Source organism: Aurantivibrio plasticivorans, from assembly GCF_055392955.1.
This window is the reverse complement of sequence record NZ_AP036020.1, coordinates 4,200,035-4,257,705: the sequence shown is the minus strand read 5'-3', so window position 1 is coordinate 4,257,705 and position 57,671 is coordinate 4,200,035. Positions and strand designations below refer to the sequence as shown.

52 protein-coding genes (1 of these 52 cut by a window edge) are annotated in these 57,671 nt (G+C 48.6%); 20 read left to right on the top strand and 32 right to left on the bottom strand.

From position 1 onward, the window contains the following. Positions 1 to 61: 61 nt before the first annotated feature. The 14 genes from ACZ5NB_RS19170 to hisC all read right to left on the bottom strand — a co-directional run bounded on the left by ACZ5NB_RS19170 (position 62) and on the right by hisC (position 19,097). Complete coding sequence (locus ACZ5NB_RS19170; RefSeq protein ID WP_464107728.1) at positions 62 to 3,190, bottom strand: AAA family ATPase; 3,129 nt, start codon at positions 3,188 to 3,190, stop codon at positions 62 to 64. Between the two features lie 245 nt (positions 3,191 to 3,435). Further along, on the bottom strand, positions 3,436 to 4,806 hold the full coding sequence (locus ACZ5NB_RS19165) for a hypothetical protein (protein WP_464107727.1): 1,371 nt from the start codon (positions 4,804 to 4,806) through the stop codon (positions 3,436 to 3,438). 522 nt (positions 4,807 to 5,328) lie between these two features. Then, positions 5,329 to 6,102, bottom strand: a complete 774-nt coding sequence (locus tag ACZ5NB_RS19160; protein WP_464107726.1) for an anti-sigma factor — start codon at positions 6,100 to 6,102, stop codon at positions 5,329 to 5,331. Beyond that, complete coding sequence (locus tag ACZ5NB_RS19155) at positions 6,095 to 6,709, bottom strand: RNA polymerase sigma factor (protein WP_464107725.1); 615 nt, start codon at positions 6,707 to 6,709, stop codon at positions 6,095 to 6,097. Before ACZ5NB_RS19155 ends, ACZ5NB_RS19160 begins: the two co-directional genes overlap by 8 nt. A gap of 141 nt (positions 6,710 to 6,850) precedes the next feature. Beyond that, on the bottom strand, positions 6,851 to 9,271 hold the full coding sequence (locus tag ACZ5NB_RS19150) for a hypothetical protein (RefSeq protein ID WP_464107724.1): 2,421 nt from the start codon (positions 9,269 to 9,271) through the stop codon (positions 6,851 to 6,853). Between the two features lie 458 nt (positions 9,272 to 9,729). Beyond that, positions 9,730 to 12,156, bottom strand: a complete 2,427-nt coding sequence (locus ACZ5NB_RS19145) for a hypothetical protein (RefSeq protein WP_464107723.1) — start codon at positions 12,154 to 12,156, stop codon at positions 9,730 to 9,732. Between the two features lie 626 nt (positions 12,157 to 12,782). Continuing rightward, positions 12,783 to 13,094 carry a hypothetical protein gene (locus tag ACZ5NB_RS19140; RefSeq protein WP_460234353.1) on the bottom strand — a complete coding sequence of 104 codons (312 nt, stop codon included), beginning with the start codon at positions 13,092 to 13,094 and terminating at the stop codon, positions 12,783 to 12,785. 180 nt (positions 13,095 to 13,274) lie between these two features. Continuing rightward, positions 13,275 to 13,904 (bottom strand): hypothetical protein, encoded by a 630-nt coding sequence (locus ACZ5NB_RS19135; protein ID WP_460234352.1) that lies wholly within the window; start codon positions 13,902 to 13,904, stop codon positions 13,275 to 13,277. A 99-nt stretch (positions 13,905 to 14,003) separates the two neighbouring features. Next, positions 14,004 to 14,378: a hypothetical protein gene (locus ACZ5NB_RS19130; protein WP_460234351.1), complete on the bottom strand. Its 375-nt coding sequence runs from the start codon at positions 14,376 to 14,378 to the stop codon at positions 14,004 to 14,006. 547 nt (positions 14,379 to 14,925) lie between these two features. Further along, the gene (locus ACZ5NB_RS19125; RefSeq protein WP_460234350.1) at positions 14,926 to 15,360 is read right to left on the bottom strand and encodes a PaaI family thioesterase; all 435 of its coding nucleotides are present in this window, start codon (positions 15,358 to 15,360) and stop codon (positions 14,926 to 14,928) included. A gap of 21 nt (positions 15,361 to 15,381) precedes the next feature. Continuing rightward, positions 15,382 to 15,810, bottom strand: coding sequence for a PaaI family thioesterase (locus tag ACZ5NB_RS19120; protein ID WP_460234348.1), 429 nt, complete (start codon positions 15,808 to 15,810; stop codon positions 15,382 to 15,384). Between the two features lie 28 nt (positions 15,811 to 15,838). After that, complete coding sequence (locus tag ACZ5NB_RS19115) at positions 15,839 to 16,399, bottom strand: NnrU family protein (protein ID WP_460234347.1); 561 nt, start codon at positions 16,397 to 16,399, stop codon at positions 15,839 to 15,841. Positions 16,400 to 16,616: 217 nt separating this feature from the next. Continuing rightward, positions 16,617 to 17,804, bottom strand: coding sequence for an acyl-CoA dehydrogenase (locus ACZ5NB_RS19110; RefSeq protein ID WP_460234346.1), 1,188 nt, complete (start codon positions 17,802 to 17,804; stop codon positions 16,617 to 16,619). 231 nt (positions 17,805 to 18,035) lie between these two features. Then, complete coding sequence (gene hisC / locus ACZ5NB_RS19105; RefSeq protein WP_464107722.1) at positions 18,036 to 19,097, bottom strand: histidinol-phosphate transaminase; 1,062 nt, start codon at positions 19,095 to 19,097, stop codon at positions 18,036 to 18,038. A 176-nt stretch (positions 19,098 to 19,273) separates the two neighbouring features. Between hisC and ACZ5NB_RS19100 the strand changes: the two genes are divergently transcribed. The 4 genes from ACZ5NB_RS19100 to ACZ5NB_RS19085 all read left to right on the top strand — a co-directional run bounded on the left by ACZ5NB_RS19100 (position 19,274) and on the right by ACZ5NB_RS19085 (position 24,366). After that, a complete protein-coding gene (locus ACZ5NB_RS19100) occupies positions 19,274 to 19,813 on the top strand; it encodes a GNAT family N-acetyltransferase (protein WP_460237883.1) in 540 nt (179 codons plus the stop codon). Between the two features lie 328 nt (positions 19,814 to 20,141). Beyond that, on the top strand, positions 20,142 to 23,081 hold the full coding sequence (locus ACZ5NB_RS19095) for a hybrid sensor histidine kinase/response regulator (RefSeq protein WP_464107721.1): 2,940 nt from the start codon (positions 20,142 to 20,144) through the stop codon (positions 23,079 to 23,081). 69 nt (positions 23,082 to 23,150) lie between these two features. Continuing rightward, positions 23,151 to 23,618 carry a DUF805 domain-containing protein gene (locus ACZ5NB_RS19090; RefSeq protein WP_460234342.1) on the top strand — a complete coding sequence of 156 codons (468 nt, stop codon included), beginning with the start codon at positions 23,151 to 23,153 and terminating at the stop codon, positions 23,616 to 23,618. Between the two features lie 127 nt (positions 23,619 to 23,745). Next, the gene (locus ACZ5NB_RS19085; protein ID WP_460234341.1) at positions 23,746 to 24,366 is read left to right on the top strand and encodes a YrbL family protein; all 621 of its coding nucleotides are present in this window, start codon (positions 23,746 to 23,748) and stop codon (positions 24,364 to 24,366) included. Here ACZ5NB_RS19085 and ACZ5NB_RS19080 read toward each other — a convergent pair. The 3 genes from ACZ5NB_RS19080 to ACZ5NB_RS19070 form a co-directional block, all read right to left on the bottom strand. Continuing rightward, complete coding sequence (locus ACZ5NB_RS19080) at positions 24,363 to 25,757, bottom strand: aminoacyl-tRNA deacylase and HDOD domain-containing protein (protein WP_460234340.1); 1,395 nt, start codon at positions 25,755 to 25,757, stop codon at positions 24,363 to 24,365. The two genes, ACZ5NB_RS19085 and ACZ5NB_RS19080, sit on opposite strands and share 4 nt — an antisense overlap. Before the next feature lie 197 nt (positions 25,758 to 25,954). After that, positions 25,955 to 28,045, bottom strand: coding sequence for an ATP-dependent DNA helicase RecG (recG, locus tag ACZ5NB_RS19075; protein ID WP_460234338.1), 2,091 nt, complete (start codon positions 28,043 to 28,045; stop codon positions 25,955 to 25,957). Positions 28,046 to 28,094: 49 nt separating this feature from the next. Further along, on the bottom strand, positions 28,095 to 29,033 hold the full coding sequence (locus ACZ5NB_RS19070; RefSeq protein WP_460234337.1) for a hydrogen peroxide-inducible genes activator: 939 nt from the start codon (positions 29,031 to 29,033) through the stop codon (positions 28,095 to 28,097). Positions 29,034 to 29,086: 53 nt separating this feature from the next. On the opposite strand from ACZ5NB_RS19070, the gene ACZ5NB_RS19065 reads away from it, so the two are divergent. Then, positions 29,087 to 29,956: an NAD-dependent epimerase/dehydratase family protein gene (locus ACZ5NB_RS19065; protein WP_460234336.1), complete on the top strand. Its 870-nt coding sequence runs from the start codon at positions 29,087 to 29,089 to the stop codon at positions 29,954 to 29,956. Here ACZ5NB_RS19065 and ACZ5NB_RS19060 read toward each other — a convergent pair. The 5 genes from ACZ5NB_RS19060 to ACZ5NB_RS19040 all read right to left on the bottom strand — a co-directional run bounded on the left by ACZ5NB_RS19060 (position 29,953) and on the right by ACZ5NB_RS19040 (position 34,509). After that, a complete protein-coding gene (locus ACZ5NB_RS19060; protein ID WP_460234335.1) occupies positions 29,953 to 30,336 on the bottom strand; it encodes a RidA family protein in 384 nt (127 codons plus the stop codon). The genes ACZ5NB_RS19065 and ACZ5NB_RS19060 overlap by 4 nt on opposite strands. Before the next feature lie 30 nt (positions 30,337 to 30,366). Beyond that, the gene (spoT, locus tag ACZ5NB_RS19055) at positions 30,367 to 32,484 is read right to left on the bottom strand and encodes a bifunctional GTP diphosphokinase/guanosine-3',5'-bis pyrophosphate 3'-pyrophosphohydrolase (protein ID WP_460234334.1); all 2,118 of its coding nucleotides are present in this window, start codon (positions 32,482 to 32,484) and stop codon (positions 30,367 to 30,369) included. Positions 32,485 to 32,515: 31 nt separating this feature from the next. Continuing rightward, positions 32,516 to 32,767 carry a DNA-directed RNA polymerase subunit omega gene (gene rpoZ, locus ACZ5NB_RS19050; RefSeq protein ID WP_460234333.1) on the bottom strand — a complete coding sequence of 84 codons (252 nt, stop codon included), beginning with the start codon at positions 32,765 to 32,767 and terminating at the stop codon, positions 32,516 to 32,518. A 230-nt stretch (positions 32,768 to 32,997) separates the two neighbouring features. After that, entirely contained in the window at positions 32,998 to 33,618 is a 621-nt protein-coding gene (gmk, locus tag ACZ5NB_RS19045; RefSeq protein WP_460234332.1) for a guanylate kinase, read from the bottom strand. Between the two features lie 39 nt (positions 33,619 to 33,657). Continuing rightward, positions 33,658 to 34,509, bottom strand: a complete 852-nt coding sequence (locus ACZ5NB_RS19040) for a YicC/YloC family endoribonuclease (RefSeq protein WP_460234330.1) — start codon at positions 34,507 to 34,509, stop codon at positions 33,658 to 33,660. Between the two features lie 230 nt (positions 34,510 to 34,739). Between ACZ5NB_RS19040 and rph the strand changes: the two genes are divergently transcribed. Next, a complete protein-coding gene (rph, locus tag ACZ5NB_RS19035; RefSeq protein WP_460234329.1) occupies positions 34,740 to 35,462 on the top strand; it encodes a ribonuclease PH in 723 nt (240 codons plus the stop codon). A gap of 27 nt (positions 35,463 to 35,489) precedes the next feature. Here the strand turns inward: rph and ACZ5NB_RS19030 are convergent, their stop codons facing one another. Beyond that, on the bottom strand, positions 35,490 to 36,272 hold the full coding sequence (locus ACZ5NB_RS19030) for an exodeoxyribonuclease III (protein WP_460234328.1): 783 nt from the start codon (positions 36,270 to 36,272) through the stop codon (positions 35,490 to 35,492). A gap of 152 nt (positions 36,273 to 36,424) precedes the next feature. On the opposite strand from ACZ5NB_RS19030, the gene pyrE reads away from it, so the two are divergent. After that, positions 36,425 to 37,066, top strand: coding sequence for an orotate phosphoribosyltransferase (pyrE, locus tag ACZ5NB_RS19025; RefSeq protein ID WP_460234327.1), 642 nt, complete (start codon positions 36,425 to 36,427; stop codon positions 37,064 to 37,066). A 31-nt stretch (positions 37,067 to 37,097) separates the two neighbouring features. Further along, positions 37,098 to 37,781 carry a hypothetical protein gene (locus ACZ5NB_RS19020; RefSeq protein WP_464107720.1) on the top strand — a complete coding sequence of 228 codons (684 nt, stop codon included), beginning with the start codon at positions 37,098 to 37,100 and terminating at the stop codon, positions 37,779 to 37,781. Between the two features lie 96 nt (positions 37,782 to 37,877). On the opposite strand, the gene slmA is transcribed toward ACZ5NB_RS19020, so the two are convergent. The 4 genes from slmA to coaBC all read right to left on the bottom strand — a co-directional run bounded on the left by slmA (position 37,878) and on the right by coaBC (position 43,304). Next, positions 37,878 to 38,489 carry a nucleoid occlusion factor SlmA gene (gene slmA, locus ACZ5NB_RS19015; RefSeq protein ID WP_464107719.1) on the bottom strand — a complete coding sequence of 204 codons (612 nt, stop codon included), beginning with the start codon at positions 38,487 to 38,489 and terminating at the stop codon, positions 37,878 to 37,880. Between the two features lie 126 nt (positions 38,490 to 38,615). Next, positions 38,616 to 39,518, bottom strand: a complete 903-nt coding sequence (gene argB / locus ACZ5NB_RS19010; protein WP_460234324.1) for an acetylglutamate kinase — start codon at positions 39,516 to 39,518, stop codon at positions 38,616 to 38,618. 28 nt (positions 39,519 to 39,546) lie between these two features. Continuing rightward, entirely contained in the window at positions 39,547 to 42,048 is a 2,502-nt protein-coding gene (locus ACZ5NB_RS19005; RefSeq protein WP_460234323.1) for a phosphomannomutase/phosphoglucomutase, read from the bottom strand. 62 nt (positions 42,049 to 42,110) lie between these two features. Continuing rightward, positions 42,111 to 43,304, bottom strand: coding sequence for a bifunctional phosphopantothenoylcysteine decarboxylase/phosphopantothenate--cysteine ligase CoaBC (gene coaBC, locus ACZ5NB_RS19000; RefSeq protein WP_460234322.1), 1,194 nt, complete (start codon positions 43,302 to 43,304; stop codon positions 42,111 to 42,113). Between the two features lie 238 nt (positions 43,305 to 43,542). Here coaBC and radC point away from each other — a divergent pair, with 238 nt between their 5' ends. The 3 genes from radC to rpmG all read left to right on the top strand — a co-directional run bounded on the left by radC (position 43,543) and on the right by rpmG (position 44,906). Continuing rightward, on the top strand, positions 43,543 to 44,220 hold the full coding sequence (radC, locus tag ACZ5NB_RS18995; RefSeq protein ID WP_460234321.1) for a RadC family protein: 678 nt from the start codon (positions 43,543 to 43,545) through the stop codon (positions 44,218 to 44,220). A 236-nt stretch (positions 44,221 to 44,456) separates the two neighbouring features. Continuing rightward, on the top strand, positions 44,457 to 44,693 hold the full coding sequence (gene rpmB / locus ACZ5NB_RS18990; protein ID WP_460234320.1) for a 50S ribosomal protein L28: 237 nt from the start codon (positions 44,457 to 44,459) through the stop codon (positions 44,691 to 44,693). A gap of 57 nt (positions 44,694 to 44,750) precedes the next feature. Then, positions 44,751 to 44,906, top strand: coding sequence for a 50S ribosomal protein L33 (gene rpmG / locus ACZ5NB_RS18985; RefSeq protein WP_460234319.1), 156 nt, complete (start codon positions 44,751 to 44,753; stop codon positions 44,904 to 44,906). A 59-nt stretch (positions 44,907 to 44,965) separates the two neighbouring features. Here rpmG and ACZ5NB_RS18980 read toward each other — a convergent pair whose 3' ends face one another. Beyond that, entirely contained in the window at positions 44,966 to 46,939 is a 1,974-nt protein-coding gene (locus ACZ5NB_RS18980; RefSeq protein WP_460234317.1) for a hydantoinase/oxoprolinase family protein, read from the bottom strand. 109 nt (positions 46,940 to 47,048) lie between these two features. On the opposite strand from ACZ5NB_RS18980, the gene mutM reads away from it, so the two are divergent. Both mutM and ACZ5NB_RS18970 read left to right on the top strand, forming a co-directional pair. Further along, on the top strand, positions 47,049 to 47,864 hold the full coding sequence (mutM, locus tag ACZ5NB_RS18975) for a bifunctional DNA-formamidopyrimidine glycosylase/DNA-(apurinic or apyrimidinic site) lyase (protein ID WP_460234412.1): 816 nt from the start codon (positions 47,049 to 47,051) through the stop codon (positions 47,862 to 47,864). A 205-nt stretch (positions 47,865 to 48,069) separates the two neighbouring features. Then, positions 48,070 to 48,408: a hypothetical protein gene (locus tag ACZ5NB_RS18970; protein WP_460234316.1), complete on the top strand. Its 339-nt coding sequence runs from the start codon at positions 48,070 to 48,072 to the stop codon at positions 48,406 to 48,408. 55 nt (positions 48,409 to 48,463) lie between these two features. Here the strand turns inward: ACZ5NB_RS18970 and coaD are convergent, their stop codons facing one another. Both coaD and rsmD read right to left on the bottom strand, forming a co-directional pair. Further along, complete coding sequence (gene coaD, locus ACZ5NB_RS18965) at positions 48,464 to 48,943, bottom strand: pantetheine-phosphate adenylyltransferase (protein WP_460234315.1); 480 nt, start codon at positions 48,941 to 48,943, stop codon at positions 48,464 to 48,466. A gap of 111 nt (positions 48,944 to 49,054) precedes the next feature. Beyond that, positions 49,055 to 49,630: a 16S rRNA (guanine(966)-N(2))-methyltransferase RsmD gene (gene rsmD, locus ACZ5NB_RS18960; RefSeq protein WP_460234314.1), complete on the bottom strand. Its 576-nt coding sequence runs from the start codon at positions 49,628 to 49,630 to the stop codon at positions 49,055 to 49,057. A 111-nt stretch (positions 49,631 to 49,741) separates the two neighbouring features. Here rsmD and ftsY point away from each other — a divergent pair, with 111 nt between their 5' ends. From ftsY to trmB, 6 genes are all read left to right on the top strand, one after another. Then, the gene (gene ftsY / locus ACZ5NB_RS18955) at positions 49,742 to 50,869 is read left to right on the top strand and encodes a signal recognition particle-docking protein FtsY (RefSeq protein WP_460234313.1); all 1,128 of its coding nucleotides are present in this window, start codon (positions 49,742 to 49,744) and stop codon (positions 50,867 to 50,869) included. A gap of 51 nt (positions 50,870 to 50,920) precedes the next feature. Continuing rightward, positions 50,921 to 51,607, top strand: coding sequence for a cell division ATP-binding protein FtsE (ftsE, locus tag ACZ5NB_RS18950; RefSeq protein ID WP_460234312.1), 687 nt, complete (start codon positions 50,921 to 50,923; stop codon positions 51,605 to 51,607). A gap of 15 nt (positions 51,608 to 51,622) precedes the next feature. Further along, positions 51,623 to 52,621 carry a permease-like cell division protein FtsX gene (gene ftsX, locus ACZ5NB_RS18945; protein WP_460234311.1) on the top strand — a complete coding sequence of 333 codons (999 nt, stop codon included), beginning with the start codon at positions 51,623 to 51,625 and terminating at the stop codon, positions 52,619 to 52,621. Between the two features lie 152 nt (positions 52,622 to 52,773). Then, entirely contained in the window at positions 52,774 to 53,628 is an 855-nt protein-coding gene (gene rpoH, locus ACZ5NB_RS18940; RefSeq protein ID WP_460234310.1) for an RNA polymerase sigma factor RpoH, read from the top strand. 105 nt (positions 53,629 to 53,733) lie between these two features. Further along, positions 53,734 to 54,108: a DUF423 domain-containing protein gene (locus ACZ5NB_RS18935; RefSeq protein ID WP_460234309.1), complete on the top strand. Its 375-nt coding sequence runs from the start codon at positions 53,734 to 53,736 to the stop codon at positions 54,106 to 54,108. A gap of 7 nt (positions 54,109 to 54,115) precedes the next feature. Continuing rightward, entirely contained in the window at positions 54,116 to 54,823 is a 708-nt protein-coding gene (gene trmB, locus ACZ5NB_RS18930) for a tRNA (guanosine(46)-N7)-methyltransferase TrmB (protein WP_460234308.1), read from the top strand. A gap of 36 nt (positions 54,824 to 54,859) precedes the next feature. On the opposite strand, the gene ACZ5NB_RS18925 is transcribed toward trmB, so the two are convergent. Continuing rightward, on the bottom strand, positions 54,860 to 56,779 hold the full coding sequence (locus ACZ5NB_RS18925; RefSeq protein WP_460234307.1) for an ATP-binding cassette domain-containing protein: 1,920 nt from the start codon (positions 56,777 to 56,779) through the stop codon (positions 54,860 to 54,862). A 135-nt stretch (positions 56,780 to 56,914) separates the two neighbouring features. Between ACZ5NB_RS18925 and ACZ5NB_RS18920 the strand changes: the two genes are divergently transcribed. Continuing rightward, on the top strand, positions 56,915 to 57,418 hold the full coding sequence (locus ACZ5NB_RS18920) for a TIGR02444 family protein (RefSeq protein ID WP_460234306.1): 504 nt from the start codon (positions 56,915 to 56,917) through the stop codon (positions 57,416 to 57,418). A 59-nt stretch (positions 57,419 to 57,477) separates the two neighbouring features. Here ACZ5NB_RS18920 and ACZ5NB_RS18915 read toward each other — a convergent pair whose 3' ends face one another. Then, a protein-coding gene (locus tag ACZ5NB_RS18915) for a hypothetical protein (RefSeq protein WP_460234305.1) crosses the window boundary here: on the bottom strand, positions 57,478 to 57,671 show its end. The gene runs 691 nt beyond the window's last position; only the last 194 of its 885 coding nucleotides appear in the window; its start codon lies off the right edge, out of view; the stop codon is at positions 57,478 to 57,480.

Genomic DNA, 57,671 nt, shown 5'->3' with positions numbered 1-57,671 from the left:
CGAATGAGTTTAAGAAGTGTGCTTGGGCCAAACCTGACGAGTTTGTGAGCTAATTGTGACGCTAGAGCTGGAGGTCCAGAATTCGTTGATCCATACCGAAGCGATGGCAGAGCTGTTGAGCTTTAACGGCATGTTCATCCGCGTCTGGTTGCGAGCCCAAGTGTTGATAAAGGTGTGAAGTGACGATATGAACTCTGGGGGCAAAGAAGAGGTCATCACAGGCATAGGCGTGTCGGAGTGCGGTAAGTGCTGCATCAAGTGCCGATTGGTATTGATGCGCTAACAGCAGGGTTTCCGCTTTTAACCCATACCAATTGGCCAATTGCACGCCCGCACCCGTTGCTTCAAATATTTCAATCCCTTCTTTGGTCGCGGCATTGGCCGCCTGTGCCTTGCCCTGGCGCGCCTGTGCCCAACCTGCCATGACCAATGCTGTGCCTAACCAGAAATTAAAATGGTGCTCGCGGCTGATGGTTATGGCCTTGGTCGCAATGGTTAGGCAGCCATCTATATCGCCTTCTAACATTAGGTGCTCGGAGCACAGCGCGCAATGAATAGACTCTGCGTACGGGTTTGGATGTACTCGCGAAAGTGTTTGAGAGCGTTGGAAAAACTCCCGCGCCTCATCGGTCTTACCTAAAAGGCTGGCGGTCCATGCGGCATAAGCGGCACAAGAGACAGCGGCGTTTTGCTCTGGCAAGGTTGCCGGTGGATTATCAGTAATGTAGTTAAGCCCGATTCTCAAGTGTTCTAACGCGGTATTGAGCTTGCCGAGGTGAAGGTGTAACTGCCCAATACCGGCATGCGCTTGTAACATCAATGCCGGTTGCTGAGATTGTTGCGCAATAGTCATCAGCTGATTTGCGTGAGTCAGCGATTGATTTAAATTACCCCTTACCCAATCATGCACCCATAACCCAACCAACACGCGAATTCGAGATTTTATTGAACCGACTACGCCGTTTATTTTGCGTGCTTCAAGGTACGCTTGGCCTGCGTTGGCATCTGCAAAACCCTTTAAGGTGGTGAGCGCTGAAGCCTGCATGAGGAGCAGTTCGAGGACTCGGCTTTGATCGGCCTTCGTCTTCCCGTCAAGTAGCGCTAGGCCGCGTTGGCAAAGTGTGACCGCATCCTGATGCGTCGAGCGTCGCAATGCTGCGCGTGCGGCGGCAGCAAAATATTCAGCGGCTTTTTTAGTTTGACCTGCTTCTTGATGATGCTTGGCCAAAATCTCCGGTCTGGTTGTGGCGAGATCCGTGTGTTTCTCAAGATAGCCAGCCACTTGGCTGTGGAGCCGCATTCGGTCAGGCGTCGCTATCATTGAATAAGCGGTTTCATTAATGAGCATGTGACGAAACTGATAGCTGCCGGCCTCTTCGACTAGGAATCCAGCGTTAATGAGTTCGTCCAATTGGCCCTTCAATTCTGCAATGGGATGACCGTGTAAATAAGACAGCAAATCTTGTGGTGCGGGTGGTCCAATCACCGACAGCATATACAACACCGTCCTTACCGGCTTGGGCAATGAGGCAATGCGAGCAGCGATGACGGCTTGAACCGTTTCGGGCGGTGGCCCATTTGGATCATTGCCAAATTGAGTGGCCAGTGTCAGTTCTTCGAGAAAAAACGGATTGCCCCCCGCTCTTTCAATCAAAATATCAGCGGTGTTTGCTTCGAGGCAATTACCAATATTCGTGTTCCGCAGTAAATTATGACAATCGTTTTTATTTAATGGTGAAAGCTCAATCGTCGCATCAATAGACAAACCCGATTGAACAGGTCGACTGGTCACAATGAGCAAGAGTTGTTTTTTCTCAATATGGTGAATAATGTTGTTGAGATATTCTCTTGATGTAGTATCTAGCCAGTGAACATCTTCTACGAACAGTACTAGCAATTTATTGGAGCAAGTGATTATAAGAAGTTGGTCGAGCAGCGCGTAACTTTTTAATCGACGTTCGTGGTCTGACAAGTTCGCAAGTGTAGCTTCACGACCAACTGACTGACCGCGTAACTCTCGTAACAATGCTTCGTCGATATCGCCCTCTATATAAAACAATGGCTCTAAATTAAGCAGGGTTTCGCATAATGTTTGAATGGGCGCTAACGACGTGTTGCTTAAAATAGGTAAACATTGAAGCGCAACATAGCGGCATTCTGCTGATAAATTTTGCGATAAAAACTCATTGACTAAACGTGTTTTGCCTATGCCGGCCTGTCCTTTGAGCATGACAGATTGACCGCACCCATTCATAGCGGAGTGTAAATGCTCATTTAGAAAAGCAAATTCAGCGCGGCGCCCGACAAATGTTGACGGGTTATTTTTGAGTTGGCCAGCAATGCTTGTTCGCTGGAGTGGTGCGGAAAGTAATTTGAAACCCCTTTCAAGCGCTTCAACATCGACGTCATGACGAAGTTGATCTAGCGTGTTCTTAGTCAGAACGATATCACCTGCAGATCGTTGCTGGTTAAGTTTTACTGCATTCCGCTCGACGTCTCCAGGCAGTCGCCAGCGGTTGTTATCGCTACTTAAAATAGTTGCGCCAGTGTCTATAGCCGCTGACATGGTAATAGGCGCAAATTCTTTTCGATTTGTTAATGTTAACAACAAAGTATGTGCACACAATGTCGCGTGACGAGCAACGTCTTCAAAGGATTTTTCTAAACCGAACGCTGCAGTAAAGCCGTCGATGGTTATACGCAATAACTGACCGTGGTATTGCTCAACCAGCGCTTTTGCTGTTTGTAAACTTGCATTGAGTAAGTCGCTGCTATCGATATTACTGGTAAGGGCTTTCTCTTCATCCCAAGTGAACAATACACTCAGAATTGACACGAGTCGTTTCTCGGTGATGTCGAGTAAATGAGGGCTATCTGTATTGTCGGCGGGAGCGGTATCGGCATTGCCCACATACCGGTAGCCTAAGCCGTGGTGGGTTTTGATGCGGTCATTATTGAGGCCACTTTCACGAAATGCTTTGCGAATTAGACTGATACTTTTTAATAGTGCCGTTTCGGTGCAGTTAGAGGGCCAAAACGCGTCCAAAAGTTCACGCTTGGGAACCATGCGATCTTGGTTGCTAACTAAATAGGAAAGCACCGAAAAGGCCTTTGGAGGCAACGGGACTAGCTTTTGATTTAGGCGGAATTCTCGGCGTTTAGTATCCAATTCCAATTTGGGCGCGCTCACCTAGATTACCTTTATGCAATAATGACTAAACGATTTATATCCTTATATCGGTAGCATTAAGTTAAATACTATGACTGGATCTGCTTTGCCGTTCGACCGTATTGTAGTCAAAGGTTGATAGGCATTATCTATTCTATTTCTCAAAAAAGGCAAGATCTATCTCACAAACAAACATTCAGGGGTGTAGTCGCCCAGCCATACTGTTACATGAGACTAACGCCTGATAAGTGCTCTTTCGTTTCCGACTAAAAACCATAGAGAAACTGTAAAAATACACGCTCTTCGTCGCTGTATACGGGGCTGCTCGTCTTAAAGTTGGCATAGCGTAAGAGTAGTTGGCTATCGCGAGTGATATTAAACGATATATCCACGTCGAGTTCGTCACCATAACTACCACTGCCATTAGCGGCCTTAAACGAATGATAGCGTGCATCGATTTGCCAAGGATTGTTTCGCCAAATGTATTGTAGGGAGTAGTCTTTTAGGCCAGCTGCCGGTGTTAGCAAAAACTTATCGGCCCAGCCATTGAAATCATGCAGCGATGCGAGTGGTGTGACAAAGCTAACGTTGCTATTTTCGTCAAGTAGTTCGTAATTCAACGTCAGCTGGCTGGAGCGGTAGCCAAAACCGACCTCGATATTAAGATATCGGATTGAGGAATCGTCGGCAATTTCTGGACGTTCTTGCAGTGCGAATTCTGCATTAACAATTGGTCGGACGTAAGCGATTCGGCCTTTGTATTCATAGCGCGCGCCGAGGGTGTTGTTCGATAGAGCGAGTGCATCGTCGATATGCATTCTGTAAAAGTACGCTTGCACCCGCGAGTAATCCCACTCTTTTACGTCGGCGAATAATAGATGGGTTTGATGGTCGTGATTACCTAGAAATTGCGGTGGGCGCTGACCACTCTGTTGGATAAAGTTCGCGTCGCTAGATCTAAGCTTAGTGCCCGCGTCCTCACCTTGGATGCGATTGGCGTTACCGACGAAACGATAACTAATTGTTGAAGCAGTCCCAAAGCCAAATTGCAGGCCTGCCATATCAAGTGTTTGCTCGTTTTGCCAAAAACTATTGGTGCCCACAAATCGTTGGTTGCCGAGGTTAACGGCCTCGCGTCCAATAGATAGGTCGAGATTATTGGTGATTGAATAAGAGAGCAGCGCTTGGTTGAGATCAAAACCTTCGGCATCGGGTATTACTGGCTTACCGTTAAAATTCACCCCATTAGTGAATTCATTTTCCCAGCCGAGAGCAACGTAATCCAGCTCTAGCACGGTGCTGACGTTGTCGGTCCATTCGCTATCGGCTCGCAACCTTAGCAATAGTGAGGCAGCTTTCGCATCACTGTCATCGCCGCCTTCGCCATCAACAAAAGCGACGCGGGGTCGTGCGGCGAAAGCTAATTCGTGGTTATCGAATTCCAGCTCCAGTGCCACGATAGGAAAAGAGGCAGTGAGGGCGGTAAGACAACTAGTCAGCAGCGCGAGTGTTCTACCAGTCTTCAGCGTTGCCGTCGTGTAGGAAGGTAATGTGCTCCAGTTGGTCCATTTCGTCGTAGAGCTCGTCGGGCATTGGGTTTTCGCGGCAATCCATGTATTGAAGAGAGGGTAAATCATAGATGTTTATCGTTTCTAATTCGTTGTTAAAAATGTACATTTTTTCCAAACGCGGTAAATCGACGTAATGAAAGTCACTAATTTTATTGTTGTTGGCCTTTATTTCTTTCAGTTTTGTTAGACCGCCTAGCTTGAGTGACCGCAAACCATTGGAAAACAAATACACCTTTTCAAGACTTTCTAACTTCGCAAGCTCTGCTTGTTCAATATTGTTGCGCGCCAGGTTTAACGTTTTAAGTTGTTTGAGGCGAGTAAGATCAACATCGATTCTACTGAGTTTGTTGTTGTAGATCGATAACATGACGACATTGGTAAACGCTTCCAGGCGTTGCAAAGAACGGATGTTGTTGCCGTGACATTTGATGTCAATAAAATCGGCGGGTTGTCGCCATTGCTCTTTCTTGGCAATGCTTTGCAAGCATTGTTGTAGTTTAGGGTCCGATACCGAAAATGTTTGCGCTGCGCTAGTGTGTGCGAATAAAGCCAAAAAACAATAGCAAATTGCTAGCAGTCGCTTGTTCATTAGGCACTATCACCGGCTTTTTCAAGGCGAATGCAAACGCCGGTTGCAATGACTTGCTCGCTGGGTTCATCAAAGGGCGAACCACCAACTTCTTCGCGGGTAATAATGAGGTGCGATGAATCTTTAATGAGTCGCCAGGTGGCTTGATCCAACGGAATGGCATCTTTCTCTGCGCCATCAAACACCACCAGCGGACGAATTTCGCCGTCACGTCGTGATTGCGACCATAGTTGTAAACTGTGGCCATCGGGTTCTTGCCAGTTTTCCCACTTGAGCCATAACGTACTGCCATCGCTGGCGGTGAGTGCGGTTAATACGGGTTGATCCGATTCGTCGACAAGGACCGCAACGTAGTCAGCGTTAAGTGTTTGACCTGGTGGTGTGGGGATATTGGTCACTAGTACGCCGCTCACGACGAACAATAAACAAAACGCAATCGCCGTGGCGGTTTTCCAGGGTAATAACTTTTCCCAAAAGCTCGTCGGTTCTGCTGGTGTATTTCGATTGAGGCGGTTGTTAATTGTAGTTTGAATATTAGCGAGTGTTGTCGCTGCTGGAGGCAATTCGGATAATTCGTCAGCGGGTGGGGTTAATGTTTCCTCCCAGTATCGAACGTCGGCCGCCAAGGTTTCATCGCTGCGCAGTTGTGCCGCAAACGCATCGCGTTCGGCTCCGCGCATGGTACCCAGTACGTACTCAAACGCTTGGCTTTCTTCGTGATTGCTGTTGTTATCAGAATCGTTACCAGAATAATTGTCGGACAGATCATTCATGAGTGAGCACTCCCGACTGAGCGGTTAAACAGTCTTTAAGTTTAGCGCTGCCGCGCCGCAACCACGATTTAATGGTATTGACGTTAGCATCCAGTGCCTCGGCTAGCTCTTCGCGAGAATAACCGTATAGATAGGCCAACTCGACGCTGCGTTTAAATTTGTCGTTCATCCCTTCCAGGCATTGCTTGATTTGCGCGTTTAATTGGAAGCGGTTGTGTACGTCTTCTTGCGACTCTGCGCCGGGTGTCGCCGATAAAATATCGGCTTCTTCTTCCGGTGGTGGGCGATTGCCGTGGCGGCTTTCGTGCCGCAATTTATCAATCGCACGGTAACGGACGATGCTCACCATCCAGGTCAATGGGCTCGATTGGCTTGGCGCGTATTGGCTCGCATTGTCCCAAATTTGGATGAACGCCTCTTGCAGTACTTCGTTGCTGAGATCGCGAGACCCGAGCAGTCGGAACGCCACTGCATTGAGGTAGTTCGCTGTGCGGTGATAAAGCCGTTCTAGGGCTTGTTGGTCGCGCAACGCACACCGCGCTAATAATCCGATTAACTCGTCGTTATCCAAATGGCCTGCCTCAAACTGATAAACCGTTTCGCTCACAGCTCATTCGATAAGGCGCTAGTGAGCGAAAATTTTGCGGGCCATTCTACAAGTGGTGATAGTCAATAAACAAACACGGCGTTTATTCAGCGTTGGAGAGCCATTGGTGAATAGCTCTCCCTTTCTCTATGTCGAGCATCCTTAGCGGAAATCGACAATTCCCGACCAGGCCGATAATGTACCCTCGCTGGTGTTCAGGTCTACCGTCACAATGCCGTGTAATCGAGCGTCCAACATGAATACGAAATCACTTGATGAGCTATCAACAACCACTGTGCGCGGTCTTAGCAGCACCTCCTGAAAAAGAATCTCGCGATCACCAGTTGCCAAGTCTACGGCGATCAGTGAACCCGTAAACGCATCCGTTAACAGTAGGCAGGCTGCAAAGGGTGTGTGGGTTTGGCACAGCCGTTCACTGGCGGTAGAAATACTTAAGGGCAATATGATAGGCGGCCCTTCCCCGCGCATACTGTCCGAGACAATGGCGCGATCGCCCGTTTGCAGATCCACCGCGATTACACGCGGCTCACTGAAGAACTCGAAAGAAGAAGTAAGAATAAATGCGCATTGGCTAGCTCCAGGTAGTACGTTAGCGCAGTGATTATTGCTATCCGGTACGATGCTCCTGGGAGTAGTGAATAGTGGCCCGATACCGCGTGTATCGCTTGAGATGAGTGATCGGCTCCCAGTGGCTAGGTCGATCGCGACCACCGAAAGGTCACCGGAACCGACTTTTACCAGGCAACGTGCGACGTCAGTCACGAGTGGAGTGCAATTGTCCACGACAAACCCCGGAGCATCGACCGTGAACCCAACATCTTCAGGTCCCGGCGAGAGTATCGCGCGTTCACCATTTTCTAAGTTCACAGCAAACACGTTATCGTTGGGATCAACAACTAACGCGCAGTGGCGCACGCCAACGAGCAGAGATGCACAGCTGTTGCCTTCGTCGACTATCACTCCGGCAATAAAATCCAAGGCTTGGCCTGCGCTATCTTGCAGGTCGACAAGTAAGGTGCGATCACCGCTAGAAAAGTCCACCGAGAAAAGTCGCTTCTTGTCTGTATCAATAATGATGCCGCAGGGACTGTTGCCTAGTATATCGTCGCACTGAGCGGTGGATAGCGGTACTAGGCCACGGGCTATTCGCAATTCAGGGCCATTACCCACTCGATGGTCTAGCATCAGGCTGCGATCGCCTGTGACGGCATCAATGGCAATGGGCGAATCGAAAACTTCATCAATGGCTAGTGCACGTTGATTAACCGGATCAAAAACCAGTTCATTCGGAGTACTCAGTTCAGGGCCAGCGCCACGCTCGGGAGACGAGAAGATCGCTCGGTCGCCACTGATAAGATCGACGGCCACCACACTCCCTTGCGACTGGTTGCCTGTAAGAGCACACCGAGTCGCGTTGGGAAGCACGCTTGCGCAATGGCTTTCGTCCACCAACACCATTGCCCGCGGACCACCCAAGCTAGGGCCGCTACCCCGTGAATCGCCTGATAAGACGGCGCGCTCACCACTATCCAGGTCAGCGGCAATCACTGCATTCAAACGACGGTCGATAGTAATCAGGCATTTGTTGGTGCCAGGCAGCACGCTGTTGCAGGTGCTGTTATCGTCGGCAATGATGGTGGTGATCAAGCTAAAATTGGGCCCGCCAACGGCGCCGTTCTGTAACACCGCCACGCGTTCACCTGTCGCCAAATCCACCACCTTAACGGACCCAAAATTCTCCATCACAAGTGCGCAGTTAGCGAAACGGTTGGCCAAAGACGAAGGGCAAAACTCAGGCCCGCCTACGGCTAGGTGGAAAGCCTGAAGGCTAAATCCTGGGCCAGCACCAATCTCATCACCATCCTCCCCACCTGAAAGAACCGCTCGCTCGCCGGTATCCGCATCAACGACAAATAGCGTACTGATGTTGTTATCCAGCACCACCAGGCAGCGTGCGGTCGAGGGCAGCAGTGATGCACAAGCACCAGCTGGGGCCAAACCAATGTCGTTGGGCCGAGAGAAGCTAACATCATCGCCTTCCTCGTTGATGCTAACAAGGCGTCGCTCATTGGTTTCTAAATCGATCGCCACGATACCAGGGATGTCGGAATCGGCGATAAACAATTCGTTATTTTCCACGTCGACTACGCCAGCATCTGGCCGTGCTAAAAATGTCGATTGTTGCAGCACGCGAATGGTAGGTTCATTCACTAGAGCGTTTTGCTCAGAGTCAACGGCTGACACCGTGAGCGTGTTTTCGCCAAACGCCAGTGGCACAGTGGCTGCCCAGTTGGCAAAGCCATCATTAGTGACCGCGACAATGCCATTCACACTGACAAAAGCGATACCGTCACCATCCGGGTCACTGGCTGTGCCCCGAATCGTGATGGCTGATTGGTTTGTTAACGAATGCGCGTTCGGAAACGTGACACGCACCTCCGGTGGCTGGTTAGCCCCGGCCTGACTCGCCGGAGCGCTAGAGCTGCCTCCCCCGCCGCCACAGGCAGTCAAAATGCCCCCGAGAAGCGTGAGTGTTAAAAGCCTAATTGTTGTCGTTCTCATAACTTTGTCCGCTGTTTACTAAGGTCTTGAATGGTTACAACGGGAGCTACGGGGGCACATTTCGAAAAGTTGCAGTTTGGGTGAAAAATTTATTTGATGAGGCTATCGCCGGTACACGGCAGGTAATTTATTAGGATATTTAGGATGCACTGAATGCGATGGTTACGCTTGCGCGGTTAAATATGTAACGTTTCTATATACAATGATTCTATGTCGCCATTGCGGCCGTCATCAGAATGACCAACTTCAAATTCTTTTCCGTCAACGCTTAGTTTCATCCTCACAATATCTTCGACTTTTCCTCGCTCAATCGAATTGTCAAAACGCTTTGCGTAGAGGCACCAAAGCGGTAGCGAAAAAGTGAGCTTGAACAAATAAATTTAGCAGTCACGCATTGTGTGGCAGCTCAATTTTCACGAATGCCCATCCGTGGGTACTTCCCTAAATTCAGCTTCGTTTTAGAACGATTCGAAATTCACGAGTCCAGACCAGGCAGTTGCCGCTCTTTCACCGGTTTTTAGGTCAACTGTAATGATCCCGTGTAGTTGAACGTCCAACATAAACAGCAGATCTGATGAAGAATCATCAATTACTGCTGCTCGCGGGAATAGATCAGCATCTTGAAATATGATCGTGCGATCGCCCGTCGCTAAGTCAATGGCGAAGAGTGCGCCAATGATTTCATCGAGGACGAGTATGCATGCATCACTGGACAAGTGAGTTTGGCAGAAGGCTTCGTCGGCTGCTGAGATTCCCAGCGGTAAGTTGAGCGAAGGCCCTTCGCCGCGACTGTCTGCAGAGAACGCCGCGCGATCGCCGGTTTCAAGGTCAACAGCGATGACAGACGCGTCTGGGTCCGAAAACGTGTCGATTCCCAGTGCACAAACATTTGCCTCAGGTAATACATCGGCACAGTGATTGTTCTCATCCACCAAAATGCCGGCGAGAAAATCAAAGTTTGTGCCGTCACCACGCGTAGAGTCGGAAATCACCGAACGGCTGCCTGTGGTTAGATCTATTGCAAACAAACCACCATTGTTTCGGCTAACAATGAGCACACAACGAGTCGCACCTGCGACTATTGCGCTGCAATCTTCTGCTATGGCGGCTGAGCGACCGACTCTCAGTTGCGTGTCCTCAAGCGTCTCTGACAGAACTGCACGATCACCATTTTCTAGATCCACGACAAATAATCTATCGTCTGTATCCATCATCAAAGCACAGTGGCTGACGCCGAGCAGCAGTGATGCGCAACTGTTGCCTTCGTCCACGATCGCGGTGAGCACTCTTCTAAAAGAAGGTCCTTCGCCGCGTTGGTCATCAGAAATTACGATGCGATCACCAGTGGCTAAATTGATCGCCAAAAGCTGCGGGGTTGATTCATCGATAATGAATGCACAGGGAATCCCTGTACTACCCAGAATGGTCTCGCATTGGGCATTGTTGAGCGGCGATAAACCGGAGGTGTCTTTTAATTCAGGGCCGCTACCAATTTGATGATCCAGTGCAAAGCTGCGATCACCAGTGACCGAGTCGATAACAATCGGTGAGTCGCGGTCCTCGTCGATCGCCAGGACACGCTGATTGACCGGGTCAAAAATCAATTCATCAATAAAACTGAAGTTAGGACCAACACCGCGATCAGCGGATGACAGCAAGGCCCGGTCGCCACTGGTCAGGTCTATGGCAAACACGTTGCGCTCAGACTCATTGGTGACAAACGCGCAGCGTGTCGCGCTAGGGAGAACGGATGTGCAGTGGCTAGCGTCGAGCAGTACCAGCGCTTTAGGGCTGTTGAGTTCGGGGCCGTTGCCTCGTGCACTGCCCGATAAAACGGCGCGTTCACCAGTATCCAAATCAACGGCAAGCACCGCATTCAGGCGAGGGTCCACTGCAATCAGGCATTGGTTGCTGTCAGGCAAGACCGTTGCACAGGTGCTGTTGTCGTCGACAACGAGTGTATGAATCCGGACGAAATTAGGGCTATCAACGACGGCGTTCTGCAACACCGGCACCCGTTCACCCGTGGCTAGGTCCACCACTTTGACGAGTCCAAAATTCTCCATCACCAACGCGCAATTGGCGAATCGATCGGCCAGCGATGCTGGGCAAAACTCAGGCCCTGCTCCCGCCATATGGAATGCTTGACTGGAAAATGCTGGGCCAGCGCCCACCTCATTACCACCTTCGCCGCCGGACAGAATTACTCGCTCGCCGCTATCGGCATCCACCACAAACACCGCGCGTTCACGGTGATCTAACACCACTAAGCAACGCACTGCGGTGGGCAAAAAGGAAGCGCAGGCTCCCGCTGGTACCAGGGCAATGTCGCTAGGGTCTTGGAATGGGAAGGCGTCGCCCTCTTCATTACGACTCACGATACGGCGCTCGTTGGTTTCCAAATCAATCGCCACGACAGCTGGAATACGTCGATCAGCGATAAACAGCTCGTTATTGGCTTCGTCGACCACGGCTCCTGCCGGGAAAGGGAAAAATACGGATTGCTGCAGTACACGAATACTGGGCTGAACCACTAATGGGTTTTGCTCCGAATCAGCTGCGGTCACCGTTAAGATGTTTTCGCCAAACCCCAGTGGTACCGTCGCCTCCCAGTTAGCGAAACCATCGTCACTGACGGCATCAACACCATTAACACGCACAAACTCGATGCTATCGCCATCAGGGTCATTGGCGGTGCCGCGCACAATGATCGTTGCTTTGTTTGTTAACGAATACGCGTTCGGAAATGTGACACGCACCTCCGGTGGCTGGTTAGCCCCGGCCTGACTCGCCGGAGCGCTAGAGCTGCCTCCCCCGCCGCCACAGGCAGTCAAAATGCCCCCGAGAAGCGTGAGTGTTAAAAGCCTAATTGTTGTCGTTCTCATAACTTTGTCCGCTGTTTACTAAGGTCTTGAATGGTTACAACGGGAGCTACGGGGGGATATGTCAGAAAGTTGCGGTTAATTTGCGAAAAAATTTACTTTTTTGATCAAGTTGTTACAGGAACAGCGAATAAGACAGATAGGCTATGGGTAGAACAACAAAGGGCCAGGATATTGAGGGCCCTACGAAGGGCGCACTGGCTTTGGCGATGCCGGTAAGGGTTGTATAGCGAGGGTAGCCTATGGGCTTGGTCTGAGAACTAGCAATCTCCGATATCTCCGCTGCCATCACCGCTACCGAAACCTCCACGTCTTCTAGGAGGGCCAAATGCGAATACAACTTTAAGTAAAATGTTAACCAAGAATATACCTACGAGTATCGGGCATAGCGTGTTGTTAAGTATTGAATTGGATTCAAGATATGAGTAATGCCAGGATGCATTAAGCCCACCGATGTTTATTATCCACCACATATAATTTGATTCTTTTTTGCCACGAATTTGCAGGCAAAGAGAACGTTAATCATATCCCGATTGTAATGTGGACCTTGCAAAAGCTATTGCCCTGCTAATTTATTCAATTGGAATGCTCAACTATTTTTAGTTATCACCACATGACGCGACGACTCGTTAAGCGTTTTTGTTTTTATTTTGGTCATTACCTTCTATTGCATTATTAGCTTCCGCTATCCGTTCTTTTGCAAGTGAGCGCATAGATAACCATCTATGTGTATATTCGCCTCGTGGCCCCTCATTGCGTTGTGATGGGTCTAGAGGAGACGGCGTATAGAAAACGAACAATACGAATATTGGCCCCACGATAGGAATCTGAGTTACAAGAATAGCTATCGTTTTTTCAGTAGTACTTACAGCGCTAGCTAGAAGCCTGTATATCAACCAAACCGCTAGCAGCTCAGATGCAAGCATTAACCAAATGATCATAACTTACTCTTGCGCATAACACTGACGAAGTTTCTTGGGACTGTCATAACAACCTATATACTTTTCAAAGATCTCGTTAATCAGAATACATAGTTCACAATATCCACTAAAACGGCGCTAGCTCACAGAAAAAGTAAAGCTTTAGCTGTCGAGTGCGAAGGGCTTTGCTGGCTTGGTTTGTTAGGTTGTGATTTCATCGTCAATAGGGATACCAGCATACCAATTTCCAAGACCATCAACTTCAATACGGGTAATTTCAAAACCGTTGCTTCGTTGGTCATACCCATGCTTCCTAATTCTCTCTGATATAGCTTGATTGACAAGATCGAGAGTTGAATAAACACCAATAAAACGATAAATCTTTGACTTGCTATCAGTATGATGCAAAGCAAAAATTAAAGTTGGAAAACAAGAAAAATCACCCGCGACTACATCTAAGGCGTATTTTTCAATTAATGAGCCATAAAGGTATAGCGCTTCAATTCTTGATTCAGGAGTCTTAAGTTCTTGAGAGCTCGGATGCTTAAAATCGGGTAATCGAGTCTTTAGCAAAATACTTAAAGAGCGCTCCATATAGGATATTTTGTGTACGCCTACGTCTAAGCCATCTGAAAAAAAGACATTACAGAAATTATGAGAATCTGCGTCACCCATCAATAACGTAATCACTAATTGATCTTTTTTAAATCTCCTTACGAACGCAGAGCCAAAATGCCCACCTCGTCTTGCAGCCTCAAAATTATAGTCATATTTTGAAGCAAGGTATGAAAAAGCCTCGTTTGTTGCATGCTCAAATTCTTCGATTTTCACGTAAACAACCTAGCGCCGTGGCAAGGGGCACGCACCGCGAAACAAAGCGTGTCCCGCGCAGGTCGTTTTTTTACGGCCGAAGCATGCTTAGCGACTTTGTTATGCATTATTGCTTACCACTTTAAATACTATGAACGTGAGCACGACTGCCACAACAAATATTACAAGAATATTAGCCATTTTTGTGTTGCTGATTCCAGCTCCGAAACTGGATGCCTGCATTTCTAGCTCGGCCATTTCTTCTTCTTTGAGTGGGTTGCGTACTTTACAGGGGCTGCCATTTAAAACTTTAGCCGCATCTTCATATTGATTTTCTATTACTGCCCACAAACCAACCTCTAGAGCGCCAGTCGCATAGCGAGATAAAGCACTCGACTTTTTCGAAGAGATGAAGGTCAATATACCTCTCTTTCTCAATTTTTCGGAAGCAGTTTCCGCGTCAAGTTGGGATTGATACTGCTTTAGTAATTTCATGTGAATGCATAACAATATTATTCTGCAGCCTTGGTTGTTTATCTCCAGGCTACGAAATTATTTTTTGGATTTGTCATTTAAACCGTTAAATCAATTAAAAACAACTACTTGGGCTTATGTTAAAAGGCGCGCCAATGTAAAAAACAGCCTGGGCTGCGAAGTTTGGGTTTTATTTGCGGAATTGCACTGTCTAAGAGCAGTATCGAGGAGCTGAATATGGCGGGGAGTAAAGGAATTTATTTCTAAACAAGCAGCAGTCTGTTTTAACTTGCTCAAAATCGGCTAGTTAATGCAGGCGTTCAGCATTCGAACGATATGCTGCAACGTATCTCTTCTCCTCCCCAAATCAAGGCGAAACCACCCAACGAGGTTTACCTGTAAGGCGGGCTAGCCAGGACCTTCTGAGGCAGGGCAGACAATTGCTCCTGCATTGTCTGCATACATGCCGTCCATGGCAATAATGCCGAAGAGAGCTACAAGGATGTATTTACGCGTGTCCTGGCTAGCCCGCCTTGCAGGTAAACCGTGCAGAACACTCCCAAACTTACTATTTCTTATGCGAAGGCAAATGAATAATCATCATCGTCGCCGTAGCACGCGCAATCAACTGGTTCTTACTATTAAACAATTCAGCCGACGCATAACAAACGTTATCAACAATCTCGACTATTGAACCGACACCCACAAACTTCCCGGCCTTCGCCGCCTTAATAAACGATACATTCAAATCCAATGTCGGCGGAAACTGATCTTCCCCAAGCATCATGCCCGTGGTTTGCCCAAGTACTGCATCAAGCATCGCTGATAAAATGCCGCCTTGGACTTTACCCGCTGGGTTCAAAAAACGATCATCCACACTAAACGCGCACGTGAGCTGACGTTTTTCAACATCCGTTTTTTGAATATCGAAATTTAATGTTTGCGCAATCGGTGGCGGTGGTACTTCGCCGGATTGAATTTTCCAAAAATGACTTTTACCCATTTTCAATTAACTCTTTACTACCTAAAAATCTACTTGGGTAATTTTGGCTGTAGCGGTTGCCGTCGCGACAAGTTTATTGTCAGCGTCAAACAACTCGCTTTCTAAATACGCGACACTGCGACCACGTTTGATGACCTTACCTTTCCCGGTAAATTCGCCAGGTTTGGCACCTGTAATAAATGAAATGTTGAGGTTGAGTGTAGGCGCAAATTGGTTTTCTTCAAGCATACTCGACAATGCGGGGCCCATGGTGTCATCTAACATGGCGGCGACAATGCCGCCCTGTACATTACCCATTGGGTTGGTGTATTCCTTGCCAATGGTAAAGTGTGCCGTGATGCTACCCTTCTCTGCATCGATATCATCGAAGCGCGTATTAAAGGTCACACCAATCGCAGGTGGCGGTAACTCGCCGCGCATCATTTTCCAAAAGAAATTATTTTCACTCATTGGTTGTAATCACATTTTAAAATAAGCATTAACGGGGGATAACCGCGTAGCCAAATAAGTACGGATGTAAAAATAAGAACACGATGTACACGGTTAGTCCTGCAACGAATACAACAATGTCTTTTTTCACTGGCCATTTGGTTGTTTGCTTTTTTGCACCACGCATAGTGCTAGAAAACATACTGAAAAACGAATACACCAAAAAGCTACCAAACAGCAATACCGATGCTTTGTCGCCGTTTGCGAGTAAATGCCCGACCGACCAAGCCGCAATACCCCATAACATGGGGTGGCGAGTGACACGTTTTATATTGGTTTTCATGTGTGCGGCAGGGAAAAGGATAAATGCAATAAGCACTAACAGCATTGTTAGATGGCGACCCCATGCTGGAGGGTTATAGAGCACTTCAAAAGGTGCTTGGCCTTTCCCTATCACAATCAACACCAAGCCGATGAGCGCGACGGCGGCGAATAACCCTTTGTAGCCTTTTGCTGAAAGTTTTGCGATTAGTGTCGTACGGAAGCCCGCGATGGTGGGCACTAAATGGATAGCGAAAAAAATAACTAGACCAGCAATAAGTAATTCCATAATGGGTCCCGAAGAGAGTGTATTGTTGTAATGTAAGGAGTTGATGATCGATAAGTCGCCTATGGTAGCCGATGTTCTATACTAGGCAAAGTTATCTTGTGGCTATCGTTATCTGCGACGGTTTTATGTGGGTGCGTTTTTAGCGATCGTTGTCTGGAAATAAAAAAGGGATATAGGCAACCCTATATCCCTTTTATCACCAAGGAATTGGCAAGCGTTAGAAAAACGCTTGAATACCTGTTTGTGCGCGACCAAGAATCAATGCGTGAACGTCTTGCGTACCTTCATAGGTGTTGACCACTTCCAGGTTCACCATATGGCGCATGACCGGGTATTCGTCAGAAATACCATTGCCGCCGTGCATATCGCGTGCTTCACGTGCTACGTCCAAGGCTTTCACACAGCTGTTGCGCTTCAATAGTGAAATCACTTCCGGAGAAAGCGTGCCGTTATCTTTCATGCGCGTTGCACGTAGGCAGCCTTGCAAGCCAAGGGTGATTTCGGTTTGCATGATGGCAAGTTTTTTCTGAATGATTTGGTTTGCCGCCAATGGACGACCAAACTGTTTGCGATCCATGGTGTATTGGCGAGCGGCGTGCCAGCAATCTTCAGCGGCGCCGAGTGCGCCCCAAGAAATACCAAGGCGTGCGCTGTTCAAGCAGCCGAATGGGCCTTTTAAGCCTTCAACGCCAGGCATTAAGTTTTCTTCTGGAACGAGCACATCTTCCATCACGATTTCACCGGTGATAGATGCGCGCAATGCGAGTTTGCCTTCGATCTTTGGAGCAGAAAGACCTTTCATGCCTTTCTCAAGAATGAAGCCGCGAATCACGTTGTCTTCAGTTTTTGCCCATACAACAAATACGTCGGCGATGGGTGAATTACTGATCCACATTTTTGCGCCGTTCAGTAGGTAGCCGCCGTCGACTTTTTTCGCGCGCGTTACCATGCTGCCAGGGTCGGATCCGTGGTCTGGTTCGGTTAAGCCGAAGCAGCCAATGTATTCGCCGGTGGCTAATTTAGGTAGGTATTTTTGTTTTTGCTCTTCGCTGCCGTAAGCGTAGATAGGAAACATCACGAGGCTGGATTGCACGCTCATCATTGAGCGATAGCCGGAATCAACGCGCTCTACTTCGCGGGCGATTAAGCCGTAGCTGACGTAGTTAAAGCCTGGGCAGCCGTAGCCTTCGATAGAGGATCCGAGTAAGCCGAGCTCACCCATTTCACGGAAGATCTCTGGGTCAGTTTGCTCTTTGCGAAAGGCTTCTTGCACACGAGGTTTGAGCTTTTCTTGGCAGTAGGCGTGAGCGGTATCGCGAACCATGCGCTCTTCTTCAGTGAGTTGATCGTCAATCAGGAAAGGGTCTTCCCAATTAAATTTTGCCCATTTGGTGGTATCGGACATTACAAAATTCCTCCGAAAGGTTCGCCGATGCGGCGTATGCTGAACGTTCTAACAGCCCGCTACTATAGCAGCTGAAGCTATCTGTGTCTTTGTTAAGTCGGGTAAAGCCAATGGGGTTGGAGCGAGCGATACGGCAAAGCCCCCGTGCGACGGAGGCTTGCTGAACAATCACGAAAAATTATACTGATTATTCGGTTTCCAGTGCTCTTTGTTATTTAAGTAAACCTGGAGCTATTTTTTTAGGATGTTGGTGAGTGCTTCGATCAATGCGGTGATTTCGGCTTCACTGCCGATGCTGATCCGTAAGAAATTGTCGATACGGCCTTGCTTAAAGTGCCTGACGATAATATTGCGCGCTCTCAGTTGCTCCGCTAGGGATGCGGCATTGTTATCCGGATGTTGGGTGAATACGAAATTTGCGGCACTGGGTAGGGTAGAAAAGCCTAAATTATCTAGTGCAGCGACAAGCTGAGTGCGAGTGGCAATGACGCGTCGGCAACAATCATCGAAATATTCCTCGTCTTCTACTGATGCCACCGACCCGGCGAGTGCCAGTCGATCGAGCGGGTAGGAGTTAAAGCTGTTTTTGACTCTTTCTAACCCGGCTATCAAGTCTGCGTTACCGAGTGCAAAGCCTACGCGTAAGCCTGCAAGCGAACGGGATTTTGAAAATGTCTGGATCACCAACAAATTGGGGAACCGGTTAATGAGGCTAGCTGCTGAAGCGCCTCCGAAATCAATATAGGCTTCGTCAATGACAACGGGTACATCGGCATGCTGTTGCGCCAGTTGTTCAATCTTGTCTAGTGGCAATAATGCACCGGTCGGCGCATTGGGGTTAGGAATAATGACGCCGCCACAGGGCTGTTGGTAGCTTTCAATATCGATCTCAAAGTGATCGTTGAGTGGCACTTGGTTAAAGTTCACGTCATATAGCCGACAATAAACCGGATAAAAGCTATAGGTAATATCGGGGAATAGTAAGGGCTTATCGCGTTTCAGTAGGCCTATAAACGTGTGAGCCAGAATTTCGTCGGAGCCGTTGCCAACAAACACTTGGTTACGCTCAAGCTGAAACCGTTTTGCCAGCGCATCTTTTAGTGCGTCACCGTTTGGATCTGGGTATAAACGAAGGTCATCGTTGCTGGCTGCCTTGATGGCCTCTATTGCCTTTGGTGAAGGGCCATAGGGGCACTCGTTGGTATTCAGTTTTATCAGGTTAGTGATTTTAGGTTGCTCGCCCGGCACATAAGGGGTGAGTGTGTGAACGATGTCGCTCCAATACTGGCTCATAGTGGTATGCAATTGTGTAGGTTTCAGGTGAGTGGAAAAGGCGCACAGTATGTTCCGCTGCCTATCCCGAATCAAGAGCGCGGTGGTGTGGCGCGTGGACAGACGACGCGGCATCTGTAATGCTTCGGCGTGAGTCTAGTAACGGCTATGGAGTGCTGTGGCATTGTGAGTGCGCAATGCTGCAATGGCTAGGCAAGGAACCTGAAATAATGAGTTTTGAATACAAACTGACCTTGAATGATATTGAGAAGCGTACTTTGCTCGAGTGGGGAGACGATATCTTTGCGTCTGAGCAATTTAACCTTATTTGGCGGCCAAAGGACCTTCACTTGGTGATGTACCAGCAAGATATGCCGGTTTCTAAGTGCGGTTTGCTGCGTCAGACTATTCGAGTGGGTAGTCACGATCTCGAAGTGGCAGGTATCGGTGGTGTGGTGACGGCACCTGAGTGTCAGAATCAGGGTTTCGCCACTCAGTTGATCGACGAAGCATTGCGATTTGTCGAGACTGAATGGCTGTTGTCAGTCTCGGCATTATTCTGCCGGAATGAATTGGTTCCTTTCTATCAGCAATTGGGTTGGAAAGGGGCAGAGCGAGAAGTCATGATTGTTCAGCCTCATGGCAGCGTTCGCGCTCCGATGAATTTTCTGGTGTATGAGGTAGCCCCAGGTAGCTGGCCAGGGGGTGCTGTTGAACTGGGCTGCTTGCCGTGGTGAGTGGAAACGCACGCTGGCGGCAGAATCATTAATTTGGCATATGGCTTGTCTAGGTGCGCCTATGTAAGTGTGCTATAACTATTCGGCCCGATAGCGCTGGGTGTTTCCCACTTAGCACGCAAAATACAGGGAATAATTAAAATAAATTACACAACTAAAAAGCCGTCGATTCTTGCTACTCACCTTTATTCACAACGCTTACGTTTATAAGCACATCCAGCGGTGTAGCTAAACCGACGAGCAACAAACTAGGAGTGAGTTGTTGGTCATTCTTATTCAGCGCCTTGTAACATCCCTAGTCTCTAAGCTACCTGCTGTAAGTGTTTTGGTGAGTAGCTTGCTTTGCATATCGCCTTGTCTTTCGGCGTCACCGGATTTAAATGGCTCTGCTCCTGTTTGTGAATTTAAAGAACAGCCTACCGGTCGCAACATTACCCGTTGTTTTGCTTTTCAAGAACAGCTAGATCAAACGAGTTCACAGCAACAGGCTCAGGTTCCCAGCTGGACTCCGTTAACGCGCTCGCGTGTTTACCGTGGGATTGGTCGGCATGTTGTTAAGTATCAAAGTGAATTTGTTAATCACAGCGGGCAGGCTCTTAACTTGGTGGTAGAGCTTGAAACACCTCACCTCGATGAGGTTAGTGCTTCATACTTAATTGACAGTAGTAATACTCACAAAGAATTTACATTCGGTGATGCGTACCCTTTCGCGCAACGTCCGATCATAACGCAGTATTTTGCATTTCCCGTAGTGCTGGATCCGGGTGAACGGGCGCGAGTGCAGTTTACCGTGAATAGCGCAGGCTCGATGGACTTTCCCATTCGTGCTTGGGGTGATGAGGCGTTTAACGTTTACGACCAGCGCCGCACTATTTTGTCGGGCATCTATGGTGGCCTTGTGTTTGCTTTCGTGTTGGCCTTCATCACGCTATTTGTTGCCGTGCATCGTATTTATTACTTATATTACGCTGGCATTATTAGTTCTCTTTTGATGTTAATGATGAGCCTGTCGGGGTTAGGCTTTCAGTTTTTTTGGCCAAGTTATCCCGATGTAAACCAATACTTTATTCCAGTCACGATGGCGTCATTGCATATCTTTTTAGCGTTACTGTTCATCAATGTCGGTAACAGCGGCCATCAGTATCCAGAGATACGACCTTATGTGAACGGGTATGTATTTTCTTTACTAGCGCTATGTGGTTTGAGCCCTTTTCTTTCTTACGAAATAAGTATTCAAATTGTATTAATTTTTGCTGCGATCGGCTGCCTTTTGATATTAGCCACAAGTGGCTACTTGCTATGGTCTGGCAACAAAAATGTACAACCTTTTTTTATCGCCTGGAGCATCGTGACGGTGACTGCCATCGCGAATGTTTCCGATGCGAGTGGTTGGCTTTACCTTCCCGTATCCATCCTGACTCTATGTGTTTCCGCAACATTGATGATGATGACGTATATTTTGTTCTATATCTCCAGGCGGTTTGGCACTACCTATGCAGAAAGAAAAATAGCGGAGGAGAAGCTGGAACAAAGTAAGAGAGTGGCTCAACAAGAGCAAGAGCGATACTTAGAATTTCGTTTAGCCGCAAGAGAGGAGGAAATGGAGGCGCGCCAGCGCATTATCCAAGCGGAAACTGAAAACAAAGCGAAGAGCGAGTTCTTGGCAATTATGAGTCATGAAATCCGTACGCCGATGAACGGAGTGTTGGGGATCGCAGAGCTGCTTCAAGGGACAAAGTTAGATAAGCAACAAAAAGAATATCTCAATATTATTCAAAACTCAGGGCAATCACTGCTGAATATCATCAATGATATTCTCGACCTCTCGAAAATATCGGCAGGTAAAATGTCGCTCGACAGTATTGACTTTAGTATTGATGAGTTGTGCACCGAGGCAACCTCAGTATTTGCAAATGTTGCGGAACAGAAAACGATAGAGTTAATGGTAATAATTGAGCAGGCACTGCCACTCTGTATTCACGGGGATAGTGTGCGTATACGGCAGGTGATACTGAATTTGTGTAGTAATGCCGTCAAGTTTACCGAAAATGGCAAGGTGATTTTAAGAGTCGCAAAAATTAATCCGCAGCGTGCTGGCGAAAGTGCGTTTATCCGTTTTGAGGTACAGGATACGGGTATCGGCATTTCGCCAGAGTCGCAACTCAATTTATTCGAAGCGTTTACCCAAGGGGATAAGTCAACGACTCGTCAATATGGCGGCACAGGATTGGGGCTAAGCATTTGTAAACAGCTGGTTAACCTCATGGGGGGTGACATTGGTGTAGAGAGTGAAAAAGGTAAAGGCTCTTGTTTCTGGTTTACCATTCCGTTTGTTCAAGCATCAGCCGATTTTGTATCGTCTAATCAGCGCGATACCGGTTCTATTGCGGATAAGCGCATTCTGTTTATTGGCACTAGTCAAGAGCTGCCCCATATCTATCGTGATCATTGTTTAGGTTGGGGAATCAATGCCGATTTTGCCTTGAGTATTGAAGAGTCGATTGAAGTTCTTTCGCGCGCACGGGACGAGGGAACGGCATTTGATTTCGTTATGGTGGACTGTGCTGCTGAAAATGATCCACATTTATTAGGGCCGCTACTTGAGCAGTGGCATGACTTGTCGCCGAGTAGTTGCTTTCTGTTGTGCGCATCACCGCATCATATGTTGGATACAAGTCAGCTGGAAACGTTTGGTGTCGATAAACCGCTTTTGAAACCGGTTACTGCTTATAGGCTTCTAGATGCACTGATTGAAACTACGGGTCAAGATATTCAAGGGGCATCGGCAGCAACAGTCCAGCAAAGTGATAGCAATGCAAGTGGTGGAAAAATTCTGGTAGTAGAGGATAATCACGTGAATCAAATGGTGATTACCGGCATGCTCAAGCGTTTGGGTTACGATTTGCATCTTGTAGACAACGGCAAGCTTGCATTGGACAAATACTGTGAGTTAAGTGAATGCTACGATTGTATTTTAATGGATTGCGAAATGCCGGTAATGGATGGGTATGAAGCGTCCGCGAGAATTCGCGTGCACGAGCGGGAAAACGCATTACCCGCAGTCCCCATTGTCGCGTTGACCGCACACGCAATGGCCGAATATCAAACACGTTTTGCCGAAGCAGGAATGAACGATCACATCCCAAAACCCGTCAACATCATGCGCTTACGTGAAAGACTTCAGCATTGGGTTTCACTCCGACAGGAAAATGTGGCGCAACACGGCGCCGAAGATTCTGACATAACCTTGGCAACACCAAATAGTTAAAGTAAAAGGTAGAATAAGCCAACAGCTGCTTGTTAATAGCCTTAGTAAATTCTGATATGCTGTGCCGGTATGACACAGTTCAATGACCTCTTAATCGCAACGGCACGTATTGGTCGGTTGCGGTTTATATTTTTCACCCTGCTCTATTTTCTCGTTTACGTGGTTATGGCGTCGGCATGTTTGTGGGCGTTGGTGAATGTGGTGAACGATCGGCCTGACTGGTCGATGGGTAATTGGCCGATAGCGGTAATAATTGTCTTATATGTGGTGGGTTTAATACCTCACCAAATTCCCTCGCGTCGACGTTTGGCAGATTGCGATTTATCCCCGAATTGGTCATTGCTACTTTTTTTACCGCTTTTAAATGCTCCTCTCCTTGCATTGCTGCTAACGAAACCTGGTTCAGCGACACAAAATCGCTATGGACACCCACCGACAAAAAATCCTCCCTTTGTACGCACCGCTATCGTTATCTTGGCATTGATCACTTGTGTTGTGGTGTATGGGCTGGTGGTCTTTATTGAGGCGTTATTCTAAGCAAAGCGAGACAATTCACATCAAATATGAATGTGTGTACAATCGCCGCCGCAATTTAGAAGCCTCTACTACTTTCCCTGCAAAGTTTTTAATATGACTAGTAATTCACCGTCGCTAAGGAGAGCGGATGTTAACGGTACCTGAAGACTTATTTATTGCCCGTGGCTATCATCGAGAGTGTTATCAACACCCCAGCAATGAAAATCTTTGCGTCAAAGTGGTCGTTCGTGGCGATACAAGCGAAACCGATCGTGAAATTCGCTATTACAACGTCCTAAAAAAACGACATATCGACTGGAAAATGTTGCCGCGTTATCACGGTTGGGTGAATACCAACAAAGGTAAGGCGGCAGTGTTTGATCTCATTCGTGATTGCGATGGCAAGGTGTCCTTGGCGCTTAATTATTATCTTGAAAACCCCGAGCTGACGTCGCAGTTTCGTGATCAAATAGGTAACGCCTTGGTAGGTTTACACGACTATCTTATTAGTCACCGGGTGGTCACAATGACGCTGAAGCCCAAAAATATTGTCTTGTCGCGAATTGACGAAGAAAAGAGTAAGTTAGTTATTGTTGACAATATTGGTAACTCAGACTGGGTTCCGCTATGTAATTACGTAGATTTTTTGGCGTTGAAAAAAATTCGTCGAAAATGGCAGCGATTTATCGAATTACTCCGTAACAGCTACGCTTACAATGATCAATTACAAGCGCTAGTAACGCAATTGCCAAACAAGGTTCGCTATTAGGTGGCGAGTTGTTGAGCAATCACACTGAGCTCTTCTGTTGAATCCATGATGTTACTAATAGTGATCTCTACTTGGTCAGGGTCGAGATGAAGATCCTGATATAGAGATTGCGGGATTTCATGTACTGGGCCACGACCAATACTACGCTCTCTCAGTTTTGCATTCGTTAAGTATAATAATTTAGCAAATACAGCATGTTCACCAGAATAGTTGGGATTGTGTTGATGTCTTAATGCCACCACAACTTCTTCTGGCATGTGCCAAGAACTCATGAGCCAGCTCGCTAATTGCTCGCGTGTAACACCAATGATGTGCCTTTCAATCACATTGGTGGGAACGTCTGGGTTCACTTCAAGATAGCGGTTGATAAGTTCAAAATACGGTGGAAAGACTTCCCCTAAAATCAAAAAACCAAAGTTATTTAAGAGCCCGGATAAATAGGCCATGCCAAAACTGGGGCGGTGTTCACGAGGAATTGCGGTCACCAAACCTTCTACCGTTGCCGCTGCATAGACGGCGTGCTGCCAATAGGGTGTTATTCCTTGAGGGTGATCTTTAGGTAAATTAAGTGATTTTCCTAGCGCTAAGCCTAGAGAAAGGTTCAATACCATATCGAAACCCAGTACGCGCACGATAGCATCGTGGATCGATTTAATTTTCCCCGGCGCAGAGTAGTAAGGCGATGCCGCCCAGCTGACGACCTGCGCCGCTAAACTGGGGTCTGTTTCGACAATGTTTGACAGGTCGCTGACATCGGCATTGGGGTCAACTCGTAAACCAATAATACGTTGAGCCGTGCTAGGGAGCGGAGGCAACTCTAGGGTTTCATCTAAGCGTTGTTTAATACGCAGGGATGTAAAGTTTTTAACGGCATCAAAAATTTGTTCGCTATCATCGAGATGAGCGGGCTCTTCGATACTTTTAATCGGGATGCAAAAAGACTGTCGGGTGGCGTCACCGATAATATTTTGAAATTCTTGCTGGGTGATCTCCAAAAATTCGGTCGGAACTCCCGAATCCAATAGTAAAGTGTCTAAAGAGAATAACCGTTCATCGACGACCGTAGGAAAGCCACCAAACTTTGGTAAAGCCGGTACTGAGTCGACATGATGTTGCGCATAAAAAGCCATTAAGTCATCGTGAGTCGAAGCCCTTAGTTGTCTCGCTAGCTGCTGATTCAGTTGGTTTAGGTCCAACAGGCAATCCTGTGGAAATAAGACTTGCACCTTGCCGAGTGTATCTTTGAGTATGACAGAGCGAACGCGGCGTGGAATGTTGCTTTCTTCCGCTGCCGTGACAGAGAGCCCCATGCTTTGCAGGCTCATTTCAGCGATGTGATATTTTACATTTTGTAGTTCGAGTAGGTTACGAACACTGGATGGGACTGCCACATGAACTCCTTTTTGACTATGGTCTATCGCCTAAGGTCAATCTAGTTGGCGATTTCAAATCTCCGAAAGGGACGGATTGATCATATCTACCCTTTACTATTTAGAGTGTAGTAGAGATAAGCGGCGTGCTAGAAAAAACCGATAGATTTAATGGTTTTGTGACTTAGTTTTTCGGGTTTTGGTTCTGAGATGGAAAGCTATACGCTAGCGTAACGGGCATTACGCCCCAGCCAGCGCTGGCTGATGAGTTGTGCTTGCGGTTGGTGTTGAATCAATGCTGCGGCAGCATGAATATCGTCAAGTAAGTGTGCATCGCGTTGCAGATCGGCAACCTTAAACTGAAGCTCGCCGGTTTGACGAGTACCTAAGACTTCACCGGGCCCGCGAATCTCTAAGTCCCTTTCAGCTATCAGAAAGCCGTCGCTACTTTCGCGCATGACTTGTAAGCGGGATTTGGCCGTTTGCGACAAGGGTGCGCTGTAGAGCAGCACACAGTGGCTCACCGCTGTGCCACGACCGACTCGGCCCCGTAATTGATGCAGCTGTGCGAGCCCGAGCCGCTCGGGGTTTTCGATAATCATTAAACTCGCGTTTGGTACATCGACTCCGACCTCAATCACCGTGGTCGCAACCAAAAGATCCAGTTCCCCTTGTTTAAATTGAGTCATCACGGCTTCTTTCTCTGGTCCTTTAATCCGTCCATGGATAAGGCCAACACGAAGATTGGGTAGTGCCGCTTGCAAGGCTACTGCGCTGGCTTCTGCGGCTTGTGCTTCGAGCACTTCGGATTCTTCAATCAGTGTACATACCCAATAAGCCTGCCGACCCTCTTGGCAGGCCTGGTCGACTCGTGCAACCACTTGATCGCGCCGTTGTTGGCTAATAACTACTGTTTCAACGGGTGTGCGTCCTGGTGGAAGCTCGTCAATTACCGAACAATCAAGATCGGCATAGGCGCTCATGGCGAGCGTGCGAGGTATGGGTGTGGCTGTCATGATCAGTTGATGGGGAAACAGGCCATCACGTCCCTTTTGGCGCAACGCCAAGCGCTGTTGCACGCCGAATCGATGCTGTTCGTCAATTACCATGATGCCGAGATTGTTGAAGACGACATCGTCTTGGATCAGCGCGTGTGTACCGATTACGATTTGCGCTTGGCCATTGGCAATAGCCTCTAATGATGCACGTTTCTCCGCAACCTTTTGTCTTCCCGTTAATGCACAAACTGAAATGTTGAGGGCTTCAAACCAGAGCGAAAAATTAATTCGGTGCTGTTCTGCAAGAATTTCTGTCGGTGCCATGATGGCGGCTTGATATCCATTGCTGACGGCTTGCAATGCGCTGAGTGCGGCGACCAATGTTTTGCCCGATCCTACGTCGCCTTGAACTAGGCGCAGCATCGGTTTACTGCTGCAAATGTCAGCATTGATTTCTTCGAATACGCGCTGCTGCGCGTTGGTTAATGTAAATGGTAATGTGCTGCGGAAATGATGAATTACGTCGCTGTGATATAACAGTTCAGGCGCGCGATGTTGCTGCACTTCGGCGCGCGCTTGGAGCAGTGTTAAATGGTGAGCAAGTAATTCTTCAAATGCTAGCCGCTGCTGATAAGGATGCTCTCCTTCCAGTAGCTGAGACAATGGTGCATCGCTGGGAGGCGCGTGCAAAAATCGTAGAGCGTCTAATAGGCTCACTTGATTGACGTGTTGTCGCAGTGATTCATCAAGTAATTCGGGTAGGTTTTGATCCGATAACAGTGCCAGAGATTGCTGAATTAAATTGCGAAGTCGTGGCTGAGTGATGCCCTCTGTTGCGGGATAGACTGGGGTTAATGATTCTTCTAACGATTCGTTTTGCTCATCAAGCAACTGATATTCTGGGTGATACATTTCTAGCCCGGTGGAACCTCGACGCGTTTCACCAAAACAGCGAATTTTTGTCCCTTCGGTTAAGCGTTGCTTTTGCGCATTTGAAAAATGATAAAAGCGCAAAGACAGACGCCCGGTATCATCGTCGATAACACACAGCATGCTGCGACGCTTACCGAACACGATATCGCAGCCGCGCACTCGTCCTTCGACGACAACATCTTGAAGTGGTTGCAGGGAGCCGAGTGGCGTGACGCGGGTTCGATCTTGATAGCGCGCGGGCAAATGAAATAGACAATCTTGCAGTGTGTATAAGCCTAGCTTTGTCAGTTTAGCGGCTAGGCTCGCGCCAACGCCTTTTAGCTCGGTCACCGGGCGTTCGCTGAGTAAACGATCTTGGTTGGCTTTAATGTTAGTCATTGGTCTGCAATGTCGTAAGTCAGTAACAGGCGGCTTACGATCTATTTATTTACCGGGATGCGTTCAACACATTGTCTAAGGATGGCTTCTGACACTGCTGAATGGCCTCACTGACTTTGTCGATGGCTTTTAAACGTGGGTAGCTTGCGCGCCATGCGAGTGCAACAGTACGGGTTGGTGCCGGGTCGGCGAATGGTCGAACCGTCAACAGGTTTTGCGCGTACTGGTGAGTAATTGCTGCGCTCGCGGGTAGGATGGTGATGCCAAGTCCCGAGACTACCATATGCTTGAGGGTCTCTAGTGAGCTACCTTCGGATGCGGTGCGTACATGATTACCAGAATCCAAGGTGGGTTCTAGTTTTGGGCAGGCGCGTAGTACTTGGTCTCGGAAACAGTGCCCTTCACCCAGTAGCAATACGTTATGAGCGTTCAGGTCATCTGCTTCAATACTTTGTTTAGCCGCTAGGGGATGGTTGTGTGGCATCAGCACCACGAACGGTTCGTCGTACAGGGGCTTAGTGACAACATCCGCCTCAGTAAACGGTAGCGAGACAATAATTGCGTCCAGCTCACCGTTTCGCAATCGATGGCGCAACGTGGCGGTGTAGCTTTCCTCCACGTATAGCGGCATGTCTGGTGCTAAGTGTTGTAGCTCAGGAATAAACTGTGGAAACAGATAAGGGCCGATCGTAAAAATAGCGCCGACTTGCAGCGGGGTATTGAGTTGATCTTTGCCAGAGCTGGCGATGTCTTTAATGGCAGCGGTTTGTTCCAATACCAGTTGCGCCTGCGCTATCACTTTTTCGCCGAGGGGTGTTGGATGAACACGGGATTTGGTGCGCTCAAATATTGGTACACCGAGTTCTTCCTCAAGTTTTTTTACTGCGATACTTAGCGTTGGTTGAGAGACAAAGCAGCGCTCGGCAGCGCGTCCAAAATGCTGCTCTCGTGCCAGAGTGACAATGTAGCGGAGTTCTGTCAGAGTCATATCGCTAATCCAATGTGGGTGTGCTTGATAAATAGAGGCTATTAAGTTTTTCGATGATAACAAATGTTTTAATGATTGGCTGCGGTGATGTTGCAATACGTGTCGCGGCGCAATTAGGAGACGATTTTCAATGTATCGGCGTGCGTCGACACATCGCAGCCCTACCTGCATCGATTAAGGGCATTAGCTGTGACTTAAACAATGGCCTGCCACGCGAGGCGCTGCCGCCGCGAATAGATTACGTGATCATCACGCTAGTACCTGGTGAGCGTTCCGAAAATGGCTATCGCCAAGCTTACGGAGATAATTTGCGGGGCATAATTGCTACGCTGATGTCATTGTCTAGCCGACCCAAGCGAGTATTTTTTGTTTCAAGCACCAGTGTTTATGGTCAGTCTTCAGGTGATTGGGTTGATGAAACATCGGAAACGCTACCGGGCAGCTATGCCGGAGAACATGTCTTAGCGGGAGAGCGGCGTGTGTTATCCAGCGGCTTGCCAACGACGGTGGTACGTTTTTCGGGTATCTATGGGCCTGGGAGAACGCGATTAATTACGCAAGTTCGGGACGGAGACCGTCGCGGTAACGGTTACAGTAATCGTATTCATGCCGATGACGCGGCCGCCGTACTGAGTTATCTGCTGGAGCGAGATAACAGTGACGATAAACTCGATACGTTATATTTGGCCACTGATTGTGAGCCAGTAATGTTGCGCGAGGTGAAAACGTGGTTGGCCGAGCAGATGGCGTTGCCTAGCGAGGCGAACACTTGCGACAAGACGCGTCACGTGCCTGCAGGTGATTATCAACGTGGTAATAAGCGATGTTCAAATGCAAAGTTGTTAGCAGAGGGATTTCAATACCGATACCCAACTTTTCGTGAAGGGTATCGGCAAGTATTGGCTGAAGGTGGGCTGATTTAGATAACTAAAATACCGTCAGCTTCCACTTGGGCGCCTTTCGGGAGTTCTTTTACGCCCACGGCGGCGCGAGCGGGAAAGGGCTCGTCGAAATATTGCGCCATGACTTCATTTACAATCGGGAAGTTGCTGAGGTCAGTCATAAAAATATTGAGCTTCACAATATCCGCTAATGAGCCATCAGCGGCTTCGCATACGGCACTCAAGTTTTTAAATACTTGATGCGCTTGCGCCGCAAAATCGCCCTCCACCATCGTCATAGTTTCTGGGTCCAGTGGGATTTGTCCGGATAAGTACACAGTACTTTGCACTTTAACTGCTTGTGAATAGGTTCCAATGGCTTCGGGGGCCTTATCCGTGTGGATGATGGCTTTGTTTGTCATGTTCAGTCCTTCAAATTAAAAAGGTATGCGTTAATTTTTTGCCCGCGTGATGCGTATAACGGGGCTCATGATGCGAATGCGGCGCATAATGTTAGCGAGGTGAATACGGTTTTTAACACCGAGGCATAGATGAATGACGCTGTTGTGCGCATCGCGTTCGTCCACGGTAATCTGTTCGATGTGGGCGCCCTGCTCTGCAATGCGAGTCGCCAGTGACGCAATAATGCCGCGTTCCGATTCTACTTCAACACGAACATCCACTAAAAACTCACCACTAACGGAGGGAGCCCAATTAACGTGGCTAATTTTTTCAGGGTTGTTACGGCTTTCAGCAATATTGTGACAATGTTCTTGGTGAATGACTAAACCCTTTCCAGCACTAATATGTCCGAGAATAGGATCACCTGGAATGGGTCGACAGCAGCGCGCAAAACTAACTACCATGCCCTCGGTTGAATCGATGGTCAGTGGTGAATAAATATTTGTTGCGGATTCTTCTTCGTCGAGGCCTTTTGGTACCAGCATTTTTGCAATGGCAAATGCTATGCGATTACCTAAACCGATATCTTCAAGAATTTCGTCTAATGACTTTGCGCCGGTTTCTTTAAGCAGTTTGTTAACTTGCTCTTCGGTTAGCTTTTCAATACTGCTACCCGCGTTGGTTAAGGCGCGGTTTAAAATTCGGTGTCCCAACTCTGCCGATTGGTTATGTAGCTGACTTTTCAGGAAGTGGCGAATACCACTGCGTGCCTTACCTGATACGACAAAGTTTAACCAGTTGTGGTTGGGGGTGGCGCTGGGTGAGGTAATAATCTTGACGCGTTGGCCGCTTTCGAGCGTCTGCGACAGTGGCGCTAAGCGGTCGTTAATACGGCACGCGACGCAACGGTTTCCAATATCGGTATGCACTGCATAGGCAAAATCTACAGGAGTAGCACCTGCGGGTAATTCGACGATACGGCCTTTAGGTGTGAACACGTAGACTTCGTCTGGAAAGAGGTCGATTTTGACGTTTTCGATAAATTCCAGCGAATCGCCAGCGTGTTGTTGCATTTCCAACAAGCCCTGCACCCACTGTCTTGCGCGCGCTTGGCTGCCTGCAGCATATTCGTTGTTATTGGCTTTATATAACCAATGAGCGGCAATGCCGCTGTTTGCCATTTCATCCATGTCTTTAGTGCGTATTTGCACTTCGATGGGTACCCCATGCATGCCAACTAAAACAGTGTGCAGGCTTTGATAACCGTTGGCTTTCGGAATGGCGATGTAATCTTTAAATTCGTTAATAACTGGTTTGTATAAATTGTGAATTGCACCAAGTACGCGATAGCAAGTATCAATATCTTCAACGATGATGCGAAACGCATATACGTCCATAATTTCTTTGAAAGATTTTTTCTTGGTGCGCATCTTTTGGTAGATGCTATACAAATGTTTTTCTCGCCCTTGTACTAAGGCGGTAATACCGTAGCGTTCGAGTCGTAATTCGATGGCGTGTTGAATTTTTTCAACTAATTCGTTGCGATTGCCGCGTACCGTTTTTAACGCCGCTTGTAATCTTTTTGCGCGCAGAGGATAGAGTGCCGATAAACCGCGATCTTCGTACTCGATACGCATATCGTTCATGCCGAGGCGGTGCGCAATGGGTGCGTAAATCTCGATTGTTTCTTTTGCGATTCGACGTGCTTTCTCTGGTTTTAATGCGCTGATGGTGCGCATGTTGTGTAAGCGGTCAGCGAGCTTAACCAGTATGACGCGAATATCTTTGGCCATCGCCATGGCCATTTTCTGAAAGTTTTCCGCTTGTTTTTCGGCAGGCGACTCAGACTCAAATTGTGTGAGTTTGCTCACCCCATCAACTAAATTGGCGACGGTACTACCAAACTGCTCTGATAAAGCTCGCTTGCTGACGTCGGTATCTTCGATAACGTCGTGCAGCAGTGCAGCCATCAAGCTTTGATGATCGAGGCGAATGGTTGAGAGTATGTTAGCAACGGCGAGTGGGTGGGTAACGTAGGGTTCGCCACTGCGTCGGAACTGCCCATCGTGGGCTAGCTCGGCGTAGTAATAGGCCCGTCGGACCTGTTCAATTTGTGAGGGTTCCAAATACGATGAGAGGCGATGGCCGAGGGCATCAATGGTTAACAATCTTTCCTCCTACCTCTCATCGTTACCAGGATTATTCAGTTGGGAATTCACCCATCGATGGCGCTTCTTCGATTTCTTCTTCTGGTTCGTTTAGTACTTCGTCAGTGACCAAGCCTTGGCTGATTTCGCGAAGCGCTAATACAGTGGGCTTGTCATTTTCTTCTGGGACCATCGGCTCTTTGCCGCCAACGGCGAGTTGTCGAGCGCGTTTGCTACCAGTGAGTACTAGTTCAAAACGGTTTGCTACGTGATCTAAACAATCTTCTACAGTGATACGTGCCATGATGTCTTCCAGTTGTCTTAAGGGTGCTCAGCCTCTGGTTGGCTTGCTGAAGGCGCCTCGTTGAGGTACCTAGCTGAGCATTACTCATTGTTTCGTTGGGAATCCCGTCGGCTACTGGTGAGTAGCGATGCACCACCCTTAAAACGTGGGTGTTACCTCAGGAAATTCAAGGGGTGTGTTGAATTATGCACCAGATCCAAAGAGCCCGCCAGTTTACGGCTTTGTCTCAGCTAGCTCAATAAGTCAGATAACAATTTTTGGTATTTACGCTGTTGGCTATCGAGGGTCAGTCGTTGGCTCTCGATGATGGCTTTAAATTGGGTAAGTGCGGTGTCGAATTGGTCATTAATGATCAGGAAATCAGCTTCTACGTAATGGCACATTTCTTCCTGCGCTGCCTGCATGCGAGACTCGATCACCTTATTGTCGTCCTGGCCGCGGCTGGTGAGGCGACTGCGTAGAGCGTCTTGTGAGGGTGGTAGGATAAATATTCCCACAGTCTCTGGGATTAGCTTGCGCACTTGCGCGGCGCCTTGCCAGTCAATTTCTAAAATAACATCGGTACCGAGCCCTAAGGTGTTTTCGACCCACTGCTTGGATGTCCCGTAGTAATTGCCAAACACCTGGGCGTGCTCAAGAAAGGCGTTGTCATTTAGCATCTGCGTGAAGTCTTCAACACTGGTGAAATGGTAGTCAATACCGTCTTGCTCCCCCGGACGCATCGGCCGGGTGGTATTGGATACTGATGAGCAGATATCGTTAGTAGACTCGATCAGTGCCTGAACGAGGCTAGTTTTGCCGGCGCCGGAGGGTGCGCTGACGGTATACAAGGTGCCCTGTGTGGATGACATGGATTCTCTACTTCTGGGGTTTCAGGGTAATTCTAGTGGCTATTCAATATTTTGGATCTGCTCGCGCATTTGCTCAATGAGTATTTTTAACTCAATCGCAGTTTGCGTTGTGTCTACTGCGACAGACTTTGATGATAGCGTATTGGCCTCACGATTCAGTTCCTGCATGAGAAAATCCAGGCGTCGACCAATCGGGCTTTTTTGTTTCAAGGTGCGCCGCACTTCGCTGACGTGGGTGATCAGTCGGTCCAGTTCTTCGTCGACATCGGCCTTTTGTGCAAAGATGACCAACTCCTGCTCTAGACGCTCTGGGTTGATATCTTCTTTTATCGCCGCGATACGCTCCGTCAGTTTAGCTCGATGGTTGCTAAGTATGGCGGGAATCAGAGAGCGTACGCCTTCAACCGCGGTATCGATAGCGTCCAAGCGTTGGGTAATGAGGTGGCCCAGCTCTTTGCCTTCGCGCAGACGGAATTCCCCAAGGCTTTTGATGGTGGTGTCGAAAAGCTCAAGCGCGGTGGCATGCAGTTGTTCTTGATCGGTGGTAGCACTATTCACGATACCTGGCCATTGAAGAACCTCAACCGGGTTGGCTGGATTACAGGTGATGGCGGCATCCACTTGTCGCAGGGCGTCGGCGAGATTGCAGAGTAACTCTTCGTTAATTGAAATAGCCTGTGGCTTCGCGGTATTGGTGTGGTAGTACAAAGCGATTTCAACTTTACCGCGGCTCAATGCTTTACGCAGACGCGTTCTCAGCTCCGGTTCAATCGCGCGGAAAATTTCAGGCAGCCGAAAATGAGGCTCTAAAAAGCGGTGGTTGACGCTGCGAATCTCCCAGGTCAGCGTGCCCCAGTCGTAGGTAACTTCTTGGCGGGCAAATCCCGTCATGCTGGCAACCATATAGCCTCACTCTGTTGGTTTAAATTGTTATTGTCTTAAAGGCGCTATCCTACCACAGGCCCAGGAGTGTTTTTTTATCCTGTGCTTCCGATATCGCCGCGATTTTACCGGAGAGGTCTGAGAGCATCAGGTATACTCTGCGGCCACTTACGAATAGAACTCATGGATATGCCGCCAAACGCGAGGAATATCCAGCAAGACGTTTAAGGATTTTTAGCATGCAACGACCCAGTGGGCGACAGCCTAATCAACTCCGCGACATTAACATCACCCGTGGCTACACCAAACACGCAGAAGGTTCGGTATTGGTCGAGTTTGGAGATACCAAAGTTATTTGTACGGCCAGCGTAGAAGCCTCTGTGCCACGGTTTTTGCGCGGCGAAGGTAAAGGTTGGGTGACCGCAGAGTACGGTATGTTGCCTCGCTCTACGGGAAGTCGTATGAATCGAGAAGCAGCTCGCGGTAAGCAAGGCGGAAGAACAGTCGAGATTCAGCGTCTCATTGGCCGTTCATTGCGTGCAGCGATTGATTTGGAAGCACTGGGTGAAAACACGATTACTATCGATTGCGATGTTATCCAGGCCGATGGTGGTACGCGCACTGCGTCTATTACCGGCGCTTGCGTTGCCCTAGCTGATGCCATTGAGGTGATATGTGCGAAAGATTACCGTGTCAGCGGTGACGCGCTTAAGCGCATGGTCGCGTCAGTATCCGTTGGGCTATATGAGGGTGTGCCGGTGTTGGACTTAGATTACCCGGAGGACTCGAATGCCGATACTGACATGAACATTGTGATGGCGGATGACGGTGGCATGATTGAAATCCAGGGAACTGCGGAAGGCGAGCCCTTCACCGAAGCGCAGTTTGGTGAGATGTTGGCGTTGGCAAAACAAGGTATTGCTGAGCTTCACGCGCTGCAGCGCGAAGCACTGGGGAGTTAATTTGATGAGGCGGTTAAACCACCGCCTCTAGAAGGATTCGGGTAACTCCAAGTCGTAATCGATAATCACAGGGAGGTGGCTGGAGAAGGTTTGGGTTTTGTAGATGGTGGCGTACTCCACTTTGTTGCGAAGCGCTTCCGAAGCGATCTGAAAATCAGTGCGCCAGCCGTCTCCGTTACCCATTTCACCACTTGGCCACCAAGAGAACTCGTCCTTGTCAGAATTAACGCGGCGAAAGGCATCAACATAGCCAAGCTCATGGATCAATTGATCCATCCAAAGCCGATCATTTTCTGTGAATCCAGGTGTTTTTTGCTTGTCGTCAGGGTTTTGCACGTCGATCTTTGTCGCGGCTATGCCCCAATTACCGCAAAAGATGAAGTCTCTGCGTTTGCGCGTGATTTTGTGCAGGTGCGCCTGTAAGTCATCAAAAAACTTGGTTTTGATATCGGACGACTCTGGATCATCTGTCACCTGGGGTGCGAGTAGCGACCCAACACTCAGCCTATCAAAATCGATCTGTAAATAACGCCCCTGCATATCGGTACCGGATGAAAAGCCTAACCCATAGATCAGAGCTTTGGGCTGTTCGCGAGTGAAAATGCCTACGCCATAGGCATCGTCAATACCCGAATCGAAGAAATAGCAGTGGTAGCCCTCCATAATATAGGGGGGTTCCTCCAGGACATAAGCCGGCAATCGGCAGTCCTGAAGACAAATTATGTCGGCATCCTGCTGTCCCAACCAGTCATACAAGCCGCGCTCCACGGCTTGCTGTATGCCATCCATACTGAGATTTATTATTCTCATCATCGCCCCTTTATAACGGACTGTGTATCATACCCGGTTTGTGATTATTTGTGAGTATATGGCCGTTAATTCGTTGCGGCTTTAATTTGGTCTAAGACGGCTTCAGGCGGCATTTGCAGAGCCGCCACTTCGGTTCTTTCAAGGTAGTGAGCATGCAATCGTATCAACGTGAATTCATCCGCCTAGCCATAGAGCAACAGGCGCTTCAATTTGGATCTTTTACACTGAAATCGGGTCGTATTAGCCCCTACTTTTTTAACGCAGGACTCTTTAATACGGGTAAAGCCTTAGCTGCCCTGGGAAAATTCTATGCGGCTGCTATCGAAAATGCTGGAACGTCTTTCGATATGCTATTTGGTCCGGCCTACAAAGGTATTCCCTTAGTCTCCACAACAGCGGTGGCGTTATCTGACCAATATGAGCGAGACTATCCTTACGGTTTTAATCGTAAGGAAGCTAAGGATCACGGTGAAGGTGGGACCTTAGTGGGCGCTCCGCTGAAGGGTAGAGTGCTTATTGTAGATGATGTCATCACGGCTGGGACGGCCATTCGTGAGGTGATTGACCTCATTCATCAACACGGCGCTGAACCTGCAGGGGTAGTTATTGGTCTTAATCGACAGGAGCGCGGTAAGGGCCAGTTGTCAGCCATTCAAGAGGTTGAACAGGAATTTTCGATTCCTGTGATCAATATTGCTGCGGTTGACCATATAATTTCGTATCTTGAAGAACAGGCTGACTCCTCCGAGATCGCTGCCAAAGTGAAGGCCTACCGCGAAGAATATGGTGTCTGAACCTCTAGGGTGAAATAAGTTGGATTTGATTATGTTGCACACTGCTGGACACAGCGTCGTAAGAAAACGCGCCCATCGCTGGCCTATTAGATGGTCCATTTTAGCGGCGCTGTGTTGTGTATTTATGGCGAGCGCCAGCCATGCGCAGCAGCGTTATTATCGATATCTCAATGACGAGGGGGTAAAAGTTATTCATAGTACTATTCCTCCCCAGTACGTTAAGAATGGCTACGAAGTCGTAACAGCCTATGGTGAAGTGCTGGAAGTTGTCGCTCCGGCACCCTCTGAAGAAGAGGCGGAAGCTTATGCTGCACAACGAGAGCGAGAGGCACGTTTGGCCGAATGGGATGAATATCTATTGAAGCGCTACAGTACCCCAGACGATATTCGTGCGGCGAAAAAGCGTAAAGTGGGTGACTTTGAGGCGAGCCTGTCTATTCTTCGTGGTAACGCAAACAGTATCCAAGCTCAGATCGAGACGGTACAAGCACGAGCGGCTAACTTCGAACGTCAGGGGCGTAAGGTGCCGGAGGTTATTTTGACAAACCTTTCAGAGCTTCAGGAAGAGTTGGCTGAAACAAATCGTCTTATTGCTATCAGAAAAGAAAATCAACGCTCACTTGAAGAAAAATTCGATAGCGATATTGAACGGTTTAAAATTATTCGCCCAGAAACTGATAAGGCGGCCGATGATCAAACCGCCGCAATGCAGTAGGGAAAGCAATCAAGCAAATAAAAAAGCCGCTGTCACAGCGGCTTTTTTATTTGTGTTCTGATAGCTATTTCGCTATTAAAACGCGGGCGTAGCTGTTTATACAGTGGGCACTTCTTCGCGAGCAAAACCAGTTAACAGTACTGTCCACTGGGCAGACCAGTTTTCCGTTGGTGGGCGTTTAAACTCGCTACGTACAAATTGTGATATTCGACCTTCGGCAGCGGCCATCATTAAATTTGCTGCGGCCGTAACAGATAGGTTTAAACGTAAATCTTCTCGTACCTCGGCTTCTCGTAGTACTTGCTTAATTTGTGTTTCCAGTCGTTCGAAAAACTGCACGATACGTACACGCAGCCGCTCAGTTTCTCCAGCCAGCGCATCGCCCGTAATAATGCGCGAAATACCAGGGTTACGCTCAGCAAAGGTGAGTAATAATAAAAGAATTCGCTCACAACGTTTTAGCGCAGTTGCTTCTTCAGACAGTATTAAATTTATGCGAGAGAAAATCGTTTCTTCTATAAATTCAATCAGCCCTTCAAACATTTTTGATTTGCTGGGGAAATGACGGTATAGCGCTGCTTCGGAGACACCGACTTCTTTGGCTAGCGCGGCGGTAGTGATTCGAGCGCCTGGACAGTTTGAGAGCATATAGGCGAGGCTTTCAAGAATCTGTTGGCGACGGTTTGATTTTTGCGTTGTCTTGCTCATAAAAGTCGTTATTTTTCTAGTGGGTTTGTGAGCCGTTCTAGCGATGTAAATGATTACTCGCTTATCCTAGCGGCTATTCCGTGTGGCATCAATGATTCCGTTAGTTTTATCGATGGCTTGGGCCACTTATTTCGGGCGGTTACTGATTAGCGTGCCGACTCCGGAGTCGGTAAAAACTTCGAGTAATACGGCGTGGGTTACCCGGCCATCGATAATGTGAGCGCTCGTGACACCCATTTTGACAGCGTCCAGTGCACAGTTGATTTTGGGCAACATTCCGCCATAAATAGTGCCGTCTTCGATTAAGTCGTCTACTTGCTTGGGGGTGAGCCCGGTAAGGGTCTCGCCAGCTTTATCTTGCAACCCTGCCACGTTGGTCAGCAGAATCAATTTTTCTGCTTGCAGTACTTCGGCAATTTTCCCAGCAACGAGGTCTGCGTTGATGTTGTAGGACTCCCCTTCGGCGCCGACCCCTATTGGTGCAATGACGGGTATAAAATCTGAATTAATCAAGGTATCGATAACCTGGCGATTGATCGACTCAACTTCTCCGACGTGTCCGATGTCGATAATTTCAGTGGTTTGAATCTGTGGAGAGCTGCGCGTAACTTTGAGTTTGCGTGCGCGAATTAACGATCCGTCTTTACCCGTAATGCCTAGCGCTTGCCCACCATTGCGATTAATGAGGTTAACGATTTGTTTGTTGACGGCAGCACCCAGCACCATTTCAACCACGTCCATCGTTTCGCTATCGGTTACCCGCATGCCATCAATAAATTCAGATTGAATATTTAATCGCTCTAGGAGCTGACCTATTTGTGGGCCGCCACCGTGAACCACGATGGGATTCATGCCAACGGTTTTCATTAGCACAATATCGCGGGCGAAACTGTTTTGGAGGTCTTCATCGATCATGGCGTTGCCGCCATACTTCACGACCACAGTTTTTCCGGTAAAGCGTTGAATATAGGGCAGCGCTTCAGTTAGGACTTCAGCGACCTTGAGGGCGTTTTCGCGATCAAGTGACATGTATTTTTATCCAAATAAATAAGTAAAGTTAATACGGTATTTTTAATGCTGGGTCGATAGCCAGCAATGCTTGTTTAAAACGTTGTTGAATATCTTGTAGCGCCTCTTCAGACTCCCCTTCAAACCGCAATGTAATAGCCGGTGAGGTATTTGATGCGCGAGCCAAGCCCCAGCCGGAAGCATAATCGACGCGTAAGCCGTCGATCGTGGTTAGCTTGCCCTCTTTAAAGCTAGGGTCAGCGATGAGTTTCTGAATGAGTTTGAATTTCCTATCTTCCGCGACAGAGACTTTAATTTCTGGTGTTGCCGGTAACGCGGGAAAGGCTTCGAAAATTTCGTCAAGGCTTTGCTCTCGCAAACTCATGATTTCCATAATGCGGGCAGCTGCATAAATGCCGTCATCGAAACCGTACCAGCGTTCCTTGATAAAGATATGGCCTGATAATTCTCCACCAAGCAGCGCGCCAGTTTCGCGCATTTTTGCTTTCATATGTGAGTGGCCGGTTTTCCACATAACGGGTCGTCCACCGTAGCTAGTGATGACGCTGGTTAAATCGCGGCTACATTTTACGTCAAATAGTACATCGGCACCTGGGTTGCGCGAGACAATATCTTTGGCGAGGAGCATTAATAAGCGATCCGCTGCAATAATTTGTCCGGTTGCGGTGACAACCCCAACGCGATCACCGTCACCGTCCAGTGCGACACCCAGATCCGCGCCAACCTCTTGTACTTTTTGCACCAAGTCTTGCAAATTAGCATAAACCGATGGGTCGGCTTCATGATTGGGGAAGGTGCCATCGACTTGACAATAAAGCGGCACAACTTCGCAGCCGATTTCGTCGAATACTCTGGGTGCTAGCTCACCGGCAACACCATTGCCTGCGTCTACAACAACTTTTAAGTCACCAGCGAGAGCAACATCGGAAAAAATACGCTCAACATATTGGAATGACAGGTCCGAGAAATCTTCTCTTCCTGTACCGGTTTTGAAACTTTCTTGAAGAATGCGAGTGCGTAACGCGAGTATACGGTCACCAGCGAGGGTTTCGTTGTTTACCACAATTTTGAACCCATTATATTCTGCTGGATTGTGGCTGGCGGTAACAACGACACCGCTATTAGTACTATCTAACTCATTAATTGCATAGTAAACGACAGGGGTAGGTACCATGCCAATATTAATGACGTTGCACCCCGTTGATAAAATACCTTCGATTAACTGTTCAGACACATCTGGGCTGTGAGTGCGGCCATCTCGGCCAACCACAATAGCGTTATCGCCTGAATCTAAAACTTCGCTACCAATAGCACGGCCGATCGCAACAACGTTTGCGGGAGGCAAATGGGTTTTGACGATTCCGCGAATATCATAGGCTCGGAAAATCTCGCTAGAAATACCTTCGTCTTCGTCATCGCTGAGTACATCAGCGATATCTAGTGGGTCTTCTTCATCTTTTGTGTTAACCAAGCTTGCGTCTTCATCTCTTATCTCCACCTCGGCTAGTTTTTTGCTGCGGTGCAGGGGATCAATAAAGGACGTCTCAGAGCGGGCTTCTTCAGATGCGCGTTGCGCCGCTTGAAGTTGTTCGGCTTTCGCCATGGCTTTGCGGCTGAATATATTAGCTGCCAAGTAGGCGGCAAGTAATGATGCGAGCAGAGTCAGTGCTACGCCCGAGAAAACTGGCATTGGACTTACATTAATGTGCCGAGCCATGTTGTTGGAGGGGGTGAAAACAACCTCCCAATAGCTATTTTCAACTTTTACCGTTTGTGTTTCACCGGCATTACCTTGGCCAAACTGTACCAGAGGTTGTGGTTTGCCTGTGTCGAATACTTGCTGCAATAAAATTCGGCCCTGTGACTCATTGTCGTCATTTAGCTTCGACATCATCTCACCCGCGTCGAGAGTGACAAACAGAGATGCCTTTACCCCAAAATTAACTAAGCGTTCGTTCTCAGTTGTTTCCGGCTTCGAGTAAGGTACTGGGCGAGCTAGAGCGAGTTGCCACGCGCCATTGTATTGAGATGCTTCTGGAAAGACAGGCTCGCGTTTTTCGGCGCGGTTTATCATGTCAATTTCTGCGAAACGGATGGGGGGGGTTGCGTTCGGTTCGAGACTGGCGCTGCCGTAGGGAAACAAACGCAGGGTTGTAATTTGTGGCTCTTGATTGCGCAGTAAATCTGCTAAACGATTAAACGTTTCTTGCGCATTGTCCTCAGCAGCGGACACCAGTAGTTCTTGGTCAGCAAACTGTTGAAATGTTTTTTCTAAATTGCGTAAGTAGCGGGCAATTGTAGATGCTTTAGATGTGGCATGTTCTTGGGCGAGTTTATTGAGGCGGTTTTTCTCTACTTGAATAACATAGGTGTCGTAAGCCCAGTAGCCTCCAGCTCCATTAATTAAAACGGCAACAAGCACAAAGACTGCAAATAATTTGGCCCAGGCACTCAGTGGTTTGCGGGATGTTTTATCTTCTGTTTTAGGGTTGTCTTTTGGCGCCGCCTGCTTTTTGGTGTTCTTTAGCACCCTGAATTCCTTATGCGTTAATGGGGCTTGTTGGTTAAATTAGTTAAACAAGCCCATAAAATTTAAACGTGTTCTGAAATTTTTGCGATAATCAGTCGAGCAAGTTGCTGCTTGCTTTGCTGATCGATAACCTCTTCGCGATTAGGCCAAATCAACGTTACGGCATTCTCATCACTATTGAACCCAATGTTTGGGTTCGATACGTCATTAGCGATGATGAGCTTTAGGCCTTTACGCGCCAGCTTGTCTCGACCGTTTTGTAAAACATTTTCCGTTTCTGCACAAAACCCGACAACAAATGGCACCTTGGTGGTGGCAGAAATGCTAGCAACGATATCGGGGTTTTTAACCAACTCAATTCGCGTTGTGTCTTCTTTGCCTTTTTTGATCTTTTGCTCGGCAGTGACTGCTGGCCGATAATCGGCGACCGCGGCTGAGGCTATAAATATATCGCACTGGTCGCTTTCGGTAAGGCTTGCTTGGTGCATCTCTTCGGCACTGGTAACGGATACAAAGTTACAGCGCGCTGGTTGAGGAAGGTTTGTCGGGCCGCTAATGAGTGTCGTATATGCGCCTGCTTCCATTGCTGCCGTTGCGAGTGCGTAGCCCATTTTGCCAGAACTGTGATTGCTAATGTATCGCACTGGATCGATCGCTTCACGAGTTGGTCCCGCAGTAATGACCACCCGTTTCCCTGCAAGTGCCCCGGTGTTAAATAAATCCGCACAGCGCTTTGCAATGTCAGTAGGCTCTAGCATCCGCCCTTCTCCGACATCACCGCAGGCTTGGCTGCCACTTGCTGGGCCTAGTTGTTTGATGCCGCGCTTCGACAGTAACGCAATATTATCTTGGGTGGCCGAGTTGGCCCACATGGCTTGGTTCATGGCTGGTGCAACGGCCATAACGGCACTGGTGGCGAGACAAAGTGTGGTGAGAAGGTCATCGCCCTCACCATTGGCTAGGCGAGCAATAAAGTCAGCTGTCGCTGGTGCAACCACAATCAGGTCCGCCCACTTGGCCAGCTCGATGTGCCCCATTGCGGCTTCAGCGTCGCTATCCAATAGATCCAGGTGGACTGGATTACCTGATAAAGCCTGCAGAGTTAAAGGCGTGATAAATGCTTGAGCTCCTTCTGTCATGACCACACGCACGCGAGCCCCTTCATCTTGAAGGCGGCGAACAAGTTCGGCGCTTTTATAGGCAGCGATACCGCCGGTAATCCCAACGATAACCTGTTTGTTGACTAGCGAGCTCATACTAACCCTGCAGTGCCCCAAGGGCTGGCGATACACGTTAAAAAACGTCTGTAAAAAGAGGTGGGATACGATAACAGCTTTAACAATTATTGCTAGCCAGGGTCCGACCTGCGGCCACTGCTCTGGCCGAAATTGGTATTGGGCGCTGGTCAAGTTATGGCAAATTATCAATAATGGGGGGTATCGAGCGCCGGATGCGCTTGCAAATTACTCCTCAAATACAGGACAAGGAATGTTTATGTCGATCATTAATTGGCCGGCCGAAGAACGGCCGCGCGAAAAGCTTCTCTTATCGGGCCCTTCAGCGCTCACCGACTCTGAATTACTGGCGATCTTTCTTCGTACAGGTGTTGCTGGCAAGTCGGCTGTCGATCTTGCTCGCGAATTAATTACTGAGTTTGGAGGCTTGCGCCCTCTGTTAGAGGCTAGTCAGCAAAGTTTCTGCGCCGGTCACGGCTTGGGCCTGGCCAAATATGCTCAATTGCAAGCGGTCATGGAGATGGCGCGCCGTCACCTGTCGGAGGCGCTTGCGCAGCGGGATGTGCTGAGTTCCGCTCGTACAGCAAAGCAGTTTGTTAGTGCTCAGTTGAGGCATAAGACGCAAGAGGTTTTCGCTGTGCTGTTTTTGGATACCAGGCATCAACTTCTGCGTTACGAAGAGCTATTTTTCGGCACCATTGACGGTGCCAGCGTTTATCCTCGCGAGGTAGTTAAAAAGGCCTTGAGTTACAATGCCGCTGCAGTGATTTTAAGTCACAACCACCCCTCGGGTATCGCTGAGCCAAGTCAGGCGGACATGAGAATCACTGAGCGATTGCAGAGTGCACTTGAGTTGGTCGACATTAGAGTGCTCGACCACCTCATCGTCGGCGCTGGCGAGGTGACATCGTTGATGGAGCAAGGGTTGATGGTTTAGATTTAGGGCTGCGAATATTGTCCAAAATTAAGGCGAAAAGGTGAATTTTGTTGCACTTCAAATGTTGTTTTGGTATAAAGCCCGGCTCTTTGCGGCAGTAGCCAAATCTTGGTTAAGCGAACGTTGTCTTGCGCATAGTTCCAGCCGCCGAATTTCACAGAATACAGCCTGTGTGAGTCGCCAAGTGGTGACTTGGTGCGACGCTGTAACGTTCACATCTAAATTGAGGCAGGACGATGTCTAGAGTATGTCAGGTCACCGGAAAAGCGCCGATGACTGGAAACAACGTATCACACGCAAAAAACCACACCCGCCGTCGTTTTTTGCCAAACCTTCATACCCATCGCTTTTGGGTTGAATCTGAGAAGCGCTACGTAAAATTGCAGGTTTCTGCAAAAGGTATGCGTGTCATTGATAAGCTCGGAATTGATCAAGTTTTGGCCGATCTCCGTGCTCGCGGCGAAAAAGTTTAATCGCCATTTCTTGAGGCAAAAGCCTAGAGACGAAAGCGATCCACGAGGAGAAAACAAATGCGTGATAAAATTCGATTAAATTCCAGCGCTGGTACTGGTCACTTTTACACCACGACCAAAAATAAGCGCACCATGCCTGGTAAAATGGAAATCAAAAAGTTCGACCCCGTTGTACGTAAGCACGTGGTCTACAAAGAAGGCAAAATTAAATAAGCGTCTTCAAGCTGATTGATAAAAACCCGCTACGGCGGGTTTTTTTGTGCCTGTAGTATCTAAATGTACTTTTCAAGAAGTAAATTGCCGTAGGCGTCTACGTCGACCTGCCAACTTTCCGCTACCAGTGTGGTGGAAACAGTTTCGCAGATGAGTAGCGGGCCCTTCAGACGATCATTTTTGTAGAGCTCTGCTCGATTGACGACTGGAACGTTTCCAAGCCCGAACAACTCAACGAGATCCTGCTTTAGCGGCTTGTCAGTGGGTCGTTCCCCGAGCTGTGGTAGAGCTAAATTGTTTGCAGGGCTATAAATCCGTTGCCGCAAGTTGACCACTTCGATGGGTTCATCAAGGCAGTGCCCGTAGAGTTCGGCGTGCCGTTGATGGAAGTCGCTCTCACTTTGGCGAAGAGTCGTGTATGGAATGGCAATCGTATAGCTTTGGCCAACATAGCGCAGGTCTAAGCTGGGCTGCTGCTGGATATCCTGTCTATTCACCCCTTCTGCTAGTAACTCATTTCGCCCTGAAGTCGCGAGCTTGTTTAAGGCTTGGGTAATGTCGTCGTCTTTTAATTCAGCTAACGGCGCTTGGTGGGTTTGAGAGAGTTGACGCTCGCGCGGTGCGACCAACATCCCCAGGGCTGACAACACGCCGCCAAATTGCGGGACTAGTGCTTTTCGCATGTTGAGTTGCTCGGCAAGCGCACAAACATGTAGCCCACCTGCACCACCAAAGCAGCAAAGTCGAAAATGCATTGGGTCGTAACCGCGCTGAACGGAGATAACCCTTAATGCTCTTGCCATGTGTTCGTTAGCGATTGCTAGCACGCCAGAAGCCGCTTCGTAACGATCTACTCCCAGAGCCCCAGCCAGCACGTCCATCGCCTGGTTGGCCGCGTTAAGATCTAGGTGGATGGCACCGCCAAGAAAATTATCCGGTCTTAGTCGGCCGAGTATTGCGTTGGCGTCAGTAACGGTCACTTGCTTACCGCCTTGGCCGTAACACGCTGGGCCAGGGCTGGCTCCGGCAGATTCTGGCCCAACGTGCAGTAGACCGCCTTGGTCAACACTCGCCAACGATCCGCCGCCAGCGCCGATGGTGTGCATGTCTACCATGGGAACGGCAACCGGGTAAGGGCCAATTCGTCCTTCATTGGTGATGTTTAGCTCGCCTTGAATAAGTGCCACGTCCGTCGAGGTGCCGCCCATATCAAAGGTAAGTAGGTCTTCTTTGCTGCAGAGGTCTCTAACGAACTTTGCTGCGGCAAGGCCACCTGCTGGGCCAGAAAGGAGGAGGTTTACGGCTCGCTGGCTTGCCTGCTGAGCGCTAATGGTGCCTCCGCTCGACTGCATGATGGTTAGTGGCGAAGGCTCAATGGCGGTGGCTAGACGAGAGAGATAGCGCTCCATCAATGGGCCTAAGTAGCTGTTTAGCCAGGTAGCGATACCGCGTTCATATTCTTTGTACTCTGGCAGGATCTCGGACGAGCAACTGACAAAATAGGTATCGTCTAGCGCCTTGGCGATCGTCCGTTCATCGTCGCCATTGATGTATGAAAAAAGCATATTAATGGCAATGGCATCAGGTTTTAGAGAATCTACCTGGTTTGTAAGTGCTTGCAAACTTTCTTCTGTGAGTGATTGTAATGAATCGCCATGCTTGTCCCTGCGGCAATCAACTTCTAGGCAGAGCTCTTTCGCTACAGGTGGAGAGGTTGGCACGGGTTGAAGGTTGTACAGTTCGCGACGTGTTTGACGCCCTATTGTTAACATATCCTTGAAGCCCGTGTTGGTGATAAACACCGTTCGAACCCCTTTACCTTCCAGTGCTGCATTGGTTGCGACGGTTGAACCATGAATAACCGTCAGTTCGCCCCGTGAAATGGATGCGAGTAGATTGAGTTCTTGAATACCTTGAAGGATTGCTTTTTCCGGCGCCTCTGGTGTTGATAGTACTTTGTGGATCTCAACATTGCCTCCTCGATAGAGAACAAAATCGGTAAATGTCCCACCGGTGTCTACACCCAATAACATCAATCACTCTCTGTATTTTGTTGTATGGAAAAATGCGCTAGTTTACCCAGCCGCTCGAATCTCTGCGATCCATGGTTCGATTTATTTGTTGTTATGGAGGGTTATCCCATTGCCGGAATTACCTGAGGTCGAAACGACCCGTAGAGGAATAGCGCCACACTTGGAGAAGCAACGCATTGTTAATGTTGTTGTTCGCCAACCGAAACTACGCTGGCCTATTCCCCGAAATCTAAAGAGCTGTCTTTTAGATAATACTATTTCTAGGGTTCATAGGCGTGGTAAGTATTTACTTATTGTCGTTGGCCGCGGCCATCTCATGATGCATCTAGGAATGTCGGGTAGCCTCCGCGTCTTGCCGATAGGCAGCAAACCTGAAAAGCATGATCATCTCGATATTGAGCTGAGCTCTGGGCATTTGTTGCGCTATACCGATCCGCGTCGATTTGGTTCTGTGCTGTGGGTGACGGGTGATCCTTACCAGCACGAACTGTTGCGCGATTTAGGCCCAGAGCCGTTAACTGACGATTTTACAGGTGAGTATCTTTTTTCGCGCAGTCGTAAGCGTAGAGTCCCCATTAAGCAACTGATAATGGATAGCAAGGTGGTCGTCGGCGTTGGGAATATTTACGCCAATGAAGCCTTGTTTATGTCGGGTATTCGGCCACGTCGCAGCGCTGGGCGATTAACTCGCCAGCAAAGTGATGTGTTAGCAGCTAATATCAAACAAGTACTGGGGAATGCCATTCAGCAGGGCGGTACGACTCTGCGAGATTTTACTAATAGCGAGGGCAAGCCGGGCTATTTTTCCCAATCTTTGTCGGTCTATGGTCGAGGCGGCGAAGCTTGTTTGCAGTGCCAAACGGTGCTGAAAGAAGTGCGATTAGGGCAACGCTCTACAGTGTATTGCCCAAGCTGTCAGCACTGACCTTTAAAAGGTGTTAATCTTCTTGAAGCTTTTGCTCTAAACTATTGATACCCTAAAACATTCCGTTGAGTCAGCAAAACGGAAGAAGTGAGAGTTCTGCGGTAGTAAAAGCCGTTTAACTGTGTCATAAAGCAGCTAAATCACACGCTGTGACCGCTACGTTCATCGCAAACGTGCGGTGTGCCCAAGTAAGAGGAGACTTATTGTGGCCCGGAAAACCCCATTATCCCTTAAGGCAATGGTCCTAGTATTGAGCCTTTCTTTGTGCCAGTGGGCATTTGCGCAACAACCTGCCGGATCTACCAGTCAGGTTCGTGAAGACCCGAGTATGCTGGCAATGAGCGCGGATTTGGTTGTGGTACGCCCAGTGATGTTCGGTGTTACGGTGATTGGTTCGGCTATATGGCTTGTCGCACTGCCTTTTACTGCTGCAAGTGGCAGTATAAAGCAGTCCGGTAGCACGCTTGTCGTTGGGCCCGCCAAAAATACCTTCGTTCGTTGCTTGGGTTGTACAACAGCGGGTTATGTCAACGAGACGGAATAACGCTTTTCCGTCCCTAGGGGGCGCTATGAGTATGCGCCCCGTTCTCATCAGGTCGTTAGCTAGAAAACTTTTCCATCAGAGCCTTCTCGACGAGCTTCGGTACGAAGTTTCCGACATCCCCGCCCAGTGAGCCGATTTCTCGCACTAACGAAGACGAGATGTAAGATAAGTGCTCGGATGGCGTCAAAAACAAGCTTTCCATTTCTGGCCTTAGGGCGCGATTCATATTCGCTAACTGAAATTCATATTCAAAATCAGAAACCGCTCGCAGTCCGCGTACCACTCCATGCGCATTCTGTTGCTCAACAAAATCGGCGAGCAGTACATCGAATCCGACAACTTCAACATTATCGATATGGGCAAGCACTTTTTGCGACATGTCGACTCGTTCTTCCAGGGTAAATAGCGGGTTTTTACGTTTACTTGAAGCGATGGCAACAACAACGTGGTCGAACAAACGCGCTGCGCGTTCAACTAAGTCAACATGGCCATTGGTAATGGGATCGAATGTCCCGGGATAAACCACTTTACGCATAATAGGGTTCCGCTACAGAAAAATGAGTGGGCTGTCGTAAACCGGCGCGATAGTAAACAATTTAGGCGCTAACTACAAAAATAGACAATGAGAGGCTGAAGTTTTCATTGTCTACGTTTGATAGAGTGCATAGCGAACGTCTCCAGACTGTTTGTTGCGCAGATTTTGCCAGCCCTTTGGCGCATTGATTATGTGGTTGCGCGGTGATTCCACATACACCAGCGCGCCAGGATTTAGGCAGCCGCTAGCGTCGAGACTACTCAAGACCGTGTCGTGAAGGTGATCCGCAAAAGGTGGGTCGACAAAAACGATATCGAATTGAGGTAGATGGGTAGTCGCAAGCCAAGATAGAGCATCCGCTTGGCAGATCTCGATTGCCTCGCGAGCGTTCAATGTCTCTCGGTGTTGGCGAAGCTTGTCGACGCAAGCGCGATCTTTTTCGATGAGCACGGCTCTGGCAGCCCCCTGAGACACAGCCTCAATACCGAGTGCTCCGGAACCTGCGAAGAGATCTGCCACGTTGGCGTCATGCAGGTCTGGGCGGAGCCAATTGAATAAGGTTTCGCGAATTCTATCCCCTGTGGGTCTTAACCCGGTAGAATCTAGAAAATCCAGCTTTCTCCCGCGCCATTTACCACCGATAATACGCAACTGGTTTTTGCCCCGATGCTGGCCACCTGTTTTCACCCTGACTCCCACTTATCTGCTGGTGCTTAACAGGCCGCATTGTGCCTAGCCGTATTGGAGAAAGCTATGCAAACGGCAAGGAATTGATGTTCAACATAGGAAAGTAATTTGATGTTCTTTCGACGCAAAAAAAAGTCGGAGCCAACGGAGAGTGCAACCACTGCAACTCAAGATGCTTCAACCGCTGTAGGTGATAGCCCGTCAGACCAACCAAGCGATCCAGAAACTCCGCTGGTCGCCGAGGCGGCCTCCGCACCGAACACTGAATCAGAGCAAGCAGCTCATACGCAAAACGAAGCAACGGACGACAAAAAGGAGTCCGTCTTTGCCCGGATCAAGCGAGGCCTATCGCGCACCACCAACCAGCTAGGCGATGGTATTGGCAATTTGGTGCTGGGAAAGAAAGAGATCGATGATGAGTTACTTGAAGATATCGAAAGCCAGTTGCTGATGGCCGATGTCGGGGTCGATGCGACCACTAAAATTATCGATGATCTTACCCAGCGCGTGGCGCGAAAGCAGCTCGCTGATGGCGATGCACTTTTCAAGGCGTTGCGCGAGAGTCTGACAGATATGTTGAAGGTGGTAGAAGCGCCTCTAGTGATTGATACCAGTAAGCAGCCGTTTGTGGTTTTAGTTGTTGGGGTGAATGGTGTTGGTAAAACTACCACTATCGGCAAACTGGCTAAGCGATTCCAGAACCAAGGTCACAGCGTCATGCTGGCGGCGGGTGATACCTTTAGGGCGGCTGCCGTTGAGCAACTGAAGGTATGGGGAGAGCGTAATGACGTTCCCGTGGTGGCGCAGGCAACAGGGTCTGATAGCGCATCGGTCATTTTTGATGCGGTGCAAAGTGCACAAGCTCGCAATATAGACATTGTTATTGCTGATACAGCAGGACGACTACACAACAAGAGCCACTTAATGGACGAGCTCAGTAAAGTGCGACGTGTAATGGCGAAGCTTGACGATTCAGCACCCCATGAAACCTTGTTGGTGTTGGATGCAGGTACCGGCCAGAATGCACTAAGTCAGGCAGAGCAATTTAATCAAGCTGTCGGCGTGACAGGTATCGCGCTAACTAAGCTTGATGGAACCGCTAAGGGTGGTGTGGTATTCGCACTAAGTGAGAAGTTTGCGCTGCCCGTGCGTTACATCGGTGTTGGAGAGGCCATTGATGATCTTCAGCCCTTTGCAGCTGATGCTTTCGCAGAGGCGGTTTTCTCGCAGGGTTCTTAGAGGCCGATCAACTAACTATAAGATTAATTAGCCATAATATAACGTCGCGCTATGATTCGTTTTGACAATGTAAGTAAACGCTACTCTGGGGGCAAAGATGCGCTAAGTAATCTGAGCTTTGAGGTGCCCACAGGAGAAATGGTATTCCTCACCGGGCATTCTGGCGCAGGCAAAAGTACTTTGCTAAAACTGATAATGTTAATGGAGCGCCCAACACGAGGTCAGGTATTCGTCAATCAACAAAACCTCAATCGTGTGCGTCGCTCTCAAATTGCGCATCACCGCCGCCAAGTCGGAGTGGTATTCCAAAACCACCAGCTGTTATTTGATCGCAGTGTATTTGATAACGTCGCTCTGCCCCTTCTTATTGCCGGTTATCAACCTCGAGAGCTGGCACGGCGAGTGAGAGCGGCACTGGATAAAGTAGGTTTGCTGGACAAAGAGCGGAAAAACCCTATCGAGCTTTCCGGTGGCGAGCAGCAGCGCGTGGGAATCGCGAGAGCCGTGGTTAATAAGCCCCGTTTTCTCCTAGCTGATGAGCCGACAGGAAACCTAGACCCGGCGCTGTCTGCCGATATTATGCGCTTGTTTCAACAGTTCAATGCGGTAGGCGTGACAGTATTGATCGCCAGTCATGACCTGGCTCTCATTGAGCGGCTGCGTCGACCGGTTATTACCTTGGCTGATGGTCAATTAGCGCACGATGGAGTTAAGGCGCGTGAAGCCCCTGTTGTATAAATTCCGGGTATTTAAATGAAACCGCAACTATCTAAATCTGGCCGCCCTGGAGAATCGCGCAGTGGTGCCAGCCAAAGCAAAACGCGCACTGGCGATAAATTTCAGGCGTACTGGGCGCATCATCGAATTGTCGCGATCGAAAGCTTGATGCGGTTGCTGCGAACACCGATGCAGAGCTTATTGACCTGGCTTGTCGTGGCCATTGCTATTGCATTGCCCGCTGTGTTTTACATTGCGCTAGAACAATTCCAAACGCTGGGCGAGCGTTGGCAAGCTAAGCCCCAACTATCGGTATTTATCCATTATCGTGCTCGGGAAGCGGCGATTGTCCAGCTGCAAGAGTCCTTACTCACCAAGGCGAGTGTTGCTTCGGTTATCTACGTTAGCCCAGAACAAGCACTGCGTGAATTTCGGGAGCAATCTGGCTTGGGCAATGTTCTGGAAACCTTAGAGGATAACCCGTTACCCGCGGTTTTATTGGTGGAGCCGGCATCTACGCATGCGTCTCCGGAGCAGTTAGACGCTTTACGTGAAGAATTGACTCAGGAGCGGTTGGTCGATGATGTCCAGCTGGATATGGAATGGGTTAGGAGGCTTCACCAAATTATGGCGATCGCGCAACGTGTGATAGCGGCCCTGGCGGGTTTGCTTGCGTTGGGTGTTTTGTTGGTCATTGGCAACACCATTCGTCTCGCTATTGAAAGTCGGCGTGATGAAATTACTATCGTCAAACTGGTGGGTGGCACTAACGCATTTGTCCGTCGCCCATTTTTATATACGGGTTTTTGGTATGGACTGGGTGGCGGGATTCTCGCCTGGCTGCTATTGGTTATTGGAGTCGCTTGGCTATCGGGGCCGGTAACAGAGCTTGCTGGCTTGTACGAGAGTGACTTTGAACTTGAGGGGCTTGGGTTTGTCGAAACGCTCGCTATATGGTTTGGAGCCGGAGTATTGGGCCTGTTTGGTGCCGCATTGGCAGTAAGTAGACATTTACATACGATTGAACCCACCTAGCATCAGGGTGTTCTCCTTGCCCTGTGGATAAGTGGTCTAAGTGGCTGAAATTTAGTAATTTATTGGCGAGTTTTAAGGAACAAATTGCGCGGTTAGCGCTCTAACAAAAGAGCTGCTAGAATTGCTGCACGATTAACGGAGGTTACATACCTATGGGCACAAGCCTGCAACCCATTGATGTTTTAACACCTGGGGCCAACCTCAACGCCTACATGTCGGTCGTTAACGGGTTCCCCGTTTTGACAGCTGAGGAAGAAAAATCTTTGGCTGAAGACCTGTATTACAACGATAACTTGGATGCTGCGCGCCAGCTGGTGCTCGCGCATCTGCGATTTGTTGTGCATATTGCAAAATCTTATTCGGGCTACGGCCTTGCACAGGGCGACCTGATTCAAGAAGGGAATGTTGGCTTGATGAAGGCGGTTAAGCGTTTTAACCCTGAGAAGGGTGTCCGCCTCGTTTCCTTTGCGGTTCACTGGATCAAAGCAGAGATTCACGAGTTTGTATTACGTAACTGGCGTATCGTGAAAGTGGCGACTACTAAAGCGCAACGCAAGTTATTCTTTAACTTACGCGGTGCCAAAGAGCGCTTAGCATGGTTGTCTAACGATGAAGCTGCGGCGATTGCGAGTGATTTAAACGTTGATGTGAAGCACGTGCATGAAATGGAAGGTCGGCTCGCCGCACATGACATGGCTTTTGACATGTCGGATGATGACGACGACGATACCGCGTTCCAAGCGCCGGTCAATTATCTGGAAGACCGCCGTTTTAACCCTGCAACGCAATTGGAAGATAGCGATTGGCAAGAAAGCAGCGTTAACGGTTTGGAAATGGCGTTGGAGAAGCTAGACGATCGTAGTCGCGATATTATTCAACGCCGCTGGTTGAACGAAGGTAAAGAAACGCTCCATGATTTAGCTGATGAGTATGGCGTATCAGCAGAGCGCATTCGTCAATTAGAAAAAAATGCGATGAAAAAAGTTCGAGGCTTTCTCGAAGCATAATTGTTAACGGTATTATGCAAAAAAACCGCGTTATCGAGCGCGGTTTTTTTGTGCCGATTTTCTGTGTTTCCCGTTTCAAAATTTCTCGTCTAAGAAGAGCAATCCATGATGAAACCGATTCTCGCTTTTGCTGCGTTTAGCGGCATGCTCAGCGTGGTACTTGGAGCCTTTGGTGCCCACACTCTTGAAGCTAAACTGTCACCGAGTTCGCTGGCAACCTATCAAACCGGTGTTGAATATCAGATGACGCATTCGCTTGCCCTGCTTGCTGTAGCGCTTCTGTTGCAGCACCTTGGTAGTCGACCATTGTTGACCGGAAGCGCTGTCGCATTTGCCTTGGGAATCGTAATGTTTAGCGGAAGCTTGTATTGGTTGGCGCTCGGTGGGCCGCGATGGCTGGGGCCGATTACACCGTTAGGTGGTTTAAGCTTTATTATTGGTTGGGGCTGCTTGTTTGTTGCTGCCCTACGCTGGAATTAATGGATTTATGACTGATTACTCTGAACTAAAACCTGAATTTAATAAAAAATCGATTCGCAGCTATGTGATTCGTCCTGGTCGCATGACCGAAGGCCAAAAAAGTGCATTTAACCGCTATTGGGACAGTTACGGACTAAGTCTTTTTAACGGTGCTATTAACCCTGAGACACTCTTCCCTCACGCAGGGCCCCTGGTTGTGGAAGTGGGTTTCGGAAATGGTGATTCGCTATTGGAAATGGCCTGCGCGGAAACTGACAAACACTTTATCGGTATTGAAGTGCATCCGCCGGGCGTTGGGCGTCTCATTAACTCTGCCGGTAAAGCAGAAGTTTCGAACTTAAAGGTTTATATGGCGGATGCTGTGGATGTCATGAATGATTGTATTCCGGACAATAGCATTGATCGTTTTCAATTATTTTTCCCTGATCCCTGGCACAAAAAAAAGCACCATAAGCGTCGCATCGTCCAAGCCGAATTCTGCAAGTTGGTATGGAAAAAACTCAAGCCAGGCGGTGTGTTTCACTTAGCCACTGACTGGGAAAACTATGCTGAGCACATGGTAGAAGTATTTGACACCTTGCCTGAGTTTTCTAATCTAGCCGGCGCGCAAGTCTATAGTCCGAGACCTGATTACCGCCCTATTACAAAATTTGAGCGTCGAGGAGAACGGCTTGGTCACGGCGTTTGGGATTTGTTATATCAAAAACCACAGTAATTTTTCGCTAGCCGCCCTTAGGCGGCCGTAGCGGTTTTATAAATCTGACTCAAGTTCTTCGAGTGTTTCTTGTGTCGCTAGCCAATCCGCTTCGGCTCCATCTAACTGACGGCGTGCTTCGGCTTGAGTATGTAGTAGTGTTTGCAGTTGGCCTTTGTTAGCGTCTTCATAGCATTCGGGGTTTGCGAGTTGCTCCTCGATATCGACCAAGGTTTTATTCAGCTGGTCCATTTGCCTCTCTAGCTGCTTAAGTTTATTGGTCAAAGGCTTGAGCTGTGCCCGGCGTTCCGCTGCTTGTTGGCGAGCTTGCTTTTTGTTGGCACTTGGCTCACTGCCTGCGGATTGTTTGGTGTTTTCCTTGGCTGACTCTTTCGATGAGTCCTGTTCTGATAGCCATTTTTCGTAAGTCGTTAAATCTTCCTTGTATTCACTAATATCGCCGTTAGCCACCAATACCAATTCGTCTACGGTATTGCGCAGTAGATGGCGGTCATGGCTGACCACAATGATGGCGCCTTCATAAGCTTGTAGAGCTATGGTCAGGGCGTGGCGCATTTCCATGTCAAGGTGGTTGGTGGGCTCATCTAAAATTAAAAGATTTGGCTTTTGCCATGCGATAAGTGCAAGGGTTAGTCGAGCTTTTTCTCCACCTGAAAAATGTTCAACAGTTTCAAAGGCTCTATCACCCACGAAATCAAAACCACCAAGAAAGTTTCGAATAGATTGTTCAGTTGCTTTAGGTGAGAGACGTTGAATGTGTAAAAAAGCGCTGGCATCCATATCTAAGCTATCGACTTGGTGCTGAGCAAAGTATCCGATATTGAGTTGATCGCCGACGATGCGTTTGCCTGACAGCAAAGGTAAGTCGTTAGCTAGTGTCCGTAAAAGCGTCGATTTTCCGGCGCCATTGGGTCCGAGAAGTCCAATCCTTGAGAAGTCATATAAGGAAAAATTAACGTTATTGACCTGATGTCCAGTTGGGTAGCCAATAATGGCATCTTCTAGCGAGATCAGCGTTTTAGGAATTTTTTCGGCGCACGGGATGGTGAAGTTAAAGGGTGAATCGATGTGGGCCGGTGCCACTTCGTCAATTCGGGACAGCTCCTTTAAGCGGCTTTGGGCCTGCTTGGCTTTTGATGCTTTTGCTTTGAATCGGTTAACAAACGCTTGGATTTCCTTTATGCGTTCTTGTTGTTTCTCAAAGAGTTGCTGTTGTTGAGCGAGCTTGGCAGCGCGTTGTTTCTCGAAATTACTATAATTGCCGCTATAGCGATTCAACTGTTGTTGTTCGATGTGCACAGTAACGTTGACAAGGTTGTCGAGAAAGTCGCGATCATGCGACACGATAAAGAGGGTGCCAGGGTAAAGTCGCAACCAATTTTCGAGCCACAGTGTCGCGCCCAAGTCCAAGTGGTTGGTCGGTTCATCGAGTAGCAATAGATCTGACGGACACATCAAGGCTTGAGCTAGAGACAGGCGGACCCTCCAGCCACCGGAGAACGATGTGACGGGTTTTTTCATCTCGTCGTTACTAAAGCCCAATCCGGCGAGCAAGGTTGCCGCTTTGGCATCAGCACGGTAGCCGTCTAGCCTCTCTAACTCTCCATAAAGCGATGCCAGGTGTTCTGCGTTAGTTTGTTCTTTGTTGTTATCGCAATCGGCAATTGCTTGCTGAATAGCACGTAGTTCCTTATCTCCATCCAAAACGAAATCGAGTGCAGACAGCTGCCCATTGTGGATCTCCTGTTGCATGTGCCCCAGGCGCCAGCCCTTTGGAATACTGCACTCGCCCTGATCGACTTGGATTTTCCCAAGCAATAACTGAAATAAACTAGATTTTCCGCAGCCGTTTGCGCCTACCAGGCCAACCTTTTCCCCAGGGTGTATAGTGAGTGAGGTGTCTGCGAGTAGCTGCTTAGAGCCTCTCAGTATGCTGATGTTGTGAAGTTGAATCATAAGATGGGTACAAGTTCGATAATGGCGCGGGATAGTCGCTAGTCTGGTGTTAAAATGCAAGTCGGTCGTGATTTGAATTTATCGCAGAGTTGTTATTGGCGGTGCCTGTGGTTAAACCGCTGTGGTTAAATCCCTATGGATAAATCTACTCTAGTACTTGAAAACCCCTTATGGGATTACGTCACCACTTTGTACGGCAATAAGCGGCTACAGGGTCTGTTGCTGGAGTGGCAGGACAACGTCGGTGTGAATATCAATGTTGTGCTATTCATGCTTTGGCTGGCGGAGCAAGGAAAGGTGATGGACGAAGGGCAGATTGATGTCATCGAATCTGCGATTGAGTCGTTGCATCACTCGTTTGTGCTGCCTTTGCGTGAGTTACGTCGTCGTGCTGCCGATCATTGTGACTCCACAACGAGCCCCTGGTTAATGTCTAAAAAGAAAATTCTCGATGCTGAAATTCAAGCCGAGCAGATGGTGATCGCAACGTTGTATGCATGGTCCATTGATTGTACTAGCGAAGCAATGGATCTCGACATCAATTCACTTAAGCAGCATAACCTCTCAACTTACTTGCAACCGTTCTCTTCATTGCCGTCATTCAGTGCCACCACTTTGCTTCAGTGTCTAGCGCGCTAATCGTTAGGTACAAAAAAGGCCAGGTTAACTGGCCTTTCGCGCACGAGTACTAGGCGTCATTAGTCAAACAACGAGCCGCCAGGTGTTGGGCTTTTATCATCATTCGAGTTTGATGTGTCGGTATTATCAGATGGCGTCGGCTCTGCAGCAGGGGTAGGTGCGGGCGCTGGGACAGGTGCAGCAACCGGCGGAGTTGGAATGGGTGCTGGAGCTGGCGTAGGCGTTGGCTCTGGCTTTGCGACAGCAGGTGTCG

Coding starts and splice junctions, on each gene's coding strand:
- trmB (WP_460234308.1), top strand. CDS start 54,116: ATGACTGATTACTCTGAACTAAAACCTGAATTTAATAAAAAATCGATT.
- ACZ5NB_RS19125 (WP_460234350.1), bottom strand. CDS start 15,360: ATGGGTAAAAGTCATTTTTGGAAAATTCAATCCGGCGAAGTACCACCG.
- ACZ5NB_RS19145 (WP_464107723.1), bottom strand. CDS start 12,156: ATGAGAACGACAACAATTAGGCTTTTAACACTCACGCTTCTCGGGGGC.
- rph (WP_460234329.1), top strand. CDS start 34,740: ATGCAACGACCCAGTGGGCGACAGCCTAATCAACTCCGCGACATTAAC.
- ACZ5NB_RS19020 (WP_464107720.1), top strand. CDS start 37,098: ATGTTGCACACTGCTGGACACAGCGTCGTAAGAAAACGCGCCCATCGC.
- coaD (WP_460234315.1), bottom strand. CDS start 48,943: ATGCGTAAAGTGGTTTATCCCGGGACATTCGATCCCATTACCAATGGC.
- ACZ5NB_RS19110 (WP_460234346.1), bottom strand. CDS start 17,804: ATGTCCGATACCACCAAATGGGCAAAATTTAATTGGGAAGACCCTTTC.
- pyrE (WP_460234327.1), top strand. CDS start 36,425: ATGCAATCGTATCAACGTGAATTCATCCGCCTAGCCATAGAGCAACAG.
- ACZ5NB_RS19140 (WP_460234353.1), bottom strand. CDS start 13,094: ATGATCATTTGGTTAATGCTTGCATCTGAGCTGCTAGCGGTTTGGTTG.
- ACZ5NB_RS19160 (WP_464107726.1), bottom strand. CDS start 6,102: ATGAATGATCTGTCCGACAATTATTCTGGTAACGATTCTGATAACAAC.
- ACZ5NB_RS19150 (WP_464107724.1), bottom strand. CDS start 9,271: ATGAGAACGACAACAATTAGGCTTTTAACACTCACGCTTCTCGGGGGC.
- ACZ5NB_RS18920 (WP_460234306.1), top strand. CDS start 56,915: ATGGATAAATCTACTCTAGTACTTGAAAACCCCTTATGGGATTACGTC.
- ACZ5NB_RS19085 (WP_460234341.1), top strand. CDS start 23,746: ATGTTAACGGTACCTGAAGACTTATTTATTGCCCGTGGCTATCATCGA.
- gmk (WP_460234332.1), bottom strand. CDS start 33,618: ATGTCATCCACACAGGGCACCTTGTATACCGTCAGCGCACCCTCCGGC.
- ACZ5NB_RS19070 (WP_460234337.1), bottom strand. CDS start 29,033: ATGACTCTGACAGAACTCCGCTACATTGTCACTCTGGCACGAGAGCAG.
- ACZ5NB_RS19165 (WP_464107727.1), bottom strand. CDS start 4,806: ATGATTTACCCTCTCTTCAATACATGGATTGCCGCGAAAACCCAATGC.
- ACZ5NB_RS19040 (WP_460234330.1), bottom strand. CDS start 34,509: ATGACGGGATTTGCCCGCCAAGAAGTTACCTACGACTGGGGCACGCTG.
- ACZ5NB_RS19090 (WP_460234342.1), top strand. CDS start 23,151: ATGACACAGTTCAATGACCTCTTAATCGCAACGGCACGTATTGGTCGG.
- radC (WP_460234321.1), top strand. CDS start 43,543: ATGTCGATCATTAATTGGCCGGCCGAAGAACGGCCGCGCGAAAAGCTT.
- ACZ5NB_RS19120 (WP_460234348.1), bottom strand. CDS start 15,810: ATGAGTGAAAATAATTTCTTTTGGAAAATGATGCGCGGCGAGTTACCG.
- ftsE (WP_460234312.1), top strand. CDS start 50,921: ATGATTCGTTTTGACAATGTAAGTAAACGCTACTCTGGGGGCAAAGAT.
- ACZ5NB_RS19065 (WP_460234336.1), top strand. CDS start 29,087: ATGATAACAAATGTTTTAATGATTGGCTGCGGTGATGTTGCAATACGT.
- rpmB (WP_460234320.1), top strand. CDS start 44,457: ATGTCTAGAGTATGTCAGGTCACCGGAAAAGCGCCGATGACTGGAAAC.
- ACZ5NB_RS19030 (WP_460234328.1), bottom strand. CDS start 36,272: ATGAGAATAATAAATCTCAGTATGGATGGCATACAGCAAGCCGTGGAG.
- rpmG (WP_460234319.1), top strand. CDS start 44,751: ATGCGTGATAAAATTCGATTAAATTCCAGCGCTGGTACTGGTCACTTT.
- ftsY (WP_460234313.1), top strand. CDS start 49,742: ATGTTCTTTCGACGCAAAAAAAAGTCGGAGCCAACGGAGAGTGCAACC.
- rpoH (WP_460234310.1), top strand. CDS start 52,774: ATGGGCACAAGCCTGCAACCCATTGATGTTTTAACACCTGGGGCCAAC.
- ACZ5NB_RS19100 (WP_460237883.1), top strand. CDS start 19,274: ATGCTGCAATGGCTAGGCAAGGAACCTGAAATAATGAGTTTTGAATAC.
- slmA (WP_464107719.1), bottom strand. CDS start 38,489: ATGAGCAAGACAACGCAAAAATCAAACCGTCGCCAACAGATTCTTGAA.
- coaBC (WP_460234322.1), bottom strand. CDS start 43,304: ATGAGCTCGCTAGTCAACAAACAGGTTATCGTTGGGATTACCGGCGGT.
- ACZ5NB_RS18935 (WP_460234309.1), top strand. CDS start 53,734: ATGATGAAACCGATTCTCGCTTTTGCTGCGTTTAGCGGCATGCTCAGC.
- argB (WP_460234324.1), bottom strand. CDS start 39,518: ATGTCACTTGATCGCGAAAACGCCCTCAAGGTCGCTGAAGTCCTAACT.
- recG (WP_460234338.1), bottom strand. CDS start 28,045: ATGACTAACATTAAAGCCAACCAAGATCGTTTACTCAGCGAACGCCCG.
- rpoZ (WP_460234333.1), bottom strand. CDS start 32,767: ATGGCACGTATCACTGTAGAAGATTGTTTAGATCACGTAGCAAACCGT.
- ACZ5NB_RS19060 (WP_460234335.1), bottom strand. CDS start 30,336: ATGACAAACAAAGCCATCATCCACACGGATAAGGCCCCCGAAGCCATT.
- ftsX (WP_460234311.1), top strand. CDS start 51,623: ATGAAACCGCAACTATCTAAATCTGGCCGCCCTGGAGAATCGCGCAGT.
- ACZ5NB_RS18980 (WP_460234317.1), bottom strand. CDS start 46,939: ATGTTATTGGGTGTAGACACCGGTGGGACATTTACCGATTTTGTTCTC.
- ACZ5NB_RS18925 (WP_460234307.1), bottom strand. CDS start 56,779: ATGATTCAACTTCACAACATCAGCATACTGAGAGGCTCTAAGCAGCTA.
- hisC (WP_464107722.1), bottom strand. CDS start 19,097: ATGAGCCAGTATTGGAGCGACATCGTTCACACACTCACCCCTTATGTG.
- ACZ5NB_RS19130 (WP_460234351.1), bottom strand. CDS start 14,378: ATGAAATTACTAAAGCAGTATCAATCCCAACTTGACGCGGAAACTGCT.
- ACZ5NB_RS19115 (WP_460234347.1), bottom strand. CDS start 16,399: ATGGAATTACTTATTGCTGGTCTAGTTATTTTTTTCGCTATCCATTTA.